At 70.7% G+C, this 57671-nt stretch carries 48 protein-coding genes, 3 tRNA genes and 1 pseudogene (2 of these 52 cut by a window edge); 17 read left to right on the top strand and 35 right to left on the bottom strand.

Features of this window, described 5'->3' with window-relative positions:
• From IF02_RS0121585 to folC, 10 genes are all read right to left on the bottom strand, one after another.
• A protein-coding gene (locus IF02_RS0121585; RefSeq protein ID WP_030159354.1) for a TIGR03960 family B12-binding radical SAM protein crosses the window boundary here: on the bottom strand, positions 1–271 show its beginning. The gene continues 1655 nt to the left of window position 1, outside the view; the window shows 271 of its 1926 coding nt (coding positions 1–271); it begins with the start codon at positions 269–271; the stop codon falls past the left edge of the window.
• Positions 272–351: 80 nt separating this feature from the next.
• On the bottom strand, positions 352–1875 hold the full coding sequence (locus IF02_RS0121590; protein WP_030159355.1) for a CYTH and CHAD domain-containing protein: 1524 nt from the start codon (positions 1873–1875) through the stop codon (positions 352–354).
• A gap of 81 nt (positions 1876–1956) precedes the next feature.
• Complete coding sequence (gene rodA, locus IF02_RS0121595; protein ID WP_030159357.1) at positions 1957–3156, bottom strand: rod shape-determining protein RodA; 1200 nt, start codon at positions 3154–3156, stop codon at positions 1957–1959.
• A gap of 14 nt (positions 3157–3170) precedes the next feature.
• Positions 3171–5348 carry a penicillin-binding protein 2 gene (gene mrdA / locus IF02_RS0121600; protein WP_030159359.1) on the bottom strand — a complete coding sequence of 726 codons (2178 nt, stop codon included), beginning with the start codon at positions 5346–5348 and terminating at the stop codon, positions 3171–3173.
• A 13-nt stretch (positions 5349–5361) separates the two neighbouring features.
• Entirely contained in the window at positions 5362–6066 is a 705-nt protein-coding gene (gene mreD / locus IF02_RS0121605; RefSeq protein WP_030159360.1) for a rod shape-determining protein MreD, read from the bottom strand.
• Between the two features lie 12 nt (positions 6067–6078).
• Positions 6079–7023 (bottom strand): rod shape-determining protein MreC, encoded by a 945-nt coding sequence (gene mreC / locus IF02_RS0121610; protein ID WP_030159362.1) that lies wholly within the window; start codon positions 7021–7023, stop codon positions 6079–6081.
• Between the two features lie 127 nt (positions 7024–7150).
• Entirely contained in the window at positions 7151–8170 is a 1020-nt protein-coding gene (locus IF02_RS0121615; protein ID WP_008738981.1) for a rod shape-determining protein, read from the bottom strand.
• Between the two features lie 295 nt (positions 8171–8465).
• Positions 8466–8876 carry a nucleoside-diphosphate kinase gene (gene ndk, locus IF02_RS0121620; protein ID WP_030159364.1) on the bottom strand — a complete coding sequence of 137 codons (411 nt, stop codon included), beginning with the start codon at positions 8874–8876 and terminating at the stop codon, positions 8466–8468.
• 114 nt (positions 8877–8990) lie between these two features.
• Positions 8991–9359, bottom strand: a complete 369-nt coding sequence (locus tag IF02_RS0121625) for a DUF4233 domain-containing protein (RefSeq protein ID WP_030159365.1) — start codon at positions 9357–9359, stop codon at positions 8991–8993.
• Positions 9360–9362: 3 nt separating this feature from the next.
• Entirely contained in the window at positions 9363–10892 is a 1530-nt protein-coding gene (gene folC / locus IF02_RS0121630; protein WP_030159367.1) for a bifunctional tetrahydrofolate synthase/dihydrofolate synthase, read from the bottom strand.
• 117 nt (positions 10893–11009) lie between these two features.
• On the opposite strand from folC, the gene IF02_RS0121635 reads away from it, so the two are divergent.
• Positions 11010–12059: a rod shape-determining protein gene (locus tag IF02_RS0121635; protein ID WP_051696430.1), complete on the top strand. Its 1050-nt coding sequence runs from the start codon at positions 11010–11012 to the stop codon at positions 12057–12059.
• 57 nt (positions 12060–12116) lie between these two features.
• Here the strand turns inward: IF02_RS0121635 and IF02_RS0121640 are convergent, their stop codons facing one another.
• The 6 genes from IF02_RS0121640 to IF02_RS0121665 all read right to left on the bottom strand — a co-directional run bounded on the left by IF02_RS0121640 (position 12117) and on the right by IF02_RS0121665 (position 21195).
• Positions 12117–13265 (bottom strand): sensor histidine kinase, encoded by a 1149-nt coding sequence (locus tag IF02_RS0121640; protein ID WP_030159370.1) that lies wholly within the window; start codon positions 13263–13265, stop codon positions 12117–12119.
• Between the two features lie 96 nt (positions 13266–13361).
• Entirely contained in the window at positions 13362–14717 is a 1356-nt protein-coding gene (locus IF02_RS0121645; RefSeq protein ID WP_234318292.1) for a glycoside hydrolase family 113, read from the bottom strand.
• Complete coding sequence (locus IF02_RS0121650) at positions 14714–16108, bottom strand: glycosyltransferase family 2 protein (RefSeq protein WP_030159373.1); 1395 nt, start codon at positions 16106–16108, stop codon at positions 14714–14716. Before IF02_RS0121650 ends, IF02_RS0121645 begins: the two co-directional genes overlap by 4 nt.
• Positions 16109–16183: 75 nt before the next feature.
• Positions 16184–16999, bottom strand: coding sequence for a hypothetical protein (locus IF02_RS0121655; protein ID WP_030159374.1), 816 nt, complete (start codon positions 16997–16999; stop codon positions 16184–16186).
• 2 nt (positions 17000–17001) lie between these two features.
• Positions 17002–18402 (bottom strand): glycoside hydrolase family 26 protein, encoded by a 1401-nt coding sequence (locus tag IF02_RS32590; RefSeq protein ID WP_158708530.1) that lies wholly within the window; start codon positions 18400–18402, stop codon positions 17002–17004.
• Between the two features lie 171 nt (positions 18403–18573).
• Complete coding sequence (locus IF02_RS0121665; protein WP_030159375.1) at positions 18574–21195, bottom strand: valine--tRNA ligase; 2622 nt, start codon at positions 21193–21195, stop codon at positions 18574–18576.
• A 129-nt stretch (positions 21196–21324) separates the two neighbouring features.
• On the opposite strand from IF02_RS0121665, the gene IF02_RS0121670 reads away from it, so the two are divergent.
• The gene (locus IF02_RS0121670) at positions 21325–22245 is read left to right on the top strand and encodes a hypothetical protein (RefSeq protein WP_030159376.1); all 921 of its coding nucleotides are present in this window, start codon (positions 21325–21327) and stop codon (positions 22243–22245) included.
• A gap of 75 nt (positions 22246–22320) precedes the next feature.
• Here the strand turns inward: IF02_RS0121670 and clpX are convergent, their stop codons facing one another.
• From clpX to IF02_RS0121695, 5 genes are all read right to left on the bottom strand, one after another.
• On the bottom strand, positions 22321–23607 hold the full coding sequence (clpX, locus tag IF02_RS0121675; RefSeq protein WP_030159377.1) for an ATP-dependent Clp protease ATP-binding subunit ClpX: 1287 nt from the start codon (positions 23605–23607) through the stop codon (positions 22321–22323).
• 153 nt (positions 23608–23760) lie between these two features.
• The gene (locus IF02_RS0121680; RefSeq protein ID WP_030159378.1) at positions 23761–24432 is read right to left on the bottom strand and encodes an ATP-dependent Clp protease proteolytic subunit; all 672 of its coding nucleotides are present in this window, start codon (positions 24430–24432) and stop codon (positions 23761–23763) included.
• Between the two features lie 86 nt (positions 24433–24518).
• Positions 24519–25136 carry an ATP-dependent Clp protease proteolytic subunit gene (locus IF02_RS0121685; protein WP_030159379.1) on the bottom strand — a complete coding sequence of 206 codons (618 nt, stop codon included), beginning with the start codon at positions 25134–25136 and terminating at the stop codon, positions 24519–24521.
• Between the two features lie 309 nt (positions 25137–25445).
• Positions 25446–26828, bottom strand: a complete 1383-nt coding sequence (gene tig, locus IF02_RS0121690) for a trigger factor (RefSeq protein ID WP_030159380.1) — start codon at positions 26826–26828, stop codon at positions 25446–25448.
• A 163-nt stretch (positions 26829–26991) separates the two neighbouring features.
• Positions 26992–27068, bottom strand: a tRNA-Pro gene (locus IF02_RS0121695).
• Between the two features lie 168 nt (positions 27069–27236).
• On the opposite strand from IF02_RS0121695, the gene IF02_RS0121700 reads away from it, so the two are divergent.
• Positions 27237–27307: transfer RNA gene (locus IF02_RS0121700), tRNA-Gly, on the top strand.
• Between the two features lie 364 nt (positions 27308–27671).
• Here the strand turns inward: IF02_RS0121700 and IF02_RS33895 are convergent.
• A complete protein-coding gene (locus IF02_RS33895; RefSeq protein ID WP_158708531.1) occupies positions 27672–28214 on the bottom strand; it encodes a DUF4262 domain-containing protein in 543 nt (180 codons plus the stop codon).
• 137 nt (positions 28215–28351) lie between these two features.
• Between IF02_RS33895 and IF02_RS36235 the strand changes: the two are divergent.
• A pseudogene (locus IF02_RS36235) lies at positions 28352–28456 on the top strand (hypothetical protein); the annotation flags it as partial.
• Positions 28457–28571: 115 nt separating this feature from the next.
• Here the strand turns inward: IF02_RS36235 and IF02_RS35625 are convergent.
• Positions 28572–28796: a hypothetical protein gene (locus IF02_RS35625; RefSeq protein WP_030159382.1), complete on the bottom strand. Its 225-nt coding sequence runs from the start codon at positions 28794–28796 to the stop codon at positions 28572–28574.
• 53 nt (positions 28797–28849) lie between these two features.
• Here IF02_RS35625 and IF02_RS0121715 point away from each other — a divergent pair, with 53 nt between their 5' ends.
• Positions 28850–29398 carry a hypothetical protein gene (locus tag IF02_RS0121715; protein ID WP_030159383.1) on the top strand — a complete coding sequence of 183 codons (549 nt, stop codon included), beginning with the start codon at positions 28850–28852 and terminating at the stop codon, positions 29396–29398.
• Positions 29399–29650: 252 nt separating this feature from the next.
• Positions 29651–29736 (top strand) — tRNA-OTHER (locus IF02_RS34875).
• A 72-nt stretch (positions 29737–29808) separates the two neighbouring features.
• On the opposite strand, the gene IF02_RS0121720 is transcribed toward IF02_RS34875, so the two are convergent.
• Positions 29809–30117, bottom strand: coding sequence for a hypothetical protein (locus IF02_RS0121720; RefSeq protein ID WP_158708533.1), 309 nt, complete (start codon positions 30115–30117; stop codon positions 29809–29811).
• A 109-nt stretch (positions 30118–30226) separates the two neighbouring features.
• Between IF02_RS0121720 and IF02_RS0121725 the strand changes: the two genes are divergently transcribed.
• Positions 30227–30706 (top strand): DUF4231 domain-containing protein, encoded by a 480-nt coding sequence (locus IF02_RS0121725; protein WP_030159385.1) that lies wholly within the window; start codon positions 30227–30229, stop codon positions 30704–30706.
• Between the two features lie 11 nt (positions 30707–30717).
• On the opposite strand, the gene IF02_RS0121730 is transcribed toward IF02_RS0121725, so the two are convergent.
• The 3 genes from IF02_RS0121730 to IF02_RS0121740 form a co-directional block, all read right to left on the bottom strand.
• Entirely contained in the window at positions 30718–30912 is a 195-nt protein-coding gene (locus IF02_RS0121730) for a hypothetical protein (RefSeq protein ID WP_030159386.1), read from the bottom strand.
• 176 nt (positions 30913–31088) lie between these two features.
• Positions 31089–31553: an HD domain-containing protein gene (locus IF02_RS0121735; RefSeq protein ID WP_030159387.1), complete on the bottom strand. Its 465-nt coding sequence runs from the start codon at positions 31551–31553 to the stop codon at positions 31089–31091.
• Positions 31550–32956, bottom strand: a complete 1407-nt coding sequence (locus IF02_RS0121740) for a pyridoxal phosphate-dependent decarboxylase family protein (protein WP_030159388.1) — start codon at positions 32954–32956, stop codon at positions 31550–31552. The genes IF02_RS0121735 and IF02_RS0121740 overlap by 4 nt, the downstream gene beginning before the upstream one ends.
• Before the next feature lie 405 nt (positions 32957–33361).
• Between IF02_RS0121740 and IF02_RS0121745 the strand changes: the two genes are divergently transcribed.
• Positions 33362–33961 carry a DUF4232 domain-containing protein gene (locus tag IF02_RS0121745; protein WP_078622240.1) on the top strand — a complete coding sequence of 200 codons (600 nt, stop codon included), beginning with the start codon at positions 33362–33364 and terminating at the stop codon, positions 33959–33961.
• A complete protein-coding gene (locus IF02_RS0121750; protein ID WP_030159390.1) occupies positions 33958–34578 on the top strand; it encodes an AAA family ATPase in 621 nt (206 codons plus the stop codon). Before IF02_RS0121745 ends, IF02_RS0121750 begins: the two co-directional genes overlap by 4 nt.
• Here the strand turns inward: IF02_RS0121750 and IF02_RS0121755 are convergent.
• From IF02_RS0121755 to IF02_RS0121765, 3 genes are all read right to left on the bottom strand, one after another.
• The gene (locus tag IF02_RS0121755) at positions 34575–36944 is read right to left on the bottom strand and encodes an ABC transporter permease (protein ID WP_030159391.1); all 2370 of its coding nucleotides are present in this window, start codon (positions 36942–36944) and stop codon (positions 34575–34577) included. The genes IF02_RS0121750 and IF02_RS0121755 overlap by 4 nt on opposite strands.
• Positions 36944–37846, bottom strand: a complete 903-nt coding sequence (locus IF02_RS0121760; RefSeq protein WP_106977336.1) for an ABC transporter ATP-binding protein — start codon at positions 37844–37846, stop codon at positions 36944–36946. Before IF02_RS0121760 ends, IF02_RS0121755 begins: the two co-directional genes overlap by 1 nt.
• Positions 37847–37963: 117 nt before the next feature.
• Complete coding sequence (locus tag IF02_RS0121765) at positions 37964–39091, bottom strand: PP2C family protein-serine/threonine phosphatase (RefSeq protein ID WP_420708188.1); 1128 nt, start codon at positions 39089–39091, stop codon at positions 37964–37966.
• 132 nt (positions 39092–39223) lie between these two features.
• Between IF02_RS0121765 and IF02_RS0121770 the strand changes: the two genes are divergently transcribed.
• Positions 39224–40459, top strand: a complete 1236-nt coding sequence (locus tag IF02_RS0121770; protein WP_030159395.1) for a GNAT family N-acetyltransferase — start codon at positions 39224–39226, stop codon at positions 40457–40459.
• Positions 40460–40469: 10 nt separating this feature from the next.
• On the opposite strand, the gene IF02_RS0121775 is transcribed toward IF02_RS0121770, so the two are convergent.
• Positions 40470–41276 carry an Fpg/Nei family DNA glycosylase gene (locus IF02_RS0121775; RefSeq protein ID WP_030159397.1) on the bottom strand — a complete coding sequence of 269 codons (807 nt, stop codon included), beginning with the start codon at positions 41274–41276 and terminating at the stop codon, positions 40470–40472.
• Between the two features lie 96 nt (positions 41277–41372).
• Complete coding sequence (locus IF02_RS0121780) at positions 41373–41858, bottom strand: ribose-5-phosphate isomerase (RefSeq protein WP_030159399.1); 486 nt, start codon at positions 41856–41858, stop codon at positions 41373–41375.
• 220 nt (positions 41859–42078) lie between these two features.
• On the opposite strand from IF02_RS0121780, the gene IF02_RS0121785 reads away from it, so the two are divergent.
• A complete protein-coding gene (locus IF02_RS0121785; protein ID WP_030159402.1) occupies positions 42079–43512 on the top strand; it encodes an amino acid permease in 1434 nt (477 codons plus the stop codon).
• 129 nt (positions 43513–43641) lie between these two features.
• On the opposite strand, the gene IF02_RS0121790 is transcribed toward IF02_RS0121785, so the two are convergent.
• Positions 43642–44223 (bottom strand): biotin transporter BioY, encoded by a 582-nt coding sequence (locus IF02_RS0121790; RefSeq protein WP_030159404.1) that lies wholly within the window; start codon positions 44221–44223, stop codon positions 43642–43644.
• Positions 44224–44509: 286 nt separating this feature from the next.
• On the opposite strand from IF02_RS0121790, the gene IF02_RS0121795 reads away from it, so the two are divergent.
• From IF02_RS0121795 to IF02_RS0121805, 3 genes are all read left to right on the top strand, one after another.
• Complete coding sequence (locus IF02_RS0121795) at positions 44510–45946, top strand: amino acid permease (RefSeq protein WP_030159405.1); 1437 nt, start codon at positions 44510–44512, stop codon at positions 45944–45946.
• Between the two features lie 77 nt (positions 45947–46023).
• The gene (locus IF02_RS0121800) at positions 46024–47442 is read left to right on the top strand and encodes an amino acid permease (RefSeq protein WP_030159407.1); all 1419 of its coding nucleotides are present in this window, start codon (positions 46024–46026) and stop codon (positions 47440–47442) included.
• A gap of 160 nt (positions 47443–47602) precedes the next feature.
• A complete protein-coding gene (locus IF02_RS0121805) occupies positions 47603–48259 on the top strand; it encodes a superoxide dismutase (protein WP_030159409.1) in 657 nt (218 codons plus the stop codon).
• A 131-nt stretch (positions 48260–48390) separates the two neighbouring features.
• Here the strand turns inward: IF02_RS0121805 and IF02_RS0121810 are convergent, their stop codons facing one another.
• Positions 48391–49038, bottom strand: a complete 648-nt coding sequence (locus IF02_RS0121810) for a DsbA family protein (RefSeq protein WP_030159411.1) — start codon at positions 49036–49038, stop codon at positions 48391–48393.
• Positions 49039–49164: 126 nt separating this feature from the next.
• Here IF02_RS0121810 and pepN point away from each other — a divergent pair, with 126 nt between their 5' ends.
• The 3 genes from pepN (at position 49165) to IF02_RS0121825 (ending at position 56538) form a co-directional block, all read left to right on the top strand.
• Complete coding sequence (gene pepN / locus IF02_RS0121815) at positions 49165–51735, top strand: aminopeptidase N (RefSeq protein WP_030159412.1); 2571 nt, start codon at positions 49165–49167, stop codon at positions 51733–51735.
• 168 nt (positions 51736–51903) lie between these two features.
• Positions 51904–52863 carry a hypothetical protein gene (locus IF02_RS0121820; RefSeq protein WP_030159414.1) on the top strand — a complete coding sequence of 320 codons (960 nt, stop codon included), beginning with the start codon at positions 51904–51906 and terminating at the stop codon, positions 52861–52863.
• 348 nt (positions 52864–53211) lie between these two features.
• Positions 53212–56538, top strand: coding sequence for a S8 family serine peptidase (locus tag IF02_RS0121825; RefSeq protein ID WP_030159416.1), 3327 nt, complete (start codon positions 53212–53214; stop codon positions 56536–56538).
• 90 nt (positions 56539–56628) lie between these two features.
• Here IF02_RS0121825 and IF02_RS0121830 read toward each other — a convergent pair whose 3' ends face one another.
• On the bottom strand, positions 56629–57671 hold the 3' portion of the coding sequence (locus tag IF02_RS0121830) for a M28 family metallopeptidase (RefSeq protein WP_051696435.1). It continues 448 nt past the right edge of the window; only the last 1043 of its 1491 coding nucleotides appear in the window; its start codon lies beyond the right edge, outside the window; it ends in the stop codon at positions 56629–56631.

Raw genomic sequence — 57671 nt, forward strand, 5'->3', positions numbered from 1 at the left:
GCTCGCGCATCAGTTCTTCGAGGTCCGGCCACACGCTGTAGGTGCGCTCCGCGAGCACGCCCTCGCGCTCGTTCAGCACCTCGTACAGGATCATGACGCCCTGGTTGGGCAGCCCGACCTCGTACGCGTCCGGGTACATGAGCGCCCAGCGGACGTCACACGAATCCCACGGCTTGACGGTGGAGTTGAGTTCACCGCCGACGTACTGGATGGGCTTCTGCACATGCGGGAGCAGAGCTTCGAGCTGTGGGAAGACCGACTCGGACATCACGCGACTTTCGTGAAGCTGGCAGGGGGCGACTCTCAAGCGTAACCCGAGGCGCAGCCGCCTCCTGCCGCCGTGATCGCCGCCTAGGGGCCGAGCTCCGCCCGGAGCACGGGGTACGCGGCTTGCCCCCATACGTCCGGAAGCTCCCGCTCACGCTGTGCGGCCAGGGCTTCCTCACGGGCGTAGAGCACGCCCCAGGTGAAAGCGGACTCCCCGGCTCCGGCCGCCTGGACCCCGAGACCGCGCAGGGCCTCGCGGGCGACGACGCTGTCCTGGTGGTCACCGAGCAGGCTCTGGACCGATTTCATGGCCTTGGCCAGCTGTTTTGCCGGTTTGCCGAGCTCGGGGGTGGCCGCCTCCGCCGCGTAGCGGGCGCGTTTGGCGGCCTTGCGGGCCTCGTGGAGGGCCAGGTCGCGGGGTTCGCCCGGGTCCAGGTCGAGGGCGCCGGCGACCCGGGTGGCGAGCCGTTCGTAGTCCTTGAGGACGGCCTTGGGCAGGGCCCGGGCGGCCGGCTTGGCCGCGCCGGGGAGCAGGGGCGGGTCGGCCAGCAGTGCGTCGACGGCGTCGAGCAGGGCCGCGTACCGCTTGGCGTCGAGGGCGGCGAGCGTGCGGCGCCGGGTCGCCGAGCGGCGGGCGTTGTTCCACGTCCGCAGGCGGCCGCGGACGGGCCCGACCACGAGGGTGCGGGGGAGCTCGCTGACCTGGGCCTGGATGCGGTCGAAGAGGACTTCCTGGTCCCGGTCGAGGCCGAGCTCGGCGGCCAGCCAGCGCAGCTCCTCGCCGAGCGGGTCGGTGGCGGCGCGGTCGAGGACCTTGCGGTACGTCTTGAAGGCGCTGCGCATCCGGCGGCAGGCGATCCGCATCTGGTGGACGGAGTCGGGCAGGCCGCGCCGGACGGCGGGGTCCTGGGCGACGAGCGCGTCGCGCTGTTCGCGCAGGTACGAGAGGACCAGCGCGCCCGCGGTGCCCTCGGCTGCGGCGGGCCCGGGCCGGGCCGGCGGCGCGGTGCCCGTCTCGGTGAGGGCGCGGGCGAGTTTGGAGGGGGCGGCGGAGACCTTGAGCCCCGCTTTGCCGAACTTCTTCTCGACGGCGTCGAGGAGCGCGGGGTCGACGCCGTCGGCGAGTTCGACCTCGACCTCGGTCCAGGCCGCGGCGGCCTCGTCCCGTTCGGCGCGGACGGCGTCGGTGGAGAGCTCCGCGAGGAGGGCGCCCTCCGCGTCGAGGAGGTGGGTCACGCGGCGCGAGGAGACCAGGCGGACCTGGGGTTCCAGGGCGAGGTCGCGGACCCGGGAGCGGACGAGGGCGGCGAGGGCGCGCGGGACGGTGTCGCTGAGGGGGGCGGTGACCTCGTCGCGAACGCCCGGGGAGACGGGCAGTTTGAGGTGCCAGCCGGCGTCCGCGCCGCCGGTGCGCCGCCGGAGGGTGAGGCCGTCGGCGGCGAGCCGCTGGTCGGGGGTGTCGTAGTAGACCGCGTCGAGGTCGACGGTGCCCTGGTCGGCGACGGCCGCGATCGCGGCCGTGCCGGTCAGGTCCGGTACTCCGCGGCGCGCGGCCTTGCTCGTCGTGAACTCGAATTTGCGCTCGATCTCGCGTTTCGTGTCCGCCATGCATTGAACTTAGTCCTGAACGGATCACCACGGCAGGGTGAACGGAGAATCGACGGCGGAACCGGCCGAAGATCGGCCCCGCTAGGCCGACATCGGCCGTTGCACCCTGATCGACTGCAGCAGTCCGACCGCCACCCACACCGCGAACATGGACGAGCCTCCGTAGGAGACGAACGGCAGTGGGAGCCCCGCCACCGGCATGATCCCGAGGGTCATCCCGATGTTCTCGAAGGCCTGGAAGGCGAACCAGGCGATGATCCCGGCGCACACGATCGTCCCGTACAGCTCGGTGGTCTCCCGGGCGATCATGCAGGCCCGCCAGAGGATGATGCCGAGCAGGACCAGGATCAGCCCGGCGCCGAGGAAGCCCAGCTCCTCCCCCGCCACCGTGAAGACGAAGTCGGTCTGCTGCTCGGGCACGAACTGCCCGGTGGTCTGCGAGCCCTTGAAGAGCCCGGAGCCGGTCAGTCCGCCCGAGCCGATCGCGATCCGCGCCTGGTTGGTGTTGTAGCCGACGCCGGCGGGGTCGAGCTCGGGGTTGGCGAAGGCCGCGAAGCGGTTGATCTGGTACTCGTCGAGCACGCCGAGCTGCCAGATCAGGACGGCCCCGGCCGCCCCGGAGCCCATCAGCCCCACCACCCACCGGTTGGAGGCGCCGGAGGCGAGCAGGACGCCGAGCACGATGACGACCATGACCATGACGGAGCCGAGGTCGGGCATCAGCATGACGATGCCCATCGGCGCGGCGGCCAGGCACAGCGCCTTGACCACGGTGCGGTGGTCGGGGTGGACGAGGTCGCCCGCGTCCACCCGGGTGGCCAGAAGCATGGCCATGACCAGGATGATCGTGATCTTCACGAACTCCGAGGGCTGGAGCGAGAACCCGCCGCCGATCACGATCCACGCGTGGGCGCCGTTGATGGTGGCGCCGAGCGGGGTGAGCACGGCCAGGATCAGCACCAGGGAGAGCCCGTACAGGACCGGCACGGCGCCGCGCAGGGTGCGGTGGCCGAGCCAGACGGTGCCGATCATCAGCACGAGGCCGATGCCGGTGTTCAGGGCGTGCCGGACCAGGAAGTAGTACGGGTCGCCCTGGTTGAGCTGGGTGCGGTTGCGGGTCGCCGACCACACCAGCAGGGCGCCGATGAAGGACAGGGCGAGCGCCGAGAGGAGTATCGGCCAGTCGAGCCGGCGCAGCACCGAGTCGCGCGAGGTCAGCTTGGCCATCGCGCCGCGCTCGGGCGCGTACCGGGATACGGAGAACTTGTTGGCGGTCTGCATGTCGGTTTCGGTCCTCAGTCTGGCCGTGCGGGGGACGCGGCGGGCGGCCCGGCGAGCGCGGGGGCCGGCTCCTCCGGCGACGGTGGCACGTACGGCCGGATCTCGGGGGATTCGATGGAGCCGTCGGGGTCGATCTTGGGCAGTTTGGTCTCCGGTCCCAGCAGCAGGGCCTTCTTCAGGTCCTGCTTGCCCTCCATGTCGAGACCGTAGATGGCGTTGTAGAGGTTGCGGACCGCGGGGCCGGAGGCTCCGGAGCCGGTGCCGCCCTGGGAGATCGTCATGACGATCGTGAAGTCCTTGGTGTAGGTCGCCAGCCAGGACGTGGTCTGCTTGCCGTACACCTGGGCGGTGCCGGTCTTGGCGTGCATCGGGATCTTGTCCATCGGCCAGCCGATGAACCGCCAGGCGGCGGTGCCGCCCGGCTCGGCGACCGAGCGCAGGCCCTTGTCGAGGTCGCCGATGGTCTTGGCGTCGACCGGCAGCCTGCCGTGGGACTGCGGCTTGACCATCTCGATGCGCTTGCCGTCAGGACTGATCAGGGCCTTGCCGACCGTGGGGTCGTAAAGGGTGCCTCCGTTGCTGATCGCGGAGTAGATGGTGGCCATCTGGATGGGGGTGACGAGTACGTCGCCCTGCCCGATGGCGAAGTTGATGCTGTCGTAGGCCTTCAGCTGATTGCCTTCGAGGCAGCTCTCGTAGGCAATCTGCTCGACGTAGGTACCGCCCTTCTTGCCCTGCTTGCACCAGGAGTCCTTGTTGGCTTTCCAGAAGCTCTGCTTCCACCTGCGGTCGGGGATACGTCCGGTGACCTCGTTCGGCAGGTCGATGTGGGTCTCGGCGCCGAGTCCGAACTCCCGGGCGGTCCGGTAGAACCAGTCGTGGGCGTCTTTCTTCGGCTTGAGGCCGCCGTCGCGCTGCCACTCCTTGTGCCCGAGGGCGTAGAAGACGGTGTTGCAGGAGAACTTGAGAGCTTCGCCCAGGGTGATGGGGCCGTGCCCCTTGGACTCGAAGTTCGCGAAGCTCCGGCCGCCCATGTTGTAGGAAGCGCTGCAGTTGTACTTGCCGTCGAAGTCATAGCCGGCCCGCACGGCCGCGCTCGCCGACACCACCTTGAAGATGGAGCCGGCGGGGGCCTGGCCCTGGATGGCCCGGTTCAGCAGCGGGTAGTTGGAGTTCTTGCTGGTGAGCCTGGCGTAGTCCTTGCCGGAGATACCGCCGACCCAGGCGTTGGGGTCGTAGTCGGGCTGGGAGGCCATCGCGACGACCCGGCCGGTCTTGGCCTCCATGACGACGACGGCGCCCGAGTCGGCCTCGTACTTGCGGCCGGTGATGTTGTCGGTCTCGTTGCGGACGGTCTTCATCGCCTGCTGGAGCTCGTACTCGGCGACGGCCTGGACCCGCGCGTCGATGCTGGTGATGAGGGTGGCCCCGGCCACGCCCGGGTCGGACTTGGTCTGGTCCATGACCCGGCCGAGGTTGTCGACTTCGTACGAGGTGACTTCCGCCTTGCCTCGCAACTGCTTGTCATAGGTGCGTTCGATCCCGGAGCGGCCGACCTGATCGGAGCGCAGATGCGGCGAGTCGGTGTCTTTGGCCTTCTGGATCTCGTCGTCGGTGACCGGTGAGAGGTAGCCGAGCACCTGCGCGGTGCGGGCCCCGCCGGGGGCCGGGTAGCGGCGGACGGCGGTGGGCTCCGCGGTGATGCCGGGGAACTCCTCGGGGCGTTCGCGCAGCTGCAGCGCCTGCTGCGTGGTGGCTTCGAGGGTGACCGGAATCGGCTGGTACGGGGAACCGTTCCAGCAGGGCGCGGGGGTCTGGGAGTCGCAGAGCCGGACCTTCTCCATGACCTCCTTGGGGCTCATGTCCAGGACGTCGGCGAGGCGGGTCATGACGTCCTTGCCCTTGTCCTTCATCTTCATGAGCTTGGTGCGGCTGGCGGAGACGACCAGGCGGGTCTCGTTGTCGGCGAGCGGGACCCCGCGGGCGTCGAGGATCGAACCGCGCACTGCCGGCTGGACGACCCGCTGGACGTGGTTGCTCTTCGCCTCGTGGTAATACTCCGCGCCGTCGCGGATCTGGAGGAACCAGAGCCGGCCGCCGAGGGTGAACAGCGTCGAGAAGACGAGGACCTGGATCATCATCAGCCGGATCTGCACGCGGGGGGTGCGACCGGTCTCCGGAACATTGGTCACGTCTGCTCCTCCGTCACAGCTTCTTGACGCTCTTCACACCCTTGATTCCCTTGACGCCCTTTATCCGGCCGGCCTTGTTGGCGCGGCCGCGCGCGAGCCCCCGACGCAGGCCGCCGCGCTGGCTGCCGATGCGCAGGCCGGTGCCGCCGGCGAGCCAGCCGGAGGACACGTCGGCGGCCTTGGCCGGGCCGCCGTTCGCCTCGACGGCCATCGGGTCGTTCTCGGCCCGCCGGGCCAGCGCCATGATGAACGGCACGGTGAACGGGGCGAGCAGCAGGTCGTAGAGGGTCGCGGTGAACAGCAGCCCGGTGAGCCCGACGTGGCGGGCGGCCGTGTCGCCCACGAGGGCGCCCACCCCGGCGTAGAGCAGCGTGGAGCCGATCGCGGCGCCGACGACGGTCATCATCGGGCCCCAGGCGGAGCGGAACCGCCCGGAGTCGGGGCGGGCCAGCCCGGCGGCGTACCCGATGACGCAGAGCACGAGCGCGTACCGCCCGGCGGCGTGGTCGGCGGGCGGGGCCAGGTCGGCGAGGAGTCCGGCGGCGAAGCCGATGAGGGCGCCGCTGAGGTGCCCGTACACGAGGGCGAGGGCGACGACGGTGAGCAGGACCAGGTCGGGTACGGCGCCGGGCAGTTGCAGCCGGCCCAGGACGGAGACCTGGACGACGAGGGCGACCACGATGAGCGTGGCCGAGAGCAGGATCCGGTTGAAGCGCATGACGGTCAGCTCCTACTCGTCGGCCGGCTTGCCGGACACTGCGGCGGACGGGGACGGGGTGACCGTGACCGTGACCGTCGGGGTGGGCTTCACCTCGGGCTTGGGGGGCAGTACGGCGTCGCGCGGGTCCTCGCGCGGCGGCATGACGACGACGCCGACGATGTCCAGGCGCGAGAAGCCGACGAACGGGCGGACCCAGATGGTGCGGGTCAGGTCGCCGCGCGAGGGGTCGACCTTGACGACCTCGCCGATCGGGACTCCGGGCACGAACGGCTTGTTGCCGCGGGAGCCGAAGGTGACGAGCCGGTCGCCGGGGCTGACCTTGGCCTTGCCGTTGAGCATCTGGACGGACAGGGCGCGGTCGCCCTGGCCCGTGGCGAAGCCGAGCTCGCCGGTCTTCTCCAGGCGGGTGCCGACGGTGAAGTCGGGGTCGTTGGCGAGGACGACCGTGGCGGTGTCGGGGCCCACGGTGGCGACCCGGCCGACGAGTCCTTCCCCGTTGAGCACGGTCATGTCCCGCTCGATGCCGTCCTTGCTGCCCGCGTCGATGGTGACGGTCCAGGAGAAGCCCTGGGCCGCTCCTATGGCGATGACCTCGGCGCCCTTGATGCCGTACTGCCCGGCGCCGGCCCGCTTGAGCATCTCGTCGAGCTCGTGGATCCGGCTGCGGGTCTGGTCGTCGCTGCCCAGCTTCGCCTTCAGGGCGGCGTTCTCGCGCTCCAGCGTGGCGATGCGGTTGTGGCGTTCGCCGGAGTCCCGTACGGCCCCCATGGCGTTGGCGACGGGGTCGACCGCGGTCGCGACGCTCTTCTCGACCGGGCCGAAGACCGCTGCGGCGGCCTGCCGGGCGCCGTCGACCGGAGACTCCTCGCCTGCCCTGATGTCCACCGTGATCAATGCGAACGCGATGGCGATCAGGAGCACCAGGAGCAGCCGGCTTTCTCGTGTGTCCCTCACGTGCGGCGGCCGTGCCTTCCTCGTCGGAAACTTCTTCGTCTGTATATCAACGATCCGCCGCACGGGCGCGGCAGCACCCGTACGGCGGATCCTTGTGTTCCGCATGACCCCCGGAGGGGGGTCTTTATCAGCGCCGGGGCTGGGCGTCCAGAACCTGCTGGAGCGCTTCGAACTCCTCCACGCACTTGCCGGAGCCGAGGGCGACGGAGTCGAGCGGGTCCTCGGCGATGTGGATCGGCATGCCCGTCTCGCGGCGCAGCCGCTCGTCGAGGCCGCGCAGCAGGGCGCCGCCGCCGGTCAGCACGATGCCGCGGTCCATGATGTCGCCGGAGAGCTCGGGCGGGCACTTGTCTAGGGTCGTCTTGACCGCGTCGACAATGGCGTTGACCGGCTCCTCGATGGCCTTGCGGACCTCGGCGGCGGAGATCACGACCGTCTTCGGGAGGCCGGAGACCAGGTCCCGGCCGCGGATCTCGGTGTGCTCGTCCTTGTCGAGGTCGTATGCCGACCCGATGGTGATCTTGATCTGCTCGGCGGTGCGCTCGCCGAGGAGGAGCGAGTACTCCTTCTTGATGTGCTGGATGATCGCGTTGTCGAGCTCGTCGCCGGCCACCCGGATGGACTGCGCCGTGACGATTCCGCCGAGGGAGATGACGGCGACCTCGGTGGTGCCGCCGCCGATGTCCACGACCATGTTGCCGGTGGCCTCGTGGACGGGCAGGCCCGAGCCGATGGCGGCGGCCATGGGCTCCTCGATGATGTGCACCTGGCGGGCGCCGGCCTGCGTGGACGCCTCGATGACGGCGCGGCGCTCCACTCCGGTGATGCCGGAGGGGACGCAGACCACGACGCGCGGACGGGCCAGGTAGCGGCGCTTGTGGATCTTGAGGATGAAGTACCGGAGCATACGCTCGGTGATCTCGAAGTCGGCGATCACGCCGTCCTTGAGGGGCCGTACGGCGACGATGTTGCCGGGCGTCCGGCCGATCATCTTCTTCGCCTCGGAGCCGACCGCCAGAATGCCGCCGGTGTTCGTGTTGATGGCGACCACGGACGGCTCGTTCAGGACGATCCCCCGGCCCCTCACGTACACCAGCGTGTTGGCGGTCCCGAGGTCGATCGCCATGTCACGGCCGATGAACGACATGTTGTTCCCCTTGTTCCCCATGAGGAGCGTCTGGCCTTCCAGTTGATAGCGGCTGCTGTCAGGTCGGCGAGGTGGGTGTGTGGGTGGAGGCCCCATCGTAATGCCGCAAGTACGAACACCGCGCGACGGGACTCCGGCAATCCCGCCGGAACGGAAACCCGCCCCCTAGTGGTGACGACGTGTCCTGCACATGCGTTCCCGCTCTCGCCCGGCAATACCGAAGGGCGACCGAAATTACTTCGGTCGCCCCAGGTCATGAGCGCTATTCGGCTGATGTTGCGTCAGGAAGGACTCATCAGAGGGAGGGGAAGAACAGCTTCAGCTCGCGCTCGGCGGACTCCTCGGAGTCCGAGGCGTGGATCAGGTTCTCCCGGGTGATGGTACCGAAATCCCCCCGGATGGAGCCGGGCGCGGCGGCGATCGGGTCAGTGGGTCCGGCCAACTGGCGGACACCCTCGATCACGCGTTCCCCTTCCACCACGAGGACCACGACCGGGCCGCTCGCCATGAAGCCCATGAGGGGCTCGTAGAAGGGCTTGCCCTTGTGCTCACCGTAGTGGGCCTCCAGGGTCTCCTGGTCCAGCGTGCGCAGCTCCAGTGCGGGAACGGTCCAGCCGGCCTTCCGCTCGATGCGGCCGATGATCTCGCCGATCAGGCCTCGACGGACGGCGTCGGGCTTGAGGATGACGAGCGTGCGCTGGGTCATGTTGCGGCTCCTTGCGGCATACGGGTGCGGTCCGACGAGGCTACAGGGAGTCAGCGGGGCCCCTGCGCGGAGCCCCGTGCCCCCGGCGGCCGGGGGCCGCGGCCGGGACCGGCCTCAGGCCCGGGCCTCGCTCTGGGCCTCGCTCTGGGCCTCGCTCTGGGCCGCCCAGCGGGCCTTGGCCGCGTCGATCTTGGCGCCGTAGTGCACCGAGCACCACCACAGCCCCGCGAACACCGCGCCGAGGAAGAACATCATCGGGACGACGAACCCGCTCAGGATCAGCCCGATCTGCAGCGCCCAGCCGATCTGGACCGCGCCCGGACGTGACAGCATCCCGCACAGCAGCACCGACAGCAGCATGGCGATCCCGCAGACCGTCCACACCGTGGCCTGGGTCAGCTCCGGGTTCTTCATGGCCACCAGCCCCGCGAAACCGATCACGAAGAACTCGCCGATCAGCGTCGAAGCACACAGCGTGCGCATCCCTCAGCCCCTCTTCAGCAGCAGGCGGGCCTCGCCCACCGTGATCACGGAACCGGTCACCAGGACCCCGGCCCCTCCGTATTCGGCCTCTTCCTCCGCGAGGGTGATCGCCGCCTCCAGGGCGTCGTCCAGCCGCGGCTCCACCTGTACCCGGTCCGGCCCGAAGACCTCGACCGCCACGGCCGCCAGCGCGTCCGCGGTCATCGCCCGGTGGCTGGAGTTCTCCGTGACGACGATCTCCGCGAAGATCGGCTCGAAGGCCTCCAGGACCCCCTTGACGTCCTTGCCCTCGCTCGCGGCCATGACCCCGATCAGCCGGCTGAACCCGAAGGCCTCGGTCACCGCCTCCGCCGTGACCTGCGCGCCCGCCGGGTTGTGCGCCGCGTCCAGGACCACCGTCGGGCTGCGCCGTACGACCTCCATCCGGCCCGGCGAGGTCACCGAGGCGAAGGCCCTGCGTACGGTCTCCAGGTCCAGCTCCCGCGACTGCTCCGCGCCGACCCCGAAGAAGGCCTCGACCGCCGCCAGCGCCACCGCCGCGTTGTGCGCCATGTGCGCCCCGTACAGCGGCAGGAAGATGCCGTCGTACTCGCCGCCCACGCCGCGCAGCGTCAGCATCTGCCCGCCGACCGCCACCTCGCGCGACACGATGCCGAACTCCATGCCCTCGCGGGCCACCGTCGCGTCGACCTCGACGGCCTTCTTCAGCAGCACCTGCGCCGCGTCCACCGGCTGCTGCGCCAGGATCACGGTGGCGTCCTGCTTGATGACGCCGCCCTTCTCCTGGGCGATGTCGCCGGGGGTCGCGCCGAGCCGGTCCGTGTGGTCCAGGCTGATCGGGGTGACCACCGCGACCGCGCCGTCGATCACGTTGGTCGCGTCCCAGGTGCCGCCCATGCCGACCTCGACGACGGCCACGTCGACCGGGGCGTCCGCGAAGGCCGCGTACGCCATGCCGGTGAGCACCTCGAAGAAGGACAGCCGGAACTCCTCCGCGGCGTCGACCATCTCCACGTACGGCTTGATGTCGTAGTACGTCTCGATGAAGCGCTCTGCGCTGATCGGGGCCCCGTCGAGGCTGATCCGCTCGGTGACCGACTGCACGTGCGGGCTGGTGTAGCGGCCGGTGCGCAGCTCGAAGGCGTTCAGCAGGGCCTCGATCATGCGGGCGGTGCTGGTCTTGCCGTTGGTGCCGGTCACGTGGATGGAGGGGTACGCGTGCTGCGGTTCGCCCAGGACGTCCATCAGCGCGGCGATCCGCGTGACGGACGGCTCCAGCTTGGTCTCGCCCCAGCGGGTGGAGAGCTCCTGCTCCACCTCCTGGAGCGCCCGCGCCACCTCCGGGTCGAGGGGCTGTGACGGTACCGGGTCTCCCTGGGGCGGTCCGGCCTGGGCGCGCAGGGTGCGGCTGCCGGCCTCGATCACCGCCAGGTCGGGGTCGCGGTCGGACTCTTCGGCCACGATCCGTTCGAAGACCTCCGTGGTCTCGTCGCGGTCGTCGGGTCCGTTGCTCTCGGGCTGCTGCTCACTCACGGGCCCAGTCTACGGACGGGGGGCCCGGGGACTTTCGACCCGGCCGTTTCGGGACGTTCGGCGGCCGCTGCGACCGGATCGTTATGCAAGCCTTGCGGGCAGGAGATAGGGGAACAAATGCCGCAGGCCAGCACCAACAAGTCCGCTTCCAGCCGCGACATAGGGATCGACCTGGGGACCGCGAACACCCTGGTCTACGCCCGGGGGCACGGCATCGTCCTCAATGAGCCGTCCGTGGTCGCCGTGAAGGCGGGCACCACCACGGCCCTGGCCGTGGGGACCGAGGCCAAGGAGACCATCGGCCGCACCCCCGGCTCCATCACCGCGATCCGCCCCCTGAAGGACGGGGTCATCTGCGACTACGAGGCCGCCGAGGAGATGATCCGGCACTTCGTCCGCAAGGCCGTGCCGGGGCGGCGGCCGCGCACCCGGATGGTGATCTGCGTGCCCTCCGGGGTGACCCCCGTCGAGCGGCGGGCCATCGTCCACGCCTCGACGCGGGCGGGGGCCAAGGCGGTCCACCTGATCGAGGAGCCGATGGCGGCGGCGATCGGCGCGGGCCTGCCGGTGGCCGAGCCGCGCGGTTCGATGGTGGTGGACATCGGCGGCGGCACCACCGAGGTCGCCGTCATCTCGCTCGGCGGGATCGTCACCTCCCAGTCGCTGCGGGTCGGCGGGGACCGGCTGGACGGCGCGATCATGGACTACGTGCGCAAGGAGCACGGCCTGCTCATCGGGGAGCGCACCGCCGAGGACGTCAAGGTCGGCATCGGTTCGGCCTGGCCGGTGCCGGACCGGCCGGAGCTGGAGACGCGGACCTTCACGGTGCGCGGCCGGGAGCGGGTCGGCGGCATGCCGAAGACGCTCTCGCTGGGGGCGACGGACGTACGGGCCGCCCTCGACGAGCCGGTCGAGGCGATCATCGCCGCGGTGCGCACCACCCTGGAGGAGTGCCCGCCCGAGCTGTCGGGCGACGTGATGGAGCACGGCATCGTGCTGACCGGCGGCGGGGCCCTGCTGCCGGGGCTGGACCTGCGGATGGCCTCCGCGACGGGCATCCCGGTCTTCGTCGCCGACGCCCCGCTGGACTGCGTGGCGCTGGGCTCGGGCAGATGCGTGGAGGACCTGGACACGCTGAACAGCCTGCTGGTCCCGGCGAAGGCCTGAGGCCTGAGGCCCCGAGACCTGAGGCCCCGAGGCCTGAAGCCCGAGGCCTGACGGCGGCTACCCCCGCGGGAGGGTGGCCACGACCGTGTACGAGTCCTCCGTGCGCGTCGCCGTCAGGGATCCGCCCAGGCTGCGCACGCGCTCGGACATGCTCGCCGTGCCCGAGCCCGCCGAGACGGGGGCCCTCACCGGCGTCCGGACGGGCAGGCCGTTGCGGACCGCGATCCGCAGCTGCGGGCCGTCCGCCTCGATGGACACGTCGATGGTCTCGCCGCAGGCGTGCTTGGCCGCGTTGGTCAGGCATTCCTGCACCACCCGGTAGACCGCGGCCTGACGCAGCGGCGACAGCCCGTGCACCTGCGGATCCAGGGCCAGCCGTACGGGCGAACCGGCCCGTCCGCTCTCCTCCGCGAGGGCCGGCAGCCCGTCCACCCCCGGGGTCGAGGCCCGCTCCCCGCGCTGCACGATGATCTCGTTGAGCACCAGGTGGGCCCGGCGCGCGGTGTCGGCGAGCTCCTCGAAGTCCTTCGCGTACGCCGTCTCGCGCGCCCGCGTCGACAGCACCTCGGAGCGCACCGTCAGCAGGGTCAGCTCGCGGCCGACGAAGTCGTGGACGTCGCGGGCGACCGAGGTGCGCTCCTGCTGGACGGCCTGGAGCAGGGCCGACTCGGCGCGCCCGGCGGCCAGCTCGCGCACCAGGTCGTGCCGGTAGGCGGCGATGCCGACGGCCGAGGCGAGCACCCCGATCGGCACGACGAGGCTGAGGAACGCACTGAGCGTCTGGGCGTGCGGTTCGGGCCAGCCGGGCACGCTGAAGACGATCAGCGCGAAGACGATGTACCCGAGGGTGGCCAGGACGGCGGGCCGCCGACCCCGGTAGCGGCCGACCGAGTAGAGCGCGAACTGGATCAGCGTCAGCTCGTGCAGCCAGCCGATGAAGACCAGCGCGATGAGGTACGAGACCCAGGGCGCCCGGCGCCGCACCACCAGGCCGGAGCACCCGGCGGCGAGTACGACGGCGGCCATCGGCCCGCTGAGCGAGTTGTCCGCGGCGGCCAGACCGGGCAGGTCCAGCGCCATCAGCGCCAGGCAGCTGAGTGCGGTGAGCACGTCAAGCGCCCGGGGTGACCCGGCCCAGCTCGCGGCGAGCCGTCGGCCGGTGGCCGCGGCCCGGTGGAGCGCCGAGGCGACGGGCGGGACGTACATGCCTTCCATCATCCGTGCTCGGCGAGGGGTATCGGATCAGCCAACCCGGCCGAAAACGTGATGTGCGACACTCCGGACAACTCGGGACACAACCCATCAGGGCGTTGGATCAGTGCCCGGGCCCGCGTAGTCCGAGCCGAAGCACGACCGGATCTCGCGCTCGGTGTCCGGGCGCCCCGCGAAGTTGAGCCGGGACTCCTCCTCCTTGGGGGCGGCCTTGGGATCGGAGTCGAAGTACACCGACCACCAGTAGACGCCGGCCATCTTCCGCTCCCGGACGACCTGGCAGACCGCCTTGTACCAGTTGGCCTGCACCGCGGGGTTCACCTTGCGCTTCGTGTAGAAGTCGCCGGGTGCGTGGAAGGCGCCGTCCATGGCGCTGATGCCCGCCTCGGCGAACACGATCCGCGGCAGCGGGCCCTTGGCCTTCTTGTCCAGCCAGGTGTTCCAGCCGTCGACGAGCTGGTCGACCGGTGCGTCGTCGGCGACCTTGACGGGGAAGTACGCGTCGACGCCGAGCCGCTTGACGGGCACGTCGATGTGGCCGCCCACATAGTTGTCCCAGTTGGCGTCGTAGGACACCTCGCCCTTGAACCGCTTCCCGGCCGCCGCCATCAGGCCCTTCCAGCCCGGGTGGCCCTCCATCGAGTTCAGCTCCGTGCCGATCACGAAGGTCGCCGCCTGCTGCCGCTGGGCCGCGTCGAGGTACGGGCCGAGCAGGGCCTCGTACGAATCGAACCAGGCCTCCTTGTCGGTCGGCTTGATGTTGCCGCGCCAGCCCTCCGGCGGGACGAGCGAGGCCTCGTCCAGGGTCGGGCGGACGGTGGTGCGCAGTCCCGCTTCGTGGAAGACGCGCAGGACCGTGTCGAAGTGCTCGGGCGTCGGGGTGCTGCGGCCGGCCTCGAGCTTCGTCGAAGTGCGGCCCTCCGTGTAGAAGGGGAACGAGACCGCGACGGCGTTGGCCTTCAGTCCGACGAGGTAGTCGGCCTGCTCCCGCGCCTTCTTCTCGACGTACGCGTCACTGTGCTCCTTCTTGTCCTCCCAGAAGATCTGGACTCCCCATTCGGGCATGCCGGCCTTCCAGGGCTTGTCCACCTTCAGCGCGGGCGCGGCGGGCCTGGCCGGCTCGGCCGCGCCGCCTTCCCCGCCGGCGAGGACGGTGTCACCGCCGCCCTTGGCGGGGGTGGAGTCGTGCAGGACCAGGATCGGCCTGGCGGAGCCCGACCTCCAGCGCAGCGGGTGGTCGCCGAGTACGAACGGCAGGCCGAGGACCAGGGAGGTCACGGTCACCGGGAGGATCGCGAGCAGAGGGACCTTGGAACGCTTGGTCTTTCCGGCCCGGTCCTTCCGGTTCTTATCGCTCTTGTCGTTCTTGTCGTTCTTGTCGTTCTTGTCGTGGTTGTTGCGGCTGTCGTTCTTCTCGTTCTTCACGAGGGGCTCTCGGTTTCTCATGCGGGCTTGGCGATGACGACGAACTTGTTCTCCTCGCGCTTGATGAACTTGATCAGCCCGCGCAGGCCGCCGAGTCCTTCCAGCACGGAGAACAGCGGGATGAGGCCGAGCACGGCGAACGGCTCCCACCAGCGGCGCTTGCCGTTCGCCGAGACCAGGGCGTTGAGCCGCAGCCCCTCCCAGTACGTCCAGATGACGTACGCGAAGCTGAGCGACCACATGATCACGACGGACTGGGTCACGGGCGAGGTGTTGAAGTCGCCGATGAACCAGGCCACGAGGAGCACGGTCGCGACGTGCTGGAGCGGGCCGAGGACCCAGCTGACCATGCACAGCATCAGGAACCAGCGGTACCGGAACGGCACCGTGCGGTTGAAGCAAAGGGCCACCAGCCCCCACGCCCAGCGCTCGCGCTGCTTGATGAAGTCCCTGGTGGTGGCCGGGGAGGCGCCGTAGCAGCGGCCGTTGAACCAGTCGCTGCGGCCGGGGTACTTGCGGCAGAACGTCAGCGCCAGCTGGGCGTCCTCGACGATGGCCTTCGGGCCGAAGTCCCAGCCGATCGTCGCCTCGATGGAGGCGCGGAGCAGCAGCAGTTCACCGTGCACGCCTGCGACGGGGGTGCCGAGACCGGTGAAGGCCCGGAACCGGGCTATGTCGTCGGCGGGGCGGACCGCGTCGGCGAGCCAGGTGAAGCGGTTCACCGCGTTCTCGCGCGGGTACGCGAGGATCCCCTGCGCCATGTGCTTGCCCTCGTCGCCCTCGCGCCGCTGGCGGTTGACGAACTGGGCCATGGACGCGGCGGTGTCGGGGCCGACCCCGGTGTCGTCGTCCATGTGCAGCACCCAGACGTCGTCGAGGGCCTCGCCCTCGTCGATCCGCAGTTCGTGCGCGTAGTGGTTGGCGCGGGCCTTGAACCGCGTCCCGTTCGCGGTCTCGTACGCCTTCGGCACGGTGACCACCCGGATCAGGGAGTTCATCGCGGCCAGGTCGTCGATCCGCTCGGCCGCCTCGCAGCCCTCCTCCGTCAGCACGTCGACCCGCATGAGCGGGAAGTACGGGGGAAGGTGCTCCACGTAGCTGAGGACCGAGCGCTCCAGGGCCGGGTACGTGTCGTGGCGTCCGATGGTCGGCACGAGCACGATGAGGAAGTCCTCCTCCACCGGCGCCGGCGGAACCATCTCGTGTGCCTTGCGCAGCCGGCGGCGGATCAGCAGGACGCCCTGGAAGCCCACCATGACACCGATGGCGGGCAGCGACCAGATGACCGACAGCGTCCAGCCCAGCGGCGTCGGATTCGGCTCGAACACCCACAGGCCGAAGCTGACGAGGACCAGGAAGGGCAGCAGGAAGGCCAGCACGCTGGGCTTCCAGTCGGCATGGCGCTGCACCATTTTCGCATCGCGACGGGATGTCGTCACGACCTCTTGTACGGGGGCCAGGGTCATGGGAAGGGTCCTTCGGGATTCCTACTGCTGTTGAGGCGGCGACTGTTGGGGCTGCTGGGGCTGCTGGGGCCAGGCGGGCTGACCGCCGTACGGGCCGGGCCCGTAGCCGGGTTGCTGCGGCTGCTGGGGCTGTTGCGGCTGCTGGGGCTGTTGCGGCAGGGGCTGCGGCTGGGCGTAGCCCGTCTGCGGCACCTGGGACTGGGGCCCGGGCTGCGCCGGGTAGGACGGCGGCCCGAACCCGTGGGACGGCTGCGGCGGTTGAGGCGCCGGCGAGAACGGCTGCGGTTGCGGCTGCTGCTGTGCCTGCTGCGCGGCCGCACGCTGGGCCTGCTCGTGCGCCTGCCGGGCCTCGTGCGCCTGCTGGGTCCAGGGGTTCACCGGCGGCTGCCAGGGCTCGTACGCCGCGAAGTCCCGCAGCAGCAGCACGATGAGGGCGCCGGTCACCAGGACTCCGACGGCGAAGGTCGCCAGCTTCAACCCGCCCTGGAGGGTGGAGGTGAAGTAGTCGGTCTGCTTCTCGTCGAACAGCGCGCCCGTCAGGCTGCGCATCCGGTTGTAGCCCTCGATGGCGGCGCCGCCGATGATGATGCCCCGGCCGAGGGTGTTGCCGCGGAGCACGAGAAGGCCGCCCGCCACGTAGACGACGCCCCAGTTGAGGTTGAACGTCTCGGCGGCTCCGGAGCCGTCGCCTATGCCGTAGTAGACGATGCCTTGCAGGAAGTCGACGACGCCGACCTGCCAGAAACAGTTGTACAGGGCCCAGAGGAGCAGGACCCCGGCCCATCCCATCGCCACGAAGGCGGCCACGCGGTGGGCACGTGGCGTCAGCGCGCTCAACTTCACTCCTCTTCGAAAGTTCCGTCGTGCAAGGCGAGCCATTGCACGCCCGCGGGGCCGGATTCACGGCCGCCGGTGATCGTCTTGGGGTCGTTGTAGGTCTGCTGCACGTCCGCCGGGGAGTTCTTCGCGGTGAGCCCGTCGCCCCACACGGTCCACAGCACCCACGGCGCCTGGTCGAGGGTCGTGCGCTGCGCCGCGCCCAGCGGCACGTGGAAGGACTCCGCGAGGATCCGCGGCTTGCCGTAGTCCTTGAGGCCGCGGTGCCATGTCGACGTCCAGGCACCGTTGTCGAAGGGCTGGTCCGGGGTTCCGCTGTAGTCGTCGACCCCGACGACGTCCACGTACTCGTCGCCGGGGTAGAAGTCCCACGGATCGCTGCCGTGGACGCCGTCCCAGGCCGTGGGGGCCCAGACGAAGATCAGGTTGTGCAGTCCGCGGGAGCCCACCAGGTAGTGGTAGAGCAACTCCCAGAGGGCCGTGTACTGCTGGGGCTTCAGCCCCGCCCACCAGAAGCTCTGCTCCCCGCCGAGCGAGTTCATCTCGTGGTACGGGCGCAGCAGTACGGGGACGTCGTACGCGGCCAGATAGCCGAGGTGGTCCGCGAGGAAGGACAGGTCGAGCAGGAGCGCGGCGTGCTCGGGGGTGCCGGGGGTGAGTACCCGGTCGATCCAGCCGGGGTCCTTCGCGGAGGGCGCGTTGCGGCGCAGCGTCTGGTCGTAGCTCTTGACGGGGCTGCCCGGCCACGGCTGGTGGAACGACATGCCGACCAGGCCTGCGGGCGCTCCCCCGTTGGTCGGCAGCACGGTCTTGGTGCCGTTCCAGAGGCGTTCCGTGCCGGTCGGGTTGTACGAGCCGTCGTCTTTGCGGGGCAGCCCGTGCCACACGCCCATGGCGAGGTCGACGACGTCGTTGGTGTAGGTCCAGAACTCGCGGCGGGCGGGCCAGGCGGCGCGCGAGTAGTCCCGCGCCTCGCCCACGCCCCAGTTCTCCTGCTGGTAGCCCGGGCCCAGGTCCAGTTCGAGGAAGGCCGGCAGCTTCCCGGTGATGTCCTGGGGCTTGCGGTAGTAGTAGCCGGGAGGTTTGGGGCCGCTGTGGTCGCCGTACTCCGGGTTGTACCGCTCGTTGTGCACCTCGGCGTGCTGGCCCATGAGGGTGCCGCGGCGGTGGCCGGCGCGGGCGTCCGCCTCCAGCCCGGCCAGTAACCGGTAGACGGACCTGGCCGACTTGGAGGCCTTGGGATCCCGTGACACCAGGTCCTTCTGGAGGCCGGTGGCGGGCGCGCGCGAGGTGCTGAAGGCCGCCACTCCGGCGAGGGCGCCGCCCGTGGCCACGGTGGCGGCCGCTCCCAGGAGGAGATTGCGGCGCTTCAGGTCGCGGCCTAACAGCTCGCGACCTGGCACGTCACGACCCAACACTCCGAGACCCCCCTCGGTCGACAGCAGGCCGACAATGGCCCCTGCCGGTTGCACGCAACCCTTGGGGCCGGTGTCACCCTACGCGTCGGCCCCCGGGCTATGCGCCCGGGGGCCGATGGTTCACCGTATGTACGCGTGGTTCACCGTTTGTACGTGTTACGCGGCGGGCAGCGTGTCCAGTTGGGCCTGGATCCGGGCGATGTCGGCCTCCGCCTTGGCCAGCCGGCCCTTGATCTTGTCCACGACGTTGTCGGGGGCCTTGGCCAGGAAGGCCTCGTTCCCGAGCTTCGCCTCGGCCTGCTGCTTCTCCTTCTCCGCGGCCGCGAGGTCCTTGGAGAGGCGCTTGCGCTCGGCGGCCACGTCGATCGTGCCCGACAGGTCGAGCGCGACCGTGGCGCCGGCGACCGGCAGGGTGGCGGTGGCGGTGAAGCCCTCGCCCTCCGGCTGGAGGCGGAGCAGCTGGCGGACGGCCGCCTCGTGCGCGGCGAGCGCCGTACCGGTCAGGTCCAGGCGGGCCGGGACCTTCTGGCCGTCCTGGAGGCCCTGCTCCTTGCGGAACCGGCGGACCTCGGTGACGACGGCCTGGACGCTCTCGATCTCCGCCTCGGCGGCCTCGTCGCGGAAGCCGCTGTCCTTGGGCCACTCGGCGATGACCAGCGATTCACGCCCGGTCAGCGTGGTCCACAGCGTCTCGGTGACGAACGGGACCACCGGGTGCAGCAGGCGCAGCATGACGTCGATGACCTCGCCCAGCACCCGGCCGGAGACCTTGGCCTGCTCGCCGCCCGCGAAGAACGTCGTCTTCGACAGCTCGACGTACCAGTCGAAGACCTCGTCCCACGCGAAGTGGTAGAGCGCCTCGCTGAGCTTCGAGAACTGGAAGTCCTCGTAGTACGCGTCGACCTGGGCGACCGTCTTGTTCAGCCGGGACAGGATCCAGCGGTCCGTCGCGGACAGCTGCTCGAGCGGGGGCAGGTCGCCCTCGATCGTGGCGCCGTTCATCAGCGCGAAGCGCGTGGCGTTCCAGATCTTGTTGGCGAACTTGCTGGAGGCCTGGACCCAGTCCTCGCCGATCGGCACGTCGGTGCCCGGGTTGGCGCCCTTGGCCAGGGTGAAGCGGACGGCGTCGGAGCCGTACTTGTCCATCCAGTCCAGCGGGTCGACGACGTTGCCGAAGGACTTCGACATCTTCTTGCCGCGCTCGTCGCGGACCAGGCCGGTCAGCGCGATCGTCTTGAACGGCGCCTCCCCGTCCATGGCGTACAGGCCGAACATCATCATCCGGGCGACCCAGAAGAAGATGATGTCGTGGCCGGTGACCAGGACGTCGGTGGAGTAGAACTTCGCCAGGTCCGGGGTCTTCTCCGGCCAGCCGAGCGTGGAGAACGGCCACAGGCCGGAGGAGAACCAGGTGTCGAGGACGTCGGTGTCCTGGTGCCAGCCCTCGCCGGTGGGCGCCTCGTCGTCCGGGCCGACGCAGACGATCTCGCCGTCCGGGCCGTACCAGACCGGGATCCGGTGGCCCCACCACAGCTGGCGCGAGATGCACCAGTCGTTGAGGTTGTCGACCCAGTCGAAGTAGCGCTTCTCCATCTCCTTCGGGTGGATCGTGACCCGGTCGTCGCGGACCGCGTCGCCGGCGGCCTTGGCCAGCGTCTCGACCTTGACCCACCACTGCAGCGACAGGCGCGGCTCGACGGTGGTGGAGCAGCGGGAGCAGTGCCCGACGGAGTGCAGGTACGGGCGCTTCTCGGCGACGATCCGGCCCTGCTCGCGCAGCGCGCCGACGACCGCGGACCGGGCCTCGAAGCGGTCCAGGCCGAGGAAGGGGCCGTGGACGGTGATGACGCCGTGCTCGTCCATGATCGTCATGTTGGGCAGGCCGTGGCGCTGCCCGATGGCGAAGTCGTTCGGGTCGTGGGCGGGCGTCACCTTGACGCAGCCGGTGCCGAACTCGGGGTCGACGTGCGTGTCCGCGACCACCGGGATGGAGCGGTCGGTGAGCGGCAGCTTGATGAGCTTGCCGACGAGGTGCTTGTAGCGCTCGTCGTCCGGGTGGACGGCGATGGCCGTGTCACCGAGCATCGTCTCGGCGCGCGTGGTCGCGACGACGAGGGTGTCCTCGCCCTCGCCGTACTTGATCGAGACGAGCTCGCCCGCGTCCTCCTGGTACTCCACCTCGATGTCGGAGATGGCCGTGAGGCAGCGCGGGCACCAGTTGATGATGCGCTCGGCGCGGTAGATCAGCTCGTCGTCGTAGAGCTTCTTGAAGATCGTCTGGACGGCCTTGGAGAGGCCCTCGTCCATGGTGAACCGCTCACGGGACCAGTCGACGCCGTCGCCGAGGCGGCGCATCTGGCCGAGGATCTTGCCGCCGTACTCTTCCTTCCACTGCCAGACGCGCTCGACGAACTCCTCGCGGCCCAGGTCGTGGCGGGACTTGCCCTCCTCGGCGAGCTGCTGCTCGACCTTGTTCTGGGTGGCGATGCCGGCGTGGTCCATGCCGGGCAGCCACAGCGACTCGTAGCCCTGCATCCGCTTGCGGCGGGTCAGGGCGTCCATGAGCGTGTGCTGGAAGGCGTGCCCCAGGTGCAGGGAGCCGGTGACGTTCGGCGGCGGGATGACGATGGTGTACGCGGGCTTCTCGCTCGCGGGATCCGCCGTGAAGTACCCACGCTCTACCCAGCGCTCGTAGAGCTTCCCCTCTACCTCGGCCGGAGCGTACGCGGTCGGCAGTTCGGAGTTGGGGCTGCTGGGTGTCTGCGTGTTCTCGGTCACGAGACACAGTTTAGAGCCGTAACAGTCCAGTCATGAAACCGGTAATCAGGGGGCCCGGCGCCGTGCGCGACTCCGGCTTCCGCCAGGATGTCTGAAACGCATAAAGGATTCCTGAAGGGGGACGCGGGCATGAGTTACAACCAGCCGGGACCGTACGGGGCCCAGCCGCCGCAGCAGCCGGGACCGTACGGGGGCCCGCAGCCGGGACCGTACGGCCAGCCCGCCCCGCAGCCCGGCTACGGCTACCCGCAGCAGCCCCCGCCGCCGGGCATCCCCCCGCAGGGCTACCCCCAGCAGCCCCAGCAGCCCCAGCCGGCCTACGGCTACCCGCAGCAGCCGCCGTACGGCATGCAGCCGCAGCAGCCGAAGAAGTCGAAGGCGGGCGTGGTGATCGCCGTGGTCGTCGCGGTGGCGGCCATCGCGGGCGCCGGCTGGTACTTCACAAAGGGCGGCGGCGCCTCCGGCTCGGTCTCGTCCGCCACGAAGGGCTACAAGCTGGTCGCCCCGGAGACGGTGGACGACTTCAAGAAGAACCCGAACTACAAGGAGAAGCCCCTCAGCGACAAGGACCGCCAGGAACTGGAGGCCATCGGCATCAAGAACCCCACCAGGGTCGCCATGGACTACAGCTCCGGCGATCCGGCCAACCCGCTGACGACCAAGGGCCTCAGCTTCCAGGGCCTGTACGGCGAACTCGCGGATCCGGAGAAGTCGGTGGACGCGTACTTCGCCACCGCCAAGCTCAACGCCGGCAAGGACAAGTCCGCGACGGTCGAGATGATCGGCAGCCCGAAGGCGATGTCCCCCTCCGGGTTCAGCGGCGCCGTGATGAAGTGCCAGGAAATGAAGATCACGTCGACGAGCACCACGGCGTCGAAGGGCCCGAAGGAACTGACCCTTCCGATCTGCATCTGGGGCGACTACAGCACCCTGACCATGGTCAGCGCCTCCGACGCCGCCTCCATCCTGGCGGGCAAGCCGGGCTACACCCTGGAGCAGACCGGCGACCTGACGGCGAAGCTCTACAACACCGCCCGCGTCAAGAAGTAGCGGCCGGTCCACCTCATGCGGAAGGGGTGCCCCCTCGGGGGCACCCCTTCCGCATGAGCGCTGTTCAGGCGGCCGTCAGGCCGACTTCTCCTGCGGGCCCTGGTCCTTCGGGACGATGCGGGGGACCAGCGTCGGGTTCACGTTCGAGCGGACGACGTCCGAGGTGATGACCACGCGGGCCACGTCCTTGCGGGACGGGACCTCGTACATCACCGACATCAGGACCTCTTCCATGATGGCGCGCAGTCCTCGCGCGCCCGTCTGGCGCAGGATCGCCTGGTCCGCGATGGCCTCCAGCGCCTCGCGCTCGAAGTCCAGCTCCACCCCGTCGAGTTCGAACAGCCGCTGGTACTGCTTCACCAGCGCGTTCCGCGGCTCCACCAGGATCTGCAGCAGCGCCTCGCGGTCCAGGTTGTGCACCGAGGTGATGACGGGCAGACGGCCGATGAACTCCGGGATCATCCCGAACTTCACCAGGTCCTCCGGCATGACCTCCTGGAACTGGTCGCTCGCCTCGATCTCGCGCTTCGAGCGGATCGTCGCCCCGAAGCCGATGCCCTTGGCCCCGGCCCGCGACTCGATGATCTTCTCCAGGCCCGCGAAGGCACCGCCCACGATGAACAGCACGTTCGTCGTGTCGATCTGGATGAACTCCTGGTGCGGGTGCTTGCGGCCGCCCTGCGGCGGGACCGACGCCGTCGTGCCCTCCAGGATCTTCAGCAGGGCCTGCTGCACGCCCTCGCCGCTCACGTCGCGCGTGATCGACGGGTTCTCGCTCTTGCGGGCGACCTTGTCGATCTCGTCGATGTAGATGATCCCGGTCTCGGCCTTCTTGACGTCGTAGTCGGCCGCCTGGATCAGCTTGAGCAGGATGTTCTCGACGTCCTCGCCCACGTACCCGGCCTCCGTCAGCGCCGTCGCGTCGGCGATGGCGAACGGGACGTTGAGCATGCGCGCGAGCGTCTGGGCCAGCAGCGTCTTGCCGGAGCCCGTCGGGCCCAGCAGCAGGATGTTGGACTTCGCGAGCTCGATCGCGTCGTCCCGGCCCTGCGCGCCGCCGTTCTCGCCGGCCTGGACGCGCTTGTAGTGGTTGTACACCGCCACCGAGAGGGCCTTCTTCGCCGGCTCCTGGCCGACGACGTAGCTCTCCAGGAACTCGTAGATCTCACGAGGCTTGGGGAGTTCCTCCCACCGGACCTCGGAGGTCTCCGCGAGCTCCTCCTCGATGATCTCGTTGCAGAGGTCGATGCACTCGTCGCAGATGTACACACCGGGTCCTGCGATGAGCTTCTTCACCTGCTTCTGGCTCTTTCCGCAGAACGAGCACTTGAGCAGGTCGCCGCCGTCACCGATGCGTGCCACGAGGTGCTTCCCCTTCGCCTGGGAGACGCTTGGTTCAGCGCTCCTGGTGCCTCATATCCGACGGTACCTTGCCGGGGGCCCCGTACGGGGCCCCCTTGACGTGGTTCACATCGCCGAATGTGACGACGTGCCCACGCCAACTGGCGGCAAGGATCAGTGGGAGTTCTTGCGGGTCGAGACGATCTGGTCGATCAGGCCGTACGCGAGCGCGTCCTCGGCCGTCAGGATCTTGTCGCGCTCGATGTCCTCGCGGATCTTCTCGATCGGCGTGGTCGAGTGCTTGGCCAGCATGGTCTCCAGCTGGTCGCGCATGCGCAGGATCTCCCTGGCCGCGATCTCCAGGTCGGAGAGCTGCTCGCGGCCGGTGCCGCCGGACGGCTGGTGGATCAGCACGCGGGCGTTCGGCAGCGCCATGCGCTTGCCGGGGGTGCCGGCGGCCAGCAGGACGGCGGCGGCGGAGGCCGCCTGGCCCATGCAGACCGTCTGGATGTCCGGCTTCACGAACTGCATCGTGTCGTAAATGGCCGTCAGCGCGGTGAAGGAGCCACCGGGGCTGTTGATGTAGATCGAGATGTCGCGGTCCGGGTCCATCGACTCCAGGCACAGCAGCTGCGCCATGACGTCGTTGGCGGAGGCGTCGTCGATCTGCACGCCGAGGAAGATCACGCGCTCCTCGAAGAGCTTCGCGTACGGGTCGTACTCGCGCACGCCCTGCGAGGTGCGCTCGACGAAGCGCGGGACGACGTAGCGGTTGTCCACCGGCGCGCCGGTGTGGAGGCCGCTCGCGGGAGAGAGGTTGTTCATGTGCATCTGGGTGTTCACCATCCTGGTGGCGTTCTGCGGGCTGGGGCTTACCGGGTGCGGGCGGGCGTACGGGACCTCGTACGAGGTCCCGCGCGCCGGGGCCGGGATCAGGCCCCGGTGCCGCCGCCGCCCGGGACCAGCGACGCGGCGGAGATGATCTCGTCGATGAGGCCGTACTGCTTGGCCTCCTCCGCGGTGAACCAGCGGTCGCGGTCGCCGTCGCGGATGATCGCCTCCACGGTCTGGCCGGAGTGGTGCGCGGTGATCTCGGCCATGCGCTGCTTCGTGCGCAGCAGGTACTCGGCCTGGATCTTGATGTCCGAGGCGGTGCCGCCGATGCCGGCGGAACCCTGGTGCATCAGGATGTCGGTGTTCGGGAGCGCGAAGCGCTTGCCCGTGGCGCCGCCGGTGAGCAGGAACTGGCCCATGGAGGCCGCCATGCCCATGCCGATGGTGATGACGTCGTTCGGGATGTACTGCATGGTGTCGTAGACCGCCATGCCCGCCGTCACCGAGCCGCCCGGGCTGTTGATGTACAGGTAGATGTCCTTCTCCGGCTCCGCGGCCAGGAGGAGGAGCTGCGCCGTGATCTTGTTCGCGATTTCGTCGTCGACCTGCTGGCCGAGGAAGATGATGCGCTCGCCGAGCAGCCGGTTGTAGACATGGTCGCCGAGGCCGCCACCGATGGACGGCTCACCCGCGGCGTAAGGCTTCAGATTCGTCACGTATCCACCTGCTCGTCTCCGACGGCCACTTGCCGTCTCAGCGTCTCGTTCTGGGGCGCGGACCGGTGGGGGCGGCGGTGGCCGCCGGCCTCCGGGTACTCCCGTGCCCTCGTATTCATGGACCCTAACGCGCAGGTAGGACAACGCCATCCCGCTTCCCGAACTGTTCGCTCGGAGCGCAAGGTCCGCGGGTGCTCGGGGACCTGCTCCGGGACGTTCTCCAGACGTGCGGAAAGGCCCGCACACGGCTGTGTACGGGCCTTTCCCGGTGCTGCTCAGCGGGTGCCGCGCAGGGCGGCACCCAGGGTGTTACTTGGCCTCGTCGGCGTCACCCTCGACAGCGGCCTCGACGGTCTCGGCGGCCGTCTCGGTCTCGTCCTCGTCGTCGGAGAGGTCCACGACCTCACCGTTGGTGTCGACGACCTTGGCGGCCTCGACGACGACCGCGAGGGCCTTGCCGCGGGCGACCTCGCCGACGAGCATCGGCACCTGGCCACCCTCGACGACGGCCTGGGCGAACTGGTCGGGGGACATGCCGGAGGAGGCCGCACGGCGCATGAGGTGCTCGGTGAGCTCCTCCTGGTCGACGCCCAGCTTCTCCTTGTTGACCAGCGCGTCCAGGACGAACTGGGTCTTGATGCCCTTGATCGCCTGGTCCTTGGTCTCGGCGTCGAACTCCTCGACCGTCTTGCCCTGGAACTCCAGGTACTTCTCGATGGTCAGGCCCATCTGGCCGAGCTGGTGGTGCTCCAGGTTGTGCTTGCGGGTGTTGACCTCGTCCTCGAGCAGCTTCTCGGGGATCGGCACCTCGACGAGCTCCAGCAGCTTCTCCAGGACGCGCTCCTGGGCCTGCGTGGCCTGGTCGTACTGCTTCATGTTCTCGAGGCGCTTGCGGCTGTCCGCCTTGAGGTCCTCGAGGGTGTCGAACTCGCTCGCCATCTGCGCGAACTCGTCGTCCAGCTCCGGGAGCTCCTTGGCGGAGACCTTGGTGACCTTGACGGTGACCTCGGCGTCCTTGCCCTCGGCGGAGCCGCCCTTCAGCTGGGAGGTGAAGGTGGCCTCGCCACCGGCCTCCAGGCCCTTGACGGCCTCGTCGATGCCGTCGAGGAGCTCGCCCGAGCCGATGGTGTACGAGACGTCGGAGGCGACGCCGTCGGGCAGCACCTCGCCGTCGACCTTGGCCTCCAGGTCGATGGTGACGACGTCACCCTCGGCGGCGGCGCGCTCGACGTCCTTCGTGGACGCGAAGCGGCCGCGCAGCTGCTCGACCGACTTCTCGATGTCCTCGTCGGAGACCTCGACCGCGTCGACCTCGACCTCGATGCCGGAGTAGTCCGGGATCTCGATCTCGGGGCGGACGTCGACCTCGGCGGTGAAGGCCAGCAGCTCGCCGTCCTTCAGCTCCGTGATGTCGACCTCGGGCTGGCCCAGCGGGTTCAGGTCGGCCTCGTTGACCGCCTCGGTGTAGAACTTCGGGAGGGCGTCGTTGACGGCCTCCTCCAGCACCGCACCGCGACCGAAGCGCTGGTCGATGACCCGGGCGGGGATCTTGCCCTTGCGGAAGCCCTTCACCGTGACCTGCTGGTTGATCTTCTTGTACGCCGCGTCGAGGCTGTCCTTGAGCTCCTCGAAGGGCACCTCAACAGTGAGCCGAACCCGAGTCGGGTTCAGGGTCTCCACGGCGCTCTTCACGGTTCGGTCTCCTTGTGGCTGACTGCTGGGGGTTCTGCGTCCACGCTGCGATTCAGCGGTTCGGCGGATTCGGCCCGGTACATCAGACACACGGGCACGCAGCTTGCATAGTAACCGCAAGCGGCAATCAGCCCACAACGCGATCTTGAGATGGCGATGGTGGTGGTCGGGGTGGCCGGATTCGAACCGACGACCTTCCGCTCCCAAAGCGGACGCGCTACCAAGCTGCGCCACACCCCGTCGGTGCGACACGTAGGGTACATGGCCGGGGACCCTCTGATGCGCGGGGTTTTGAGCGGAGGTTTCCGGACGCCGCACGGCGGCCCGCCAATGGGGTGTGCACTCCCCCGGCCCGACCCGCTAGGATGCTGTCCGTGCCGCGGTCCCCGGACCTGCGGCGCACGTGTTGCGGGCGTAGCTCAATGGTAGAGCCCTAGTCTTCCAAACTAGCTACGCGGGTTCGATTCCCGTCGCCCGCTCTGAAGCACGAAGGGCCAGGTCAGAGGAAGTTTCCTCCGCCTGGCCCTTAGTCGTCCCCGGGCCCCGATCAACTCGGCGTGCCCCCTGCGCGCCCTCTCTCTCCCACGCGCCCCGCACGATCTTCCTCAGCACCTCGGCCGCTGCCGGCGCACTGACGGACCGGGGCGGCACGGGCGGCGCTGTTCCCCATCCGGGTCATCAACTCGAGAACGGTCCTACCGCCCCAGCCTCGAGCCATGCACCGGTCAGAACGATGCCTCCGGCGGGGGCGCTCAGGCTCCGGGATGACAGGGCCGGTCGAGCGGGTACAGGTTGGTTTGTGGTGGGGGTGGGGAGCTGTCATCGCTGGCTAGCGCCGGCGGATCAGTCCAGTTCAGCCCAAGGGCCCGTGGTCTCATCCTTCGGCATCCAGAGCAACGGTTGACGCAAGCGACAGTGCTCCTCCACTCCCTCGTCCCACGGGAATCGCCCGGCCTTGTCGGGCCAGAACAACTGCGTCATGGGCAGTGGCGGGGTCTGGTAGAAGTCGACGCCCGCACCGAAGAAGTCGTGATACCAGCTGGGATGCACGGGCCGGACGGCGACGTCGTAGCCGTTGAGAACGTCCCCGCGGCGCTGATCGGGCTCAAGCGGGATGCCGTCGCGTATGGCTGCCCCAGCGGCGTTCGCCACGCGCATCGCCGTCTGGGACGGGAGGCCGAAGACGCTTACCTCAGGACTGCGCAGTGTGTGCCAAAGACCGATGGAATAGCCCCAGTCTCCCGGGGCATCACCCCCAGCCACTCCCATGACGTGCCACCCATGGTCCGTGACACTCTCCGCGATGCGCCGATCGCGTTCATCCGAGGCGGGTCCGCCCCATTCAGTCGGGGCGCAGAGCAGACAGAAGCAAGGGGAATCGTCCATCCGGGGATGGTAAGCCTCTCGGTTCCGGGGGCTGTCTGGGTCTCTGGTCCGGTCGGTGAGCACCTCAGGGGTGGTACCGACGAAGGCGATCAGAAACAGGAGTCCGGCCGCGCAGGGGCGAGAAGCATCACGCAGAAGTGACAGCGGAGGGGAAGGTCCAGCTGTCCGACGGGCAGCTCTTTCGGTCTCCATCGCGAGCTGCAATTGCAGCCGTTGGACGAGGATCCTTCGACGGCTGGCACGCCTGGACGCTCGATGACGGCAGAACCCTGGATCAACTGCGCCGGCAGCCACTCGACGAAGCCGCCGAGGAAAGCGCGGAGGCGCCGGCCGAAAAAGAGAATGGGAACGAGCCCTTCACCCCCCGCCGAGCGGCACGAGCAGCTCAAGCGCACTCGTCAGCTGGCAGACGCCGGGAAGCCACTGAACCTTACCGTTCGCGAGTTTGTCGGATGGTGGGGCGCTCTGCGGCGCGGCCAGCCATTCCGTGGAGCAGCCGGGGCCGAGGCAGGCGAGCGCCGTGTACGAGATCCCCGTCAACCGTTGATCGGGCAGCAGGCGATCGTCGGTGGGCGGAAGCACTGATCTCGTCCTTTGCCCGACAGACGTGGCTCTCCGTCTGCTAGGAAGCAGCCATGGACGCGGCTCTGACGGGACTTGCAGGCACGACCGTAGGTGCGCTGGCGGGGTTCGCAGGCGCCTGGCTCGCCCAGCGTGGTCAGCTGCGCCAGCAGCGAGAGCAACGGGCGTACGCGGAACGCGTGCGTTGGCTGGACGACAAGAAGGGCCTGTACCGCGACCTCCTGATCGCGATGTACGGCTGGCATGACTCGCTGGTTTCGATCTGGCGCGACGAGGACGACGGCAGGCTCTCCGAGACGCGGGGAACTGCCTACAAGTGGGGCGTCGAGGCTTCCCTCATCGCGGCAGAGCCGGTCCAGGCTGCCGTTGAGGATCTGCGGGGCAGGTTCCTCGCAGCCCAGCCCTTGATCCTCAGCAGGACGCGTACGACGGAGCGGCCGCCTCTTGAAGCGGTGCAGGAAGGGCTTGCGCTACTGGAAAGCGCCCTAAGGGCAGAACTTGCCGACCCGCACCGTCCTGAGGTCCACAGACGCTCCAGGAGCCTCTGGAGCGTGCAACGTCGCCCATCCACGACGGGGACACGCGCAGTCGAGCGAGCGTAGGGGGGCCGACTTCCCGAACTGGCTCTCCCTCGCGGGCCCGACAATGCGGGTGGTTCGCGGCGCACAAGGCCCTCTGACCGAATGGCCGGCACTCCGCCGATCAGCCCTGGTGATGGCCGAGCTATCTGTCCGACACCTCGGCTCTTCGGCGGGTGACCCTGGCGCGGACCGATCGAGTCGTGTCCCCCGCGCGCCCGGCCGGATGGGACGAGGTGGGGAGCCGCGGGGAACTGCGCGAGTGTGCATGGGAACGTGCAGGTCAGCGGTACGGCTGGTCAGCGTGGGCGCTGGTGCGCGATCTTCCGAACCAGCTGCGCGGGTTCGATTCCCGTTGCCCGCTCTGAAGCACAAAGGGCCAGGTCGGAGGGGTTCTCCGGGCTGGCCCTTCGTTCGTCTTGGAGGCGTGGAGCTCAGTAGTGGACCGAGGCGCAGGTGACCGTGGTTTTGCCGTCGGCCGTCTTGACTGTGTACTTGGCTCCGGTCAGGCCGCCCAGGTCGAACCGCCCCGACTTGTTGATCGGGACCGAGCCCGAGGTGGAGCCGGAGTAGGTCACCGTCGTGTTGGCCGGGAAGCCCTCGCCCCACAGGTGGTACTTGCCGGCGGAGTCCACCTCGACGTTGCACTTCGCGGCCGCGGGGGCCGCGGCTACCGCGGGGCCCAGCGCCAGGGCGGGGGCTATCAGGAGTGTGAGTGCTGCAAGACGACGTGTTCGGTTCATCATTCAACCTGCCTTGGTTACTGACCCCGAAATGCCCCTTTTTATGCTATCGGCCGGTTTGTTGTACGGCATCTTGACGGCGGGCGCGGGAGGTTGTTGTACTCCCCGCATGTCGGGGGCGGGTGCGGCGCGGGAGTACGTCGAGACGCGGCTGGGGCAGTACCAGCAGTGGTACGACCGCAAGGCCATGCGGAGCAAGGCGGCCCATTTACGGATGCGGACCCTGGCCGTCGTCGGCGGGGCGCTCGTGCCCGTACTGGTCAACCTCGACGTGCCGTTCGCCCGGGTCACCGCCACCGTGCTCAGCCTGCTCGTGGTCGCTTCCGTGTCCCTCGAGAGCGTGTACCGGTACCGGGAGCAGTGGAAGAACTACCGGTCGACCGAGCAGTTGCTGGGGCACGAGCGGATCTACTTCGAGACCGGGGTCGGCCCGTACGCCGGGCTGGCCGAGGCCGATGCGCTCACGTTGCTCGTGTCGCGGGTGGAGAAGGCCATCGCCAACGAGAACTCGGCCACCCTCAACGTCATGACGCTGGGCGGCCAGGTGAACTCGGACCTGGAGTACCGGCGGGCTCCCGGCACTCCTTGAGCGGCTCCCGGCTAGAGCTTGATTCCCGCGATGGTGTCCGCGAGGGAGTTGAGGAAGCGGTTGACGTCCGGTGCGATGGAGCTGGACGCCAGGAAGAAGCCGAAGAGGACCGCGACGATCGCGGGGCCGGCCTTGATGTGGTTGCCGCGGATCAGCACCACCAGGATGACCGCCAACAGAACCACCACTGACAGCGAAATGGCCACTACTGATCACACCTTCGGTCGTCCCCTGGTCGGCCTGGGGCACACGGCCACGCGCACCCCCACATGGACCATCCTCCCACCAACGGGCCCCGGCTATCCGTCCCGTGGCGAATCGGCATCGGCGCTTTCCCGCCAACCGGCCATGCGCCGGGCATATTTCGGACCTGGGGCCCTGGTCATGGCGCGGTGAGACCGAGGAGGGAGCGGACATACGCGTACTTCGCGGACAGCCGTTCGCGAGTGGGGCCGTCCAGTACGGAGAGCCGCACGGGGTCCGCGTTGTGCGCCAGATCCGCCTCCTTGACCAGCAGGGCGCCCGGGGTGGCGAGGATCCGGGCCGCGTACTCCTCCACCGGCTCACCGGCGCGCTTCGTGACCGCCAGCACCATGTCCTTGACCGATCGGGGCAAGGCGGCGGAATCCAGCCACTCCCGGCTGAGCGCGTCGTCCTCGACGGCGTCGTGCAGCCAGGCCGCCGCCTGCTGCTCCGCGCTGCCGCCGCGGGCACGGACTCCCTCGGCGACGGCCGCGAGGTGCTCGGCATACGGCCGGCCGGCCTTGTCGGTCTGGCCCTCGTGCGCGGAGCGCGCCAGCGCCTCGACCTCCATCAGGGTCAGCGGTTGCTGCTGCCGTTGCGTCATACCGTCCCCTTCGCCGCCGTACGGAGGGCCTGCGCGGCCCGGCGTACATCCGTCTGCGTCGTACGCCAGTTGGAGAACGCCGCGCGCAGGCCGGGGGTTCCCGCGTAGACGGTGGGGGTGACGAAGACCTCCTCCTGCGCCGCCTCGCGCAGGGCGGCGAGGCGGGCCGGGGTGGGGTCGTCGGCGAGGGTGAAGCAGACGACGTTCAGGCGGACCGGGGCGAGGAGGCGGAAGGCCGGGTCCTGCTCCAGCGCGGCGCCCAGCGCCCGGGCGCAGGCGATGTCGCGCTCGACGATCTCGCGGTGGCCTTCGCGGCCGTACGCGCGGAGGGTGAACCAGGCGGCGAGGGCGCGCAGCCGGTGCGAGTTCTCGGGGGTGAGGTGGACGAGGTCGGGGCGGGCGCCGAGGGGGCCGAGGTAGGCGGCGGCGTTCTGGAAGACGCGGGCCTGGAGGTCCTGGCGGCGGGTGAACTGGACGGCGCTGTCGTAGGGGACGTTCAGCCACTTGTGCAGGTCGACGCAGACGGAGTCGGAGGCGTCGAGGCCGTCGGTGAGGTGGGCGTGGTCCGGGGAGAGCGCGGCGAAGGCGCCGAAGGCGGCGTCCGTGTGGAGCCAGAACGCGTGGCGTTCGCGGAGGGCGGCGATGGCTCGGAGGTCGTCGAAGTCCACGGTGTTGACGGTGCCGGCGTTGGCGACGACGACGGCCGGGCCGGGGGTGTCGGCCAGGGCCCGGTCGAGGGCGGCGGGGTCGACGGCCTCGCGGCCGGGGAGGGTGGGGACGGGGACGAGGGAGCTGCGGCCGAGGCCGAGGACGGAGAGGGCCTTGGCGATGGAGGAGTGCGGGGCTCCGGACAGGACGCGGACCGGGCCGAGCGCTGCCGCGCCGTCCTCGGAGGGGGAGACGCCGAGGCGTTCGCCGAGCCACTCGCGGGCGATGGCGAGGCCGGTGGTGTTGGACATGGTGGCGCCGCTGACGAAGGTTCCGGTGTGGGCGTCGGTGAGGCCGAAGAGGTCGCGGAGCCAGCTGACGGTTTCGCGTTCGAGGTCCTGGCCGGAGCCGTCCAGGGCGGAGTTGGAGTTCTGGTCGTGGACGGCGGTCAGCCAGTCGCCCGCGAGGGCGGCGGGGGTGGCGCCGCCGGTGACGAAGCCGAGGTAGCGGGGGCCGGCGGAGGCCGACAGCCGGGGCGCCCAGCGCTCCGCGAAGGCGGTGAGGGCGGATTCCGCCCCGGCGGCGTGCTCCGGCAGGGGCTCGGGGTCGCGTGGGGGCGTGACGGGCGTGACGGGCGTGACGGGCGGTACGACGGGACGGGCGTCCAGGGCTTCGAGGGCGTCGGCCGCGGTGCGGCGGGTGGCCTCCAGGAGCTCGGGGAGGCGGGCGAGGTCGGTGGCGAGCGTGCGGTCCATGGGGGCACGGTAGGGACCCGCCGGGCCCGGCGGACCGGCCAATCGGGGGTGATTGGCCCGGGGCCCGGGAATCCGGGACCCGAGACCCGGTGCCTGAGGCTCGGGGCTCGGGGCCCGGGACCTGGGGCTCGGGGCGCGGGATCCGGGACCCGGGACCCGGTGCTCGGGGCTCGGGGCTCGGAACCCGGTGCCCGGGGCTCGGGATGCCGTGGGCGCCGTGGGTGCCGCGCCGCCGCGCAAGCAAGCGGTCCCGGCCCGGCTGCGCCGGAGCTCCTGGGGCTCCGCCCCAGACCCAGTGCCTCAAACGCCGGCGGGGCTGGAGTGAGGCGGCACCGGCCGGGAGTTGGCGCCTGCAAGGCGGTGTTGGCGCTGATGGGTGGGAGGTGGGCGGCGTAGGGTCGGGGGATGACTCGGTGGGTGGTGGGGGTTGTTGTCGGGGTGGTTGTGGCAGGGGTGCTGGTGGGGTGCGATGTGCCGCCTGCGCCTGCTGCTGCGCCGGGGCCCAGTGGGGTGCGGTCCCCCGCACCCTCAGTGGTCGCTTCCCCGCCCGCGGCGAAGGCGTCCGCGTGCCCCGAGGGTGGGGTACGGCTGCTCGAAGGGGCCGGGGACGCCGCCATGGGGCTGCGCGTCGCCGACATCCAGCTGGTGAACTGCGGGACGCAGCCCTACGTACTGGAGGGCTATCCGGAGATCCGGTTGCTGGACAAGAAGCGGGCCCCGGTCGAGGTGGCCGTCGTACACGGAGCGGACGGGATCACCGGCGCGCCGAGCGGCGTGGAGGGTGTCCCGCAGAAGGTGGAGCTCCAGCCCGGCCAGGCGGCCACCGTCGCCATGGTGTGGCGGAACCTGGTGACCGACTCGACGGTGCCCGCCGCCGAGGGGTGGGTGCTGGACGTGACCCCGCGGGCCGGTGCGCCCCGGGTGGAGCTGGAGCTCCGCCATTCCGTCGACCTCGGGAACACCGGGAAGCTCGGGATCAGCCCCTGGAAGGCGCCGGCCCGGTGATCATCTGGATCAACGGGCCCTTCGGGGGCGGGAAGACGCAGACCGCGTACGAGCTGCACCGGCGGCTGCCCGGCAGCGTCGTGTGCGATCCGGAGCACGTCGGGTTCGGGCTGCACCGCATGATGCCGCCGGCGCTGCGCGGGGACTTCCAGGACCTGCCGGCGTGGCGGCAGGGCGTGTTCGAGGTGCTGGACCTGGCCGCGGAACGGCATGCGGGGCCGGGGCCGGGGCCGGGGCCCGTCCTCGTGCCGATGACCGTCACGGAGCCGCGGTACTTCGCCGAGACGGTGGGGCGGCTGCGCGAAGCGGGGCACGACGTACGGCACTTCGCGCTGCTGGCCGAGCGGACGACCGTACTGCGCCGGCTCAGCGAGCGCGGGCTCGGGCGCGGGCTGAAGCGGGAGAGCTTCGCGGTGGCCCGGCTCGACGGATGTCTGGAGGCACTGCGCGGACCGGAGTTCGCCCAGCACCTGGTCACCGACCATCTCACGGTGTCCCAGGTGGCGGGCCGGATCGCCGCCATGACCGGACTGCGGGCCGCCCCGGACACCGACGGCCCGCTCCGCGCCAGGCTGCGGCGCGCGCTCGTCGGTGTCCGGCACATCCGGTTCGACTAGAGCGAGTACGCCCCCCGGCGGAGCGACCAGCGGGCCGGGAGGAGGGTGGCCGCCAGGCCCAGGGTCAGGGCCGCCGCCGCGAAGGAGGCGTACAGCACCGGCGGGATGTGCGGGGGCGCCCCCGTGACCGCCTTGGTCAGCGGGAACAGCGTGGCCAGGGCGATCGCGCTGCCCAGGGTGACGCCCGCCCCGCCGATCAGGAGGGCCTCCCAGCGGAGCATCCACAGCACCTGGCGCCGGGTCGAGCCGACCAGGCGCAGCATCCGCAGCTCGCGGCGGCGGTCGAGGACGGTCATCACCAGGGTGTTGGCGGCGGCGACGGCCGCGAAGCCGCCGAGGACGGCCGCCATGACGGTGTTGGCCCAGGCGTTGACCTCGCGGTCCGTGTTCTGGGCGGTGGTCCACTCGGAGGTGGACAGCGCGGACCCCAGGCCCGCCGGGACCGGTCCGCGGATCAGCAGCTCGGTGGCGCGTCCGGCCGTGGTGTGGCCGGTCAGGTCGGCCGCCGGGAGGGTGACCTGGCCGAGGCCGAGGCCCCGGGTGTAGACGGCCACGATCTCGGGGTTCGCCGGGACCCCGTCGGGGAGGCGGAGTTCGACGCGGTCGCCGACGCCGAGGCGTGCGGACTCCGCGAGGCTGCGGTCCACGGCGACCGTCCCGGGGCGCAGCGCGGCGAGGCTGCCCTCCCGTACGCCCAGGTCCTCGACGGTGGTGACGTCGCCCGCGACGCCCTGTGCCGAGGTGGACTGGAGCCGCTGCTCGGGGCCCTTGCCGAACATCGCGAGGACGGAGGTGCGGGTGACCGCGACTCCCCCGCGCGCACCGCTCGGCGGGTCGGTGATCACGTGGTCGGCGAGCAGCCCGGCCTCCTGCTGCTGCCGGACGGCCCGTTCCTCGCTGGTGTGCAGGAAGACCAGGGTCGAGGAGAAGGCCATGGCGAGCACGATCGGGGTGATCGCGGAGGCGAGCCGGCGGGCGTGGGCCCGGGAGTTGGCGGCGGCGAGCGAGCCGGACGCCCCGCCGGCGCGCAGCGGGAGGCCGAGTACGGCGGCGCAGGCGCGGGCGATCAGCGGGCCGAGCAGGGCCACGGCGAGCATGAAGAGCATGACCACGCCGAGCGCGGCGTTGGCGGCGTCCTCCCCGCCGGACGTGGCGGCCAGGCCCGCGCAGGCGATCCCGCCGGCCAGGGCGGCGATGCCCAGCGGCGTACGGATCCACCCCGGCCGGAGGCGTTCCACGGCGGCCGCGGCCAGCGCCTGGCCGGGCCGGATCCGGGCGGGCCGGCGGGCGGCGGCCCAGCCCGCGAGCAGCGCGGTGACGAGGCCGGTGCCGGCGGCCGAGACGAGCGGGATCCAGGAGACGGTGAGCTCGACCCCGCCCGGGATCGCGCCCTTGGCCTGGAGCTGCCCGAACCACCAGGCGGCGAGGCCGATGCCGGGTACGCAGCCCAGCACACCCGCGGCGGGCGCGACGAGCAGGGCTTCGGTGGCGACGGTGCGCCGGATCTGCCGCGGGGTGGCTCCGACGGCGCGCAGCAGGGCGAACTCGCGGGAGCGCTGCCCGACGGAGAGCGCGACCGTACCGGCGGCGGTGAAAACGGCGACGAGGGCGGCGATGCCGCCGAAGGAGCCGCCGAGGCCGACCAGCAGTTCCCTGGCGCCGGCGAGCCGCGGGTCCACGGCGCGGGCGGCGCCGGTCAGCACCTGGGCGCGGCCGTCGACGGCGGCGCGGACCCGGTCCGGGTCGGCGTCGAACAGGACGACGGCGTCGAGTGCGCCGGGGTGCCCGGACAGGGCGCGGGCCTCGGCGTCGGAGAACCAGACTCCGGTGCCTTCGGCCCGTCCCACGACCCGGAATTCCCGCTTCCCGACCGGGGTGTCGAGCGATACCCGGTCCCCTGCGAACCCCGCGCCCGTACCCAGCACGACCTCCCCCGGAGCCCCCGGGGCCCGGCCGCCCGCGAGCGCCGCACCCGTGAAGGCGGACGCGCCCCAGCCCGAGGCCTCCACGGCAGGGCCCGCAGCGCCCCGTACGGGGAACACCACGTCGGGGACGGCCCGGCCGAGCGGGGCCAGGCGCTCCAGCAGGGCGGCATCGACCCTGGCCCGCTCCGGGACCCGTACCGCCTCCTCGTAGGCGCCTTCGCCGCTGCCCACCTGCCGGCGGATCTGCTGGTCGGCGGCCACGACGACGGGGGCCTGGGCGTACCGGGTCGGCGGGACGCTCGCCCGGGCTCCGCTCTCCAGCAGGATCCCGCAGGCGGAGACGATGGCGACGGTCATGAGCAGGGCGACGAAGGTGCCGGCGAAGGCGGCGGGCCGGAACCGCACCGCCGCCCGGGCCAGGCCGTTGGGACGGAGCAGCATCAGGCGGCCGCTCCCACGTACGCGGGGCCGGGCCCGGGGGCAGGGGCGGTGAGGGCGGTCATCCGGGCGGCGATGGTCGCGGCGGAGCTCTGCGGGAGCCGGTCGGCGATCAGGCCGTCGGCGAGGAAGAGCACCTGGTCGGCGGCGGCCGCGGCGGCCGGGTCGTGGGTGACCATGACGATGGTGGCGCCGAGGGAGTCCACGGCGGAGCGGAGCAGTCCGAGGACCTCGGCGGCGGTGGTGGTGTCGAGGGCTCCGGTGGGTTCGTCGGCGAAGACGACGTCGGGCCGGGTGACCAGGGCCCGCGCGATGGCGACGCGCTGCTGCTGGCCGCCGGAGAGCTCGGCGGGGCGGCGGCCGCCCTTGCCTTCGAGGCCGACGCGGGCGAGCAGGTCGGCGGCCCGGTCCCGGCCCTCCCGCGAGGATCCGCCGCCGGCGAGCCGCATCGGGAGCAGCACGTTCTGCTCCACGGTGAGGGAGGGCAGCAGGTTGAAGGCCTGGAAGACGAAGCCGAGGCGGCTGCGGCGCAGTTCGGTGAGCTCGTTCTCGTTCATGCCGGTGATCTCGGTGCCGCCGAGGCGGACGGAGCCCGCGGTGGGGACGTCCAGCCCGGCCGCGCACTGGAGGAAGGTGGACTTGCCGGAGCCGGAGGGCCCCATCACGGCGGTGAAGCTGCCGCGCGGCAGGCCGAGGTCGATCCCGCGCAGCGCGTGCACGGTGGCGGCCCCCCGCCCGTACTCGCGCCGTACGCCGCGCAGCTCGACGGCGGCCGTGCTGTCGTACCCGGCCTGCCCGGTGCCGTCGTACCCGGCCTGCCCCGTGCTGCCGTACGCCGCCCGCCCGGTGCCCTCGTACGCCGCCTGCGCGCTCCCGCGCTGCCGCCTGCTCCGCCGGAGCCCCATGGTGTGCCGCCTTCCGTACCCGTCGGTGATCGTGGTCTCGACGCTACGGACGGGGGTAGGGGTACGGACATGGCGGAGCCAGGCGGATCGTTGGTGGGGAAAACCCCCGTACGGAGGTCAGGGCGAGCGGCGGATGAGCAGCAGGGCGCGGTCGTCGTTGACGTCCTTGGCGACCTTTTCGATCAGGTGCCAGGCCGCGCCCTCCCACCCGGCGGCGACGTAGCGGTCGGCCTCGCCGGTGAGGCGGTCGATGCCCTCGCTGATGTCGCGGTCGGCGGTCTCGACCAGCCCGTCCGTGAAGAGCATGAGGACGTCGCCGCGGCGGAGGTTGCCACGGGCGGGTTCGAACTCGGCGCCGTCGTACACGCCGAGCAGCGGGCCCTCGCCGGACCGCTCCTCCCAGCGGCCGGTGCCCGCGGAGAGCTGGAGGGCGGGCAGGTGGCCGGCGGAGAGGAGCTCGTAGTCGCCGGTCTCCAGGTCGAGGACGAGGTGGATGGAGGTGGCGAAGCCCTCGTCCCAGTCCTGGCGGAGCAGGTAGCCGTTGGCGGCGGGCAGGAAGCCGTGCGGGGGCAGGGCGCCGAGCAGGCCGCCGAACGCGCCGGACAGCAGCAGGGCGCGGGAGCCGGCCTCCATGCCCTTGCCGGAGACGTCGGTCAGGACGATCTCCAGGGTCCGGCCGCCGTTCGTACGGGCGGCGACGACGAAGTCGCCCGAGAAGGACTGGCCGCCGGCCGGGCGCAGGGCCATCTCGCGGTGCCAGCCGCGCGGCAGGGCGGGCAGCTTGCTCTGGACCCGGATGCGTTCACGCAGGTCGAAGAGCATGGTGCCGCCGCGCCGCCAGGGCACGCCGACGCGGCTGCGGAACTGCGCGATGACCAGTCCGAAGAATCCGCAGGCGGCCACGACCAGGACCGTGCCGGGGGTGACCCGGGCGGGGCCCTGGGTGTACGGCCCGAGGACCAGCGCCTCCACGATGAGGGCGGCGGCGGAGGCCGCGTACAGCGCGAGCAGGCTCGCGGGGCGCAGCAGCAGGCCGCCCGCGACGATCGGCAGGACGAGGGCGGAGGGCGAGAACCAGACGGGCAGCATGAGCGTGCCGCAGGCGATGGCGGGGACGGTCAGGAGCAGCCCGGCGAAGGCGAGCCAGTCGGAGGCGTCGCCGCGGAAGTAGTCGACGGCGGATTTGCGCAGGGCGGTGCGGGCCCGGTGCGACAGCATGCGCGTCCGGGCCATGAGCGTCTCCATGCGTGCTCCGGCCATTGCTTCGGGACCCTATCCATCCTGGCTGTGCGCGCGCAGGGGGACCCCCGGACCTGAGCCCCGTCGGCAACCGAAAAGGCTTCGACTGGGACGGAATGCCCTGATAGGGATGGCCGTATGGCTCTTGAGATGCGTGAATTGCAAGTCAATGAGTGGGATGTCTGGTATGACCATCTGGAACTGGCGTTCGGTGGCGTGCCCGAATCCCCCGCGGAGCGGAAACTCTACAAGTCACTGGTCGAGACGGAACGTTCGCTCGGGGTCTGGGACGGCGAGACCTGCGTGGGCTCGGCCGGGGCGTTCAGCTTCCGCCTCTCGGTGCCGGGCGGTGCCCTGGTCCCGGCCGCCGGGGTCACGACCGTGGGCGTCTCCCCCACCCACCGCCGGCGCGGGGTGCTGACCTCGATGATGCGCCGCCAACTGGACGACATCCGGGCGGGTGGCGAGCCGATCGCCGTGCTGACGGCCTCGGATCCGGCGATCTACGGGCGTTTCGGCTACGGCACCGCGACGTACGCGATGTCCGTGGACATCGACACGACGCGGGTACGGCTGTCCGTGCCGCCAGGGACGGACGACGTACGGCTGCGGCTCGTCGATCCGGAGAAGGCGCTGGCCGACTGCGAGCGGGTGTACGCCGGGCTGGTCGCGGGGCGCCCCGGGATGCCGGCCCGGCAGCCGGGCTGGGAGCGGCAGGGCCTGCTCGACCCGCCGGCCATGCGGGACGGCGCGTCGCCGCTGAAGTGCGTGGTCGCGGAGGCGCCGGACGGCGAGGTCGTCGGGTACGCGCGCTACCGGGTCAGGCCCGACTGGGACCGGAGCGGTTCGGACGGCAAGGTCCGCGTGCGGCAGGTGGAGGCGCTGGAGCCGGCGGCGTACGCGGCGCTGTGGCGGTACTTGTTCGGCATCGACCTGACCTGGCGGGTACAGGCGTATGAGCGGCCCGTGGACGATCCGCTGCTGCACCTGGTCAGCGACGTCCGGCGAGCCGGGGTCCGGCACCGCGACGCCCTGCACGTACGGCTGGTGGACCTGCCCGCGGCGCTGCGAGCGCGGGCGTACGGGACCGGGCTGGACGTGGTCATGCAGGTCGAGGACGCGTTCTGCCCGTGGAACGAGGGCCGGTGGCGCCTGACGGCCGAGGCCGGGGGCCCGGTCGCCTGTGGCCGCTCGGACGCGTCGGCGGACCTGGAGCTGTCGGTACGGGAGCTGGGCTCGGCGTACCTCGGCGGGATCACCCTGACCTCGCTGGCGGCGGCCGGGCGGGTGCGCGAGCTGCGCCCGGGGGCCCTGGCGGCGGCCTCGCGGGCCTTCGCCACCGATGTGGCGCCCTGGCTCCCGCACGGCTTCTGAGCCGTCGGCCTCAGCGGGTCTGACAGGAGGGGCACCAGAAGAGGTTCCGTGCCGCCAGGTCGGCGGTGCGGACCTCGGTCCCGCAGATGTGGCAGGGCATGTTCGCCCTGCGGTAGACGTAGACCTCGCCGCCGTGGTCGTCCACGCGCGGCGGGCGGCCCATGGCCTCGGGCAGGTGCTCGTCGCGGACGGTGTCGATCCGGTTGTTCCGTACGCCCTCGCGCATCAGCGCCGCCAGGTCCGTCCACATGGCGTCCCACTCCCCGCGCGCGAGGTCCTTGCCCAGCCGGTACGGGTCGATGCCGTGCCGGAAGAGGACCTCGGCTCGGTAGACGTTGCCGACGCCCGCGATCACCTTCTGGTCCATGAGCAGGGCGGCGACGGTGGTGCGGGAGCGGGAGATCCGCTTCCAGGCGCGGTCGGGATCGTCGGCCGGGCGCAGCGGGTCGGGGCCGAGCCGCTCGTGTATCGCCTTCTTCTCGGCTTCGCCGATCAGTGCGCAGGCGGTGGGGCCGCGCAGGTCGGCCCAGTGCTCCGGGTTGAGCAGCCGCAGCCGGACCGTGTCCGCGGCCGGGGGCGCCGGGGCGGGGCCGAAGCCGAGCTTGCCGAACAGGCCGAGGTGGATGTGGATCCAGGCGTCGCCGAGTTCCAGGAACAGGTGCTTGCCGTGCGCCTCGGCACTCTCCAGGTCCCGCCCGTCGAGCAGGGCGGCGCTCTCGGCGAAGCGGCCCTGCGGGCTGCTCACCCGGACCGGCTGCCCGGCGAAGCGCTCGGTGTGGTCCTGGGCGAGGCGGTGGATCGTATGCCCTTCGGGCACTGCACTGCTCCTACCTCTGGAAACGGCCGTGCCGCCGGGCCGGAAGCCTCGGCGGCACGGTGAAACGGCGAAGCGCTGAGACGGCGAAGCGGAAGATCAGCCCTGCGGGTGGTGGGCCGGGATCGGGGGGAGCTCGCCGGTCTGCTCGTACGCGGAGAGCATGTCGATGCGGCGGGTGTGGCGCTCCTCGCCGGAGTACGGGGTCGCCAGGAAGGCCTCGATGAAGGAGACGGCCTCGTCCTGCGTGTGCATGCGGCCGCCGACGGAGATCACGTTGGCGTTGTTGTGCTCACGGCCGAGCTTCGCGGTCTCGACGCTCCAGGCCAGGATGGCGCGGACGCCCTTGACCTTGTTCGCGGCGATCTGCTCGCCGTTGCCGGAGCCGCCGATGACGATGCCGAGGCTGTCGGCGTCCGCGGCGGTCTTCTCCGCGGCGCGCAGGCAGAACGGCGGGTAGTCGTCCACCGCGTCGTAGATGTGGGGCCCGCAGTCGACGGGCTCGTGGCCGTTGTTCTTGAGCCAGTCCACCAGGTGGTTCTTGAGCTCAAAGCCGGCATGGTCGGATCCGAGGTACACGCGCATGGGACGAGTGTGGCACGGGCACCCCTCGCAGACCGCGGCAGGGTGTCGCGTAAGTCACTTCTAAAGCTCAAGTAAACCCAAAGAACGCAGATGGGACACGGCGGGACCAGGGTCCTGGACGTTCGTCCCAAAGCAACGATCCGGATTGAGGTCTTCCGTCTTGCGTTCATCTCAGGTTTGAATGCCCGGGCTCGCAACCCGAGAACCTAAGGATCCGTCCATGAGCTCCACGACGACCCTTCAGAAGGCAGGCGACCCGTCCGGTAACTCCGGCGACACGCAGCCCTCCGACGGTCTGAAGGCCGGTCTCAAGAACCGCCACCTGTCCATGATCGCCATTGGCGGCGTCATCGGCGCCGGCCTCTTCGTCGGCTCCGGTGGCGGCATCGCCAAGGCCGGCCCCGCCATCCTGATCTCGTACCTCCTCGTCGGCGCGATGGTCGTCTTCGTGATGCGGATGCTGGGCGAGATGGCCGCCGCCAGCCCGAACTCCGGCTCCTTCTCCGCGTACGCCGACCGCGCGCTCGGCCGCTGGGCCGGCTTCTCCATCGGCTGGCTGTACTGGTTCTTCTGGGTCGTCGTGCTCGCCGTGGAGGCGACCGCCGGTGCGAAGATCCTCGAGGGCTGGATCCCGGCCGTCCCGCAGTGGGGTTGGGCCCTGATCGTGATGGTGGTCCTGACGATCACCAACCTCGGCTCCGTCTCCTCCTACGGCGAGTTCGAGTTCTGGTTCGCCGGCATCAAGGTCGTCGCCATCGGCGCCTTCGTCATCGTCGGCATGCTCGCCGTCTTCGGCGTGCTGCCGGGTTCGGACAACCCGGGCGCGGGCTTCGCCCACCTCACCGACGCCGGCGGATTCATGCCGAACGGCTGGGGGTCCATCCTCACCGGTGTGCTGATGGTCGTCTTCTCCTTCATGGGCAGCGAGATCGTCACCCTGGCGGCCGGCGAGTCCGAGGACCCGCGCCGCGCGGTCACCAAGGCCACCAACTCGGTGATCTGGCGCATCGGCGTCTTCTACTTGGGCTCGATCTTCATCGTCCTCACCCTGCTGCCGTGGAACGACAAGTCGATCGTCGACAAGGGCTCGTACGTCGCCGCCCTGGACTCCATCGGCATCGCGCACGCCGGCCAGATCATGAACGTGATCGTCCTGACCGCCGTGCTGTCCTGCCTGAACTCGGGCATGTACACGGCCTCCCGCATGGCGTTCTCGCTGGGCGAGCGCGGTGACGCACCCAAGGTCTTCGCCAAGGTCAACAAGCGGGGCGTGCCCACGGCCGCGATCCTGGGCTCGGTGGTCTTCGGCTTCGCCGCCGTCTACTTCAACTACAGCTCCCCGGACACGGTCTTCAGCTTCCTGCTGAACTCCTCGGGTGCGATCGCGCTCTTCGTGTGGCTGGTCATCTGCCTGACCCAGCTGCGGATGCGCAAGATCCTGGTCCGCGAGGCGCCGGAGAAGCTGACGGTCAAGATGTGGCTCTTCCCGTACCTGACGTGGGCCACCGCCGCGATGATCACCTTCGTCCTGGGCTACATGGTCTACGACAAGGACAACCGCGAGACGGTCATGCTGTCCCTGCTGGTCGCCGCCGTCGTGCTGGTCATCGGCGTGGTGCGCGACATGCGCCGCAAGGCCGCCGCGCGCGCCTAGGCACGCGTGCGCAAGCACGGCAGCCCCGGACCACACCTGGTGGTCCGGGGCTGCCGTGCTTGCGCCGCGGCCGGTCGGCCTCCGCGGCCGGTCGGCCTCCGCGGCCGGTCGGCCTCCGCGGCCGGTCGGCTACTTGCGGCCGACCAGCTTCCACGTGGCGGGCAGCAGGCCCATCGCCAGCGCCGCCTTGATCGCGTCGCCGATCAGGAACGGGGTCAGCCCCGCCGCGACGGCCGCACCGAAGGACATCCCGGTGGACAGCGCCAGGTACGGCACGCCCACGGCGTAGATCAGGGCCGAGCCCAGCACCATCGCGCCCGCCGTACGGACCACCGAGCGGTCGGCGCCGCGGCGGGCCAGCGCGCCCACGACGGTGGCGGCGAGGAGCATGCCGAGCACGTAGCCGAACGAGGCACCGCCCGCGCCGGAGGTGCCGCCCGCGAACCACGGCACGCCCGCCATGCCGACGAGGGCGTACAGGGCGAGCGAGAGGAAGCCGCGGCGGGCGCCGAACGCGGTACCGACCAGCAGGGCCGCGAAGGTCTGGCCGGTGACCGGGACCGGGGAGCCGGGGACCGGCACGGCGATCTGCGCGGCGAGGCCGGTGAGCGCGGCTCCGCCGGCGACGAGCGCGATGTCGCGGACGCGGCTCGCGGGCAGCAGGTCGGCCAGGACGGCGCCGGGGCGGAAGGAGACGGAAGCAGTGCTCATCGGAGGCTCCGCGGGGTGAGGGTGACGGGACGATCACCGACGCTAGTGCGCGGCCGGGCGCCGCCCCACCTCCGGCCGGGACAAAGCCCTGCTCACCGGTTTGGTGGGGAGTGCACAAAGAGGCGGGTTCACACCTGAGGTGGAGTGATCCGCGTCACGAGCCAGATTCAGACAACACGTCCGTTTTGCGCGGATGGGCGCCGTCCGGTGAGACTGTAGGGTCCCGCCAATCCGAATGCGGAGCCCCCACCGCCGCTGCCGAGCACGAGAGTACGAGCACCCACTCATGCGCGACCGCTTGCCCACCACCCCTCCCACAGGACCGACACGTCCGGCCGGGTCCAACCCTCCCGGCGGGCCCGAGTTTCCGGTGGAACCCCTCAGCCACAGTCTGAAGCAGCGCCACCTGACCATGCTGGGCCTCGGCGGCGTGATCGGCGCCGGGCTGTTCGTCGGCTCCGGCGCCGGCATCGGCATCGCCGGCCCCGCGATCATCTGCTCGTACCTGCTCGCGGGCGCCCTCGCCATGCTGGTGATGCGCGCGCTCGGCGAGATGTCGGCGGCGATGCCCGCCTCCGGCTCGTTCTCCGTGTACGCGGAGAAGGCGCTGGGGCGCTGGGCCGGGTTCTCGGCGGGCTGGCTCTACTGGTTCCTGCTGGTCGTGGTGCTGGCGGTGGAGGCCACGGGCGCGGCGAAGATCGCGAACGGCTGGCTTCCCGCGGTCGACCAGTGGGTCTGGGTGCTGATCTTCATGGTGGTCTTCACCGTGAGCAACCTGGCCGCCGTGAAGAACTTCGGCGAGTTCGAGTTCTGGTTCGCGGCCCTCAAGGTCGGCGCGATCGTCCTCTTCCTGATCCTCGGCACCCTGGCGATCTTCGGCGTGCTGCCCGACACGGATCCCATCGGCACGGCCAACCTGACCGGCCAGGGCGGGTTCTTCCCCGAGGGCTTCGGCGGGGTGGTCGCCGGCATGCTCGCGGTCATCTTCGCCTTCGGCGGCCTGGAGGTCGTCACCATCGCGGCCGCCGAGTCCGACGACCCGGCCAAGTCCGTGGCCCGCGCGGTGCGCAGCGCCGTGTGGCGCATCCTCTTCTTCTACGTCGGCTCGATGCTGGTCATCGTGACCCTGCTGCCGTGGCACTCGCTGGAGCCGGGGCAGAGCCCGTACGTCGCCGTCCTGGACTCCATCGGGATCCCGGGGGCCGGCCAGATCATGAACATCGTGGTGTTCGTGGCGCTGCTGTCGGCGCTCAACGCCAACCTGTACGGCTCCTCGCGCATGGTGTTCTCGCTGGCCGAGCGCGGCGAGGCGCCCAAGGCGCTGCTGAAGGTGTCCGGCGGCGGGGTGCCGCGCCGGGCCGTGTTCGCCTCGGTGGCCTTCGGCTTCGTGTCGGTGGTGCTGAACCTGCTGTGGCCGGACACGGTCTTCCTCTACATGCTCAACGCGGTCGGCGCGGTGCTGCTGTTCGTGTGGGCGCTGATCGCGGTCTCGGAGCTGAAGCTGCGGCGGATGCTGGAGCGGGAGATGCCGGAGCGCCTGACGCTGCGGATGTGGTGCTTCCCGTACCTGACGTGGGTGGCGCTGCTCGGCATGGCGGCGGTGCTGGTGCTGATGCTGTTCGACGACTCGGCGCGGCCGCAGCTGCTGTGGTCCTCGGGTGCTGCCGGGGCGGTCCTCGTGGTGGCGTGGGTGCGCGAGCTCAGGGCGCGCCGGGCGGTCTGACCCGTACGCACACCGACCCACTGTCCGGATATTGGACAACAAGAGTTCGATAACCGGACAGTGGGCACTATGGCCCCATGAGTCAGAGCACCATCACACCCCCCGAACAGCAGCACGGCACGGCAGCGCCGGCCGACGGCGGATCCCCCCTCGGCAACGGCCTCAAGCAGCGCCACCTTTCGATGATCGCCCTCGGCGGGGTCATCGGCGCCGGCCTCTTCGTGGGTTCCGGCGCCGGCATCGCCGCCGCGGGTCCCTCGATCGTGATCGCGTACGCCGCGTCCGGTCTGCTCGTGATGTTCGTGATGCGGATGCTCGGCGAGATGTCCGCCGCGAACCCCGCCTCCGGCTCCTTCTCCGTGCACGCGGACCGGGCGATCGGCCCCTGGGCCGGGTTCACGGCCGGCTGGATGTTCTGGACCCTGCTGTGCGTGGGCGTGGCCATCGAGGCGATCGGCGCGGCGCACATCATGACCGGCTGGTTCCCGGGCACCCCGTCGTGGATGTGGGTGCTGGCCTTCATGGCGCTGTTCTGCGGCACCAACCTGGCCGCCGTCTCCAACTTCGGCGAGTTCGAGTTCTGGTTCGCCGCCCTCAAGATCGGTGCGATCGCGCTCTTCCTGGGCCTGGGCGTGCTGGCCGTCCTGGGCCTGCTGCCCGGCACCTCCTCCCCCGGCACCGCCAACCTGCTGCACGACGGCGGGTTCCTGCCCAACGGCATGGACGGCCTGCTGGTCGGACTGCTCGCCTCGGTCGTCGCGTACGGCGGCCTGGAGACGGTGACCATCGCGGCGGCCGAGTCGGAGAACCCCGTCAAGGGCGTGGCCAGGGCCGTGAAGACCACCATGTGGCGGATCGCGATCGTCTACGTCGGCTCGATGCTGGTCATCGTCACGGTGCTGCCGTGGAACGACCCGTCGGTGACCGAGGACGGTCCGTACGCGGCCGCCCTGGACCACCTGGGGATCCCGGCCGCCGGCGAGATCATGAACGTGGTCGTCCTGATCGCCCTGCTGTCGGCGATGAACGCCAACATCTACGGCTCCTCGCGCATGGCCCACTCGCTCGTCTCCCGCGGCCAGGGCCCGAAGGCCCTGGGCAAGGTCAGCGGCCGGGTGCCGCGCCGCGCGGTGCTCGCCTCCTGCGGGTTCGGCTTCGTCACCGTGCTGCTGTCGTACTGGTACCCGGACACCCTGTTCGCCTGGCTGCTGAACATGGTCGGCGGGGTCATCCTCGTCGTCTGGGGCTTCATCGCCGTCTCTCAGTTCGTGCTGCGGCGCCGGCTGGAGCGGGAGGCTCCGGAGAAGCTGGTCGTGAAGATGTGGGGCTTCCCGTACCTGACCTGGGTGGCGCTGGCCGGGGTGGCCGGTGTCCTCGTCCTGATGGCCTTGGACCAGGACACCCGGGTCCAGGTCGTCTTCACCGGCGGTCTCACCCTCGCCCTGGCGGCGACCGGCTACGTGATGCAGCGCCGGGCGGCGGCCGCCGCCCGCTGACACACCCTCGATCACCGGTGGGCCCCGTGCGTTCGCACGGGGCCCACCCTCGTTTCACAGAGGCGACCCTTACGTGATCACCGGAATAGATACTGCTAGCGTGCAGTTGCGCATTGATTGCAATAAGCAGTTGGCACGCTGAGGGGACCGGATAACACGCATGGCCATCTACACGCTTCCTGAGCTTCCGTACGACTACGCGGCGCTGGAGCCGGTGATCAACCCGGAGATCATCGAGCTGCACCACGACAAGCACCACGCGGCTTACGTCACCGGCGCCAACACCACGCTGGAACAGCTGGCGGAGGCCCGCGACAAGGAGAACTGGGGTGCGCTGAACGGCCTGGAGAAGAACCTGGCCTTCCACCTCTCCGGTCACATCCTGCACAGCATCTACTGGCACAACATGGCCAGCCCGAAGACCGGCGAGGGCGGCGGCGAGCCCGCCGCGGCCGACGGCCTCGGCGACCTGGCCGACGCGATCACCGAGTCCTTCGGCTCCTTCGCGAAGTTCAAGAAGCAGCTGACCTTCGCGTCCTCCGCGACGCAGGGCTCCGGCTGGGGCGTGCTCGCGTACGAGCCCGTCAGCGGCCGCCTGGTCGTCGAGCAGGTCTACGACCACCAGGGCAACGTGGGCGTGGCCAGCACCCCGATCCTGGTCTTCGACGCCTGGGAGCACGCCTTCTACCTGCAGTACAAGAACCAGAAGGTGGACTTCATCGAGGCCATGTGGAACGTCGTCAACTGGCAGGACGTGGCCAGGCGCCACGCCGACGCCAAGGCGAACACCCCGCTGCTGATCCCCGCGAAGGGCTGATCACGGCCCCACCGAGCCCGTCCGCCTCGTGATCGTCTTCTCAGCCTTCGCGTGCGGGCGTGTCCAACGGAAGACCCCCGCAAGGACGTGACTTGCGGGGGTCTTCCGTGTGCGTCGGCGGACCGGCAGGCCTACTCGAAGGACGGGCCCTTGGTGCGGGTGCGCTTGATCTCGTAGAAGCCGGGGGTGGCGGCGACCAGCAGGGTGCCGTCCCACAGCCGGGCGGCGGCCTCGCCGCGCGGGGTCGGGGTGACGACCGGACCGAAGAAGGCCACCTCGTCGCCCTCGGCGCCGGGCACCGAGATCACCGGGGTGCCGACCTCCTGGCCGACGCGCTCGATGCCGTCGTTGTGGGAGTCGCGCAGCACCTGGTCGTACTCGTCGGAGTCGGCGTAGGCGAGCAGCTCGGCCGGCAGGCCGACCTCCTCCAGCGCCTCGGCGATGACCTCGCGGGTCGCGCCCTTGTCCTCGTTGTGGATCCGGGTGCCGAGCGCGGTGTACAGCTTGCCGGTGATCTCCTCACCGTGCTTCTGCTGGGCCGCGATGACGACGCGGACCGGGGCCCAGCCCTTGGGGCCGAGGATCTCGCGGTAGCGCTCGGGCAGCTCTTCGAGCTTGTTCTCGTTGAGGACGGCGAGGCTCATCACGTGCCAGCGCACCTCGACGTCGCGGACCTTCTCGACCTCCAGCATCCAGCGGGACGTCATCCAGGCCCAGGGGCAGAGCGGGTCGAACCAGAAGTCGACCGGGGTCTTCTCGCGCACCTGGGTGTCGGCCATGTCTCTCCTCGGAGTCGCGTGTGCATCACTGGTCGTGTTTCCCCCTCGCCAACCAGGCCGGGCCCGCCCGCATTCCCCCGTGCGAGGATTCCGTCAGGTATCGCGATCACGCACGAAGGAGTGCACGTGCCCGGAGAGAATCTGTCCCGTGACGAGGCCCGCGAGCGGGCCGAGCTGCTGTCCGTCGACGGGTACGAGGTGGTCCTCGACCTGAGGTCCGCCGTGGACGAGGCCGAACCGGCCGAGGGCCCCCGGACCTTCCGCTCGGTGACCACGATCCGCTTCCGGGCCGCGGCCCCCGGCTCGGCCACCTTCGCCGACCTCGTCGCCCCGTCGGTGAACTCCGTCACCCTCAACGGGCTGGAGCTGGACCCGGCCGCCGTCTTCGACGGGGCGCGGATCGCCCTGGCCGGCCTGGCCGCCGAGAACGTCCTGGTGGTGGACGCGAACTGCGCGTACAGCCGGACGGGCGAGGGCATGCACCGCTTCGTCGACCCGGAGGACGGCGAGGTCTACCTCTACACGCAGTACGAGCCGGCCGACGCCCGCCGCGTGTACGCGAACTTCGAGCAGCCCGACCTGAAGGCCCCGTACCGCTTCGAGGTGACCGCGCCGGAGGGCTGGCACGTCTGGAGCAACGGCGCCGAGGAGTCCCGCGAGGGCCTGACCCGGCGCTTCGCCGAGACCGCGCCGATCTCCACGTACATCACCTGCGTGGTGGCGGGCCCGTACCACTACGTGACGGACACCTACACGCGCGGGGACCTGACGATCCCGCTGGGCGCGATGTGCCGCAAGGGGCTGGCGAAGCACTTCGACGCGGACGACGTCTTCCTCGTCACCAAGCAGGGCTTCGACTTCTTCCACGAGCACTTCGACTACCCGTACCCCTTCGGGAAGTACGACCAGGCCTTCGTGCCCGAGTACAACCTGGGCGCGATGGAGAACCCGGGGATGGTGACCTTCCGCGAGGAGTACATCTTCCGCGGCAAGGTGACGCGGGCCGCGTACGAGCGCCGCTGCAACACGATCCTGCACGAGATGGCCCACATGTGGTTCGGCGACCTCGTCACCATGAAGTGGTGGGACGACCTGTGGCTGAAGGAGTCCTTCGCGGACTTCATGGGCTCCTTCTCGCAAGTGGAGGCGACCCGCTTCGACCAGGCGTGGGTGACCTTCGCCAACAACCGCAAGGCGTGGGCGTACCGGGCCGACCAGCTCCCCTCCACGCACCCGATCACGGCCGACATCCGTGACCTGGAGGACGCGAAGCTCAACTTCGACGGCATCACGTACGCCAAGGGCGCGGCGGTGCTCAAGCAGCTCGTCGCGTACGTGGGACGGGAGGCGTTCCTGGAGGGCGCGCGGCGCTACTTCAAGGCCAACGCGTACGGGAACACCACGCTGGACGATCTGCTGGCGGTGCTCGGCGAGGTCTCCGGGCGGGACATGGCCGAGTGGTCGCGGGCCTGGCTCCAGACGGCCGGCGTGAACGTGCTGACTCCGGTGGTGACGTACGACGCGGGCGGCCGGGTGACCGAGCTGTCGGTGGTCCAGGAGGGCGACGAGCTTCGCCCCCACCGGGTGGCGGTCGGCCTGTACCGGCTGGAGGACGGCGCGCTGGTCCGCTACGCGCGGGCCGAGGCGGACGTGGCCGGCGCCTCGACGGTCGTGGCGGAGCTGGCCGGGCAGGAGCGGCCCGACCTGGTGCTGGTCAACGACGACGACCTCACGTACTGCAAGATGCGCTTCGACGAGGGCTCGCTGGCGACGCTGCGCCAGCGGCTCGGGAGCGTGGCGGACCCGCTGGCGCGGGCGCTGTGCTGGTCGGCGCTGTGGAACCTGACGCGGGACGGGCTGATGCCGGCGCGCGACTTCATCTCGATGGTGCTGGCCCACGCCGGCCGCGAGAGCGACGTCGGCGTGCTCCAGATGCTGCACTCGCAGGTGCTGGCCGCGGTCACGCACTACGCGGCGGCCGACTGGCGCGAGCAGGGCGGCCGCGTGCTGTCGGCGGTCGCGCTCCAGGAGCTGCGGCTGGCGGAGCCGGGCTCGGAGCACCAGCTGACCTGGGCCCGCTTCTTCGCGGCGGGTGCGGCGACGGAGGGCGACTTCCAGCTGCTGCTGGGGCTGCTGGACGGTTCGGCGCGGATCGACGGGCTGGACGTGGACCAGGAGCTGCGGTGGGACTTCCTGCTGCCGCTGGCCGCGCACGGCGCGGTGGACGAGGCCGTGCTGACGGCGGAACTGGCGCGCGACGACACGGCGTCGGGCAAGCGGCACCAGGTGCGCTGCCTCGCGGCGCGGCCGTCCGAGGCGGTCAAGGACCAGGCGTGGGCGGCGGTCGTCGAGTCGGACGCCCTGTCGAACGCACTGGTGGAGGCGACGATCGCGGGCATGCAGCAGCCCTCGCAGCGGGCCCTGCTGGCGCCGTACGCGGGGCGCTACTTCGAGGTGATCGAGCGGATCTGGGCGGACCGGTCGATCCAGATCGGCATGCACGTGGTGAAGGGGATGTACCCCTCGCTGGAGGACTCGGAGTCGACGCTGGCCGCCACGGACGCCTGGCTCGCCGCGCACGCCGATGCCGCTCCGGCGCTGCGCCGCCTGGTGCTGGAGGCCCGTGACGACCTGGCGCGGGCGCTGCGCGCGCAGGCCTGCGACGCGGCCGCCGCCGCAGGTTCGGCCGCGCTCTAGCGAAGGCGTCGGCGGGGCCGGTCCGTCAGGGCGGACCGGCCCCGCCGAGGGATCCGAACGGCGCTATCGGCTTTCGAACGGCCGTACTTTAGTGCGGTCTTGTCCGGATTTGTCGACGGCTGCGTAACAGGGGTTAGCGGGGCCGGGGCGGGCGGGAATCTCCGCCGCATGAACCACAACGCGCCCCTCCCCCTCGCCCACCTCACCGGCAGCCGCCCCCGCGTGATGAGCCTCGCCCAGCTCCGCGAGCACGGCGTCAGCGCCTCCGAAGCCGCCGGGCGGCCCTGGCAGGAGATCCTGCCGGGGGTGTTCCTCCTCCACCCCGGCGCCGCGACCAGCGAGGAGCGCCTGCACGCCGCCCTGCTGTACGCGGGCCGCCGCGGCGGCGAGGCCATGGTCACCGGGCTCGCGGCCCTCGCGCTGTACCGGTTCGCCTCCGCGCCCGCGCTGCTCGCCCTCACGCAGATCGACGTCCTGGTGCCCCACACCCGCCGGCTCCGCTCCGTCGGCACCGTCCGGATCGTGCGGACGCACACCCCGCCCCGCCCCCAGCTGGTGACCGGGCTGCCCGTCGCCCCCGTGGCCCGGGCGCTGGCCGACGCGGTCGCCCGGCTCTCCGACGCCGGCACCGTACGCCGCCTGCTCAGCGAGGCCGTCCGCGGCGGGCACTGCGAACCCGCCGCGGCGGTACGGGAGTTGACGGTGGCCCGGCTGCTGAACCGCGCCCACGTCGTGGACGCCGTCGAGTCCCTGCTCGCGGAGGGCCGGGCCATCGCCGAGGACCGGCTGTACCAGCTCGTACGGGGCTACGAGCTCCCCGAGCCGGTCTGGAACGTGGACCTGCGCCTGCCCGGCGGCCCGCACCTCGGCGGGGTCGACGCGTACTGGCCCGACCAGGCCGTCGCCGTGGAGATCGACACCCGCGCTCCCCGGCAGGGCGAGGACGAGGAGTTCTCGGAAGCCGTCCGCAAGCGGGAGACCCTGGAACGGCTCGGGGTGACCGTCCTGCACATCACCCCGCGCAAGCTGCGCGACTGGCCCGAGCAGCAGGCCGCGGTGGTCCGGACCGCGCTGACGGCGTCCGCCGACCGCGAGCCGGCCGCGTACCTGGTCGTCCTGCCCAGGTGAGGGGGCCCGGCCGACGCCGGCCGGTCCCGTGCGCCCGCCTGACGGAGCGTTACGCGCGCACGCGCGTGCGCTGAGACGCCCGAAGTTGTCACACCCGATCTGAGACCGCGCACCGCCCCACCCTCGCGACGAGGTCGGGAAGTCGACAAAGCAACTCTTCAACCCCTGTGATTCGTGTGAGTACGCCCCGGTACGGCCTCGATGGCGCATGACCCTACCTGGCGAGAGTCCGCCATGTCAGGTCTCGGTCAATGACAAGCCTCCCCAAAGAGCGGTCGTTTGCGCAAAGCTGACCGGTCATCCGGCACCGAAATCCGGACCGTATCTTTCACTTATCCAGGGATGCTGATGACCCTCGAATCCCCCAGCTCCATATCCGGGGCCAGACGCGTCGCGCGCGTCGCGGCCGCGGCCGGCCTGGTCGCCGCGCTGGCGACCGCGGGCGCGATGCCCGTGTTCGCGGCGACCGGCCCCGCCGGCACCCCGGGCACGAGCCCGGCCGTCAAGTCCGCCGACGAGAAGATCGGCTCGGCGGACGCCGAGCTGCTCCAGCAGGCCAAGGCCAAGGGTGACGCGACCGTCACCGTCATGGTGGCCACCGCCCCCGGCCAGACCAAGCAGGTCGCGGACCAGCTCGGTGCGGTCCAGGGCGCCTCGGTCGGGCAGACGAACGACAAGCTCGGCTACGTGCGGGCCACGCTGCCGACCGCCAAGGCCGAGGCCGCGCTGAAGGCGGCCGCGAAGCTGTCCTCGGTGCACGCCCTGGACCTCAAGCACGAGATCCAGCTCTCGGACCCGCGTCCCGACGCGGGCAAGGACTCGAAGACGGTGGGGAAGACCGCCTCCGAGACCTACCCGGGGCCGGACAAGAACACCCCCGCGAAGAACCCGTACAACCCGTCCTTCGAGACGGGCGCGGTGGACTTCGTCGCCAAGAACCCGCAGGCCGACGGCCGCGGCGTGACCATCGGCATCCTGGACTCGGGCGTCGACCTCGGCCACCCGGCGCTCCAGAAGACCACCACCGGCGAGCGCAAGATCGTCGACTGGGTCACGGCGACCGACCCGATCACCGACAACGACGCCACCTGGCGCGCGCAGATCACCCCGGTGACGGCCGCGGGCGGCACCTTCTCCGCGGGCGGCCAGAGCTGGAAGGCTCCGGAGGGCTCGTACCAGTGGAGCCGGTTCAGCGAGTCGATCACCGCGACCGGTGACGCGAAGGGCGACGTCAACCGGGACGGGGACACCACCGACCGGTTCGGCATGCTCTACGACGCCGCCGCCGGCACCGTCCGCGTCGACACCGACCAGGACGGCGACTTCACGAACAACGAGCCGATGAAGCCGTACAAGGACGGCTACCAGATCGGCTACTTCGGCACGGACAACCCGGCGACCGACGTCGCCGAGCGGATCCCGTTCGTGATCCAGATCCGCAAGGACGTCCCGATGGACCCGCTGGGCGGGGACTGGGTCGGCAAGAAGGCCGACTTCGTCAACATCGGCATCATCGAGTCCGAGCACGGCACGCACGTCGCCGGCATCACCGCCGCCAACAGCCTCTTCGGCGGCAAGATGAACGGCGAGGCGCCGGGCGCGAAGATCGTCTCCTCGCGCGCCTGCTCCTGGTCCGGCGGCTGCACCAACGTCGCGCTGACCGAGGGCATGATCGACCTCGTCGTCAACCGCGGTGTGGACATCGTCAACATGTCCATCGGCGGCCTGCCGGCGCTGAACGACGGCAACAACGCCCGCGCCGAGCTCTACAAGAACCTCATCGACACCTACGGTGTCCAGCTCGTCATCTCGGCGGGCAACGAGGGCCCCGGTGTCAACACCATCGGCGACCCCGGTCTCGCGGACAAGGTCATCTCCGTGGGTGCCGCGGTCTCCAAGGAGACCTGGGCCGCGAACTACGGCTCCGGCGTGACCAAGAAGTACAACATGTTCCCGTTCTCCTCGCGCGGTCCGCGTGAGGACGGCGGCTTCACGCCGACCATCACCGCCCCCGGCGCTGCCATCAACACCACGCAGACCTGGCTGCCCGGCTCCCCGGTGAAGGAGGCCGGCTACAACCTCCCGGCCGGCTACTCGATGCTGCAGGGCACCTCGATGTCCTCGCCGCAGGCGACGGGCGCCAGCGCCCTGCTGCTCTCGGCCGCCAAGCAGCAGCACATGACGGTCACCCCGGCGAGCCTGCGCGTGGCGCTCACCAGCACCGCGAAGAAGATCGACGACGTTCCGGCGCACGCCCAGGGCGCGGGCCTCATCAACATCGTCGACGCGTGGGAGTCCCTCCAGCGCGACGCCAAGGCCAACGAGTTCACCGTCAAGGCTCCGGTCGACACCGCGATCGACCAGTTCCTGAAGACCCCGGGCTTCGGCACCGGCCTCTACGACCGCGAGGGCGGCCTCAAGGTCGGCCAGAAGAAGGTCTACGACGTCGTCGTCACCCGCACCACGGGCGTCAAGTACGGCACCCGGCACAACCTGAGCTGGCGCAACAACGACGGCACGTTCAAGGTCGTCGGCGACTACGACTACGTCACGCTGCCGCTGAACAAGCCGGTCACCATCAAGGTCGAGGCCAAGCCCAAGACGGCCGGCGTCCACAGCGGCATCCTGCAGCTGGACGACGAGACCACCGAGGGCATCGACAAGCAGATCCTGACCACGGTCGTCGCCTCCACGCCGCTGGCGAAGCCGTCGTTCACGACGTCGGACACCTCCTCCGTGCAGCGCAACAGCCACAAGTCGTACTTCGTGACCGTCCCGCAGGGCGCGAAGTCCCTCGAGGTCGCCCTCGGCGGTCTCAAGCCGGGCAGCCAGACGCGCTTCATCTCGATCCACCCGTACGGTGTGGGCGTCGAGGACAGCGCGACGACCCAGTGCTACCCGAACTACGACAACCCGGCGAACACCTGCCGCCCCGACCTGCGCTCGTACGCGAACCCGCAGCCGGGCGTCTGGGAGATCGAGGTCGAGGCGCGCCGCACGTCGCCGCTGCTCGACAACCCGTTCAAGCTGGACATCAGCGTCCTCGGCGCGGCCTTCGACCCGGCGGTCAAGGTCCTGCCCGAGGTGAAGCAGGGCACCCCGGCCCCGGTCCAGTGGACCATCAAGAACGACGCCGCGGCGATCAGCGGCGGCAAGCTCCAGGGCGGCCCGCTCGGCTCCGCGAAGGTCGCCAAGCCGACCATCGCGAACGGCGAGACCCAGACGAGCACCGTCACCATCGGTGAGGGCGTCTCCCGCCTGGACGTGGCCATCGGCGGTGTCTCCGACACCGGTGCCGACCTCGACCTCACCGTCCTCAAGGACGGCGTGAAGGTCGGCTCCTCCGCCGACGGCGACTCCGAGGAGGCCGTGACCCTGCTCAACCCGGCCGCCGGCACCTACACGATCCAGGTGGACGGCTACGCCGTTCCGTCCGGGTCCACCACGTACGACTACCGCGACGTGTACTTCTCGTCCGCCCTGGGCGCCGTCCAGGTCGACGAGGCCGCCGCGGTGAACCTCGCCAACGGCGCCTCGGCGTCCGTCACGGCGAACGTCCTCGCCGCCGCTCCGGCCCCCGAGGGCCGTCAGTTCTTCGGCGAGGTCAAGCTGCTCAACGCCCGCGGCACCGCCGCCGGCACCGGCAGCGTCCAGATCGAGAAGGTCACCCCGTAACGGATGACCGGCTGATCGCATGACGGAGGGGCGGGCGCCCGGATCGGGCGCCCGCCCCTTCGCCGTTCCCCCCGCGGGAGCGCCCGCCGGCTACTTGCCCAGCGAGCTCAGGTCCTGGGCGTACGTGCCGACCGCGTGGGCGATGACGTCCAGGTTGGTGTCGAAGGCCTTCAGGTCCAGGTTCTTCAGGGTGTCGCCCGCCCCGTGGTAGTTCGGGTCGTACGGGGCCCCCGCCGTGCCGCCGTACCGCTTGGCCTGCTCGGCGGTCTTGACGCCCTCGGCGCCGGTGAACGTACCGCCGGCCGGGATGCCGTTCGCGATGAACGGGCCGTAGTCCGAGCGGCCGTCGAAGTCGCTGCCCTCGTGCGGCTTGTGCTTCTTGTCGAGGAAGCCGTTGATGAGCGCCTCGATCTGTGCCGAGCCGGCCGGGCCGGCGCCCTCGCCGGTCTTGTCCGAGTCGTCGCCGTCGTAGACGAACTGCACCGGGTTCGGCGAGGCGATCATGTCGAAGTTCAGGTAGAGCGCGATGTCCTTCTTCTGCTTCTCGGACAGCTGCGCCACGTAGTGCTCGGAGCCCAGCAGGCCGAGCTCCTCGGCCGACCACCAGGCGAAGCGGACCTTGTTCGCGGTCCCCTTGCCCTTCTTGTTGGCCCCCTCGTCCGCGAGCTTGAGCGCCACCTCCAGCAGACCGGCCGAGCCGGAGCCGTTGTCGTTGATGCCCGGGCCCTCGGGGACCGAGTCCAGGTGCGAGCCGACGGTGACGACGCGGTCGGAGCGGCCGCCCCTGGTCTCGGCGATCACGTTGCGGGTGGTCTTCTTCACGTGCTCCTGGTCCAGGTCCAGGCGTACGGTCACCTCGCCCCCGGCGGCGGCCGCGGCCAGCGCCTCGCCGTCGGCGAGGGACAGCCCGGCGCTCGGGATGATCCCGTCGGCGGGCGAGGAGAACCCGCCCCGGACCGGGGCGGTGCCGCTGTGGTTGTAGACGATCACGCCGATCGCGCCGGCCGCGGCGGCGGCCTTCTGCTTCTCCACGAAGGTGCAGGCGCCGCGCTTGACCAGGGCGATCTTCCCGGTGAAGGTGCCGCTCGCGTAGTCGTCGGCCGTGCAGCCGGGGGTCTCGTCGACCCGGGCGA

It is taken from the genome of Streptomyces sp. NRRL S-244, from assembly GCF_000717915.1.
Lineage (GTDB): Bacteria > Actinomycetota > Actinomycetes > Streptomycetales > Streptomycetaceae > Streptomyces.

Bases quoted from the DNA above. Each gene is read 5' to 3' on its own strand.
- IF02_RS0121590 (WP_030159355.1), bottom strand. From the start codon at position 1,875: ATGGCGGACACGAAACGCGAGATCGAGCGCAAATTCGAGTTCACGACG.
- rodA (WP_030159357.1), bottom strand. From the start codon at position 3,156: ATGCAGACCGCCAACAAGTTCTCCGTATCCCGGTACGCGCCCGAGCGC.
- mreD (WP_030159360.1), bottom strand. From the start codon at position 6,066: ATGCGCTTCAACCGGATCCTGCTCTCGGCCACGCTCATCGTGGTCGCC.
- IF02_RS0121615 (WP_008738981.1), bottom strand. From the start codon at position 8,170: ATGTCGTTCATCGGCCGTGACATGGCGATCGACCTCGGGACCGCCAAC.
- ndk (WP_030159364.1), bottom strand. From the start codon at position 8,876: ATGACCCAGCGCACGCTCGTCATCCTCAAGCCCGACGCCGTCCGTCGA.
- IF02_RS0121625 (WP_030159365.1), bottom strand. From the start codon at position 9,359: ATGCGCACGCTGTGTGCTTCGACGCTGATCGGCGAGTTCTTCGTGATC.
- IF02_RS0121635 (WP_051696430.1), top strand. From the start codon at position 11,010: ATGCCGCAGGCCAGCACCAACAAGTCCGCTTCCAGCCGCGACATAGGG.
- IF02_RS0121640 (WP_030159370.1), bottom strand. From the start codon at position 13,265: ATGTACGTCCCGCCCGTCGCCTCGGCGCTCCACCGGGCCGCGGCCACC.
- IF02_RS0121645 (WP_234318292.1), bottom strand. From the start codon at position 14,717: ATGAGAAACCGAGAGCCCCTCGTGAAGAACGAGAAGAACGACAGCCGC.
- IF02_RS0121650 (WP_030159373.1), bottom strand. From the start codon at position 16,108: ATGGTGCAGCGCCATGCCGACTGGAAGCCCAGCGTGCTGGCCTTCCTG.
- IF02_RS0121670 (WP_030159376.1), top strand. From the start codon at position 21,325: ATGAGTTACAACCAGCCGGGACCGTACGGGGCCCAGCCGCCGCAGCAG.
- IF02_RS0121680 (WP_030159378.1), bottom strand. From the start codon at position 24,432: ATGGTGAACACCCAGATGCACATGAACAACCTCTCTCCCGCGAGCGGC.
- IF02_RS33895 (WP_158708531.1), bottom strand. From the start codon at position 28,214: ATGGACGATTCCCCTTGCTTCTGTCTGCTCTGCGCCCCGACTGAATGG.
- IF02_RS0121715 (WP_030159383.1), top strand. From the start codon at position 28,850: ATGGACGCGGCTCTGACGGGACTTGCAGGCACGACCGTAGGTGCGCTG.
- IF02_RS0121720 (WP_158708533.1), bottom strand. From the start codon at position 30,117: ATGAACCGAACACGTCGTCTTGCAGCACTCACACTCCTGATAGCCCCC.
- IF02_RS0121725 (WP_030159385.1), top strand. From the start codon at position 30,227: ATGTCGGGGGCGGGTGCGGCGCGGGAGTACGTCGAGACGCGGCTGGGG.
- IF02_RS0121735 (WP_030159387.1), bottom strand. From the start codon at position 31,553: ATGACGCAACGGCAGCAGCAACCGCTGACCCTGATGGAGGTCGAGGCG.
- IF02_RS0121740 (WP_030159388.1), bottom strand. From the start codon at position 32,956: ATGGACCGCACGCTCGCCACCGACCTCGCCCGCCTCCCCGAGCTCCTG.
- IF02_RS0121745 (WP_078622240.1), top strand. From the start codon at position 33,362: ATGACTCGGTGGGTGGTGGGGGTTGTTGTCGGGGTGGTTGTGGCAGGG.
- IF02_RS0121755 (WP_030159391.1), bottom strand. From the start codon at position 36,944: ATGCTGCTCCGTCCCAACGGCCTGGCCCGGGCGGCGGTGCGGTTCCGG.
- IF02_RS0121760 (WP_106977336.1), bottom strand. From the start codon at position 37,846: ATGGGGCTCCGGCGGAGCAGGCGGCAGCGCGGGAGCGCGCAGGCGGCG.
- IF02_RS0121765 (WP_420708188.1), bottom strand. From the start codon at position 39,091: ATGGAGACGCTCATGGCCCGGACGCGCATGCTGTCGCACCGGGCCCGC.
- IF02_RS0121770 (WP_030159395.1), top strand. From the start codon at position 39,224: ATGGCTCTTGAGATGCGTGAATTGCAAGTCAATGAGTGGGATGTCTGG.
- IF02_RS0121780 (WP_030159399.1), bottom strand. From the start codon at position 41,858: ATGCGCGTGTACCTCGGATCCGACCATGCCGGCTTTGAGCTCAAGAAC.
- IF02_RS0121785 (WP_030159402.1), top strand. From the start codon at position 42,079: ATGAGCTCCACGACGACCCTTCAGAAGGCAGGCGACCCGTCCGGTAAC.
- IF02_RS0121790 (WP_030159404.1), bottom strand. From the start codon at position 44,223: ATGAGCACTGCTTCCGTCTCCTTCCGCCCCGGCGCCGTCCTGGCCGAC.
- IF02_RS0121795 (WP_030159405.1), top strand. From the start codon at position 44,510: ATGCGCGACCGCTTGCCCACCACCCCTCCCACAGGACCGACACGTCCG.
- IF02_RS0121800 (WP_030159407.1), top strand. From the start codon at position 46,024: ATGAGTCAGAGCACCATCACACCCCCCGAACAGCAGCACGGCACGGCA.
- IF02_RS0121805 (WP_030159409.1), top strand. From the start codon at position 47,603: ATGGCCATCTACACGCTTCCTGAGCTTCCGTACGACTACGCGGCGCTG.
- IF02_RS0121810 (WP_030159411.1), bottom strand. From the start codon at position 49,038: ATGGCCGACACCCAGGTGCGCGAGAAGACCCCGGTCGACTTCTGGTTC.
- IF02_RS0121820 (WP_030159414.1), top strand. From the start codon at position 51,904: ATGAACCACAACGCGCCCCTCCCCCTCGCCCACCTCACCGGCAGCCGC.
- IF02_RS0121825 (WP_030159416.1), top strand. From the start codon at position 53,212: ATGACCCTCGAATCCCCCAGCTCCATATCCGGGGCCAGACGCGTCGCG.